The sequence below is a fragment of the Actinomadura alba genome, assembly GCF_014323705.1.
GTDB classification, from domain to species: Bacteria; Actinomycetota; Actinomycetes; order Streptosporangiales; family Streptosporangiaceae; genus Actinomadura_C; species Actinomadura_C alba.
This window is the reverse complement of sequence record NZ_JABVEC010000012.1, coordinates 56531-114201: the sequence shown is the minus strand read 5'-3', so window position 1 is coordinate 114201 and position 57671 is coordinate 56531. Positions and strand designations below refer to the sequence as shown.

General features: G+C 67.8%; 51 protein-coding genes and 2 pseudogenes (2 of these 53 running past the window's edge). 37 read left to right on the top strand and 16 right to left on the bottom strand.

The window, feature by feature from the left end:
- From HKK74_RS17680 to HKK74_RS17670, 3 genes are all read left to right on the top strand, one after another.
- On the top strand, window positions 1-449 hold the final stretch of the coding sequence (locus HKK74_RS17680) for an esterase/lipase family protein (RefSeq protein ID WP_222722395.1). The gene continues 1048 nt to the left of window position 1, outside the view; 449 of the gene's 1497 nt are visible here — the last part of the coding sequence; its start codon lies off the left edge, out of view; it ends in the stop codon at window positions 447-449.
- 370 nt (window positions 450-819) lie between these two features.
- A complete protein-coding gene (locus tag HKK74_RS17675; RefSeq protein ID WP_222722394.1) occupies window positions 820-2058 on the top strand; it encodes a YcaO-like family protein in 1239 nt (412 codons plus the stop codon).
- Between the two features lie 243 nt (window positions 2059-2301).
- On the top strand, window positions 2302-4281 hold the full coding sequence (locus tag HKK74_RS17670; RefSeq protein ID WP_187244325.1) for an NACHT domain-containing protein: 1980 nt from the start codon (window positions 2302-2304) through the stop codon (window positions 4279-4281).
- A gap of 82 nt (window positions 4282-4363) precedes the next feature.
- Here the strand turns inward: HKK74_RS17670 and HKK74_RS17665 are convergent, their stop codons facing one another.
- The 4 genes from HKK74_RS17665 to HKK74_RS17650 all read right to left on the bottom strand — a co-directional run bounded on the left by HKK74_RS17665 (window position 4364) and on the right by HKK74_RS17650 (window position 8678).
- Window positions 4364-5368 (bottom strand): HEAT repeat domain-containing protein, encoded by a 1005-nt coding sequence (locus tag HKK74_RS17665; RefSeq protein WP_187244324.1) that lies wholly within the window; start codon window positions 5366-5368, stop codon window positions 4364-4366.
- 6 nt (window positions 5369-5374) lie between these two features.
- Complete coding sequence (locus HKK74_RS17660) at window positions 5375-6037, bottom strand: HEAT repeat domain-containing protein (RefSeq protein WP_222722393.1); 663 nt, start codon at window positions 6035-6037, stop codon at window positions 5375-5377.
- A 245-nt stretch (window positions 6038-6282) separates the two neighbouring features.
- Entirely contained in the window at window positions 6283-8472 is a 2190-nt protein-coding gene (locus tag HKK74_RS17655) for a family 43 glycosylhydrolase (RefSeq protein WP_222722392.1), read from the bottom strand.
- Window positions 8469-8678, bottom strand: coding sequence for a glycoside hydrolase family 99-like domain-containing protein (locus HKK74_RS17650; protein WP_187244323.1), 210 nt, complete (start codon window positions 8676-8678; stop codon window positions 8469-8471). The genes HKK74_RS17655 and HKK74_RS17650 overlap by 4 nt, the downstream gene beginning before the upstream one ends.
- Before the next feature lie 808 nt (window positions 8679-9486).
- Here HKK74_RS17650 and HKK74_RS17645 point away from each other — a divergent pair.
- Window positions 9487-9804: pseudogene (locus HKK74_RS17645) on the top strand (IS5/IS1182 family transposase); the annotation flags it as partial.
- Window positions 9805-9810: 6 nt separating this feature from the next.
- Here the strand turns inward: HKK74_RS17645 and HKK74_RS17640 are convergent.
- Window positions 9811-10082: pseudogene (locus tag HKK74_RS17640) on the bottom strand (IS3-like element IS987 family transposase); the annotation flags it as partial.
- Between the two features lie 584 nt (window positions 10083-10666).
- On the opposite strand from HKK74_RS17640, the gene HKK74_RS17635 reads away from it, so the two are divergent.
- The 6 genes from HKK74_RS17635 (at window position 10667) to HKK74_RS17610 (ending at window position 16646) form a co-directional block, all read left to right on the top strand.
- Window positions 10667-13102: a M14 family zinc carboxypeptidase gene (locus HKK74_RS17635; protein ID WP_187244321.1), complete on the top strand. Its 2436-nt coding sequence runs from the start codon at window positions 10667-10669 to the stop codon at window positions 13100-13102.
- 48 nt (window positions 13103-13150) lie between these two features.
- Complete coding sequence (locus HKK74_RS17630) at window positions 13151-13576, top strand: hypothetical protein (RefSeq protein WP_187244320.1); 426 nt, start codon at window positions 13151-13153, stop codon at window positions 13574-13576.
- A gap of 155 nt (window positions 13577-13731) precedes the next feature.
- On the top strand, window positions 13732-13947 hold the full coding sequence (locus HKK74_RS17625; RefSeq protein ID WP_187244319.1) for a hypothetical protein: 216 nt from the start codon (window positions 13732-13734) through the stop codon (window positions 13945-13947).
- 234 nt (window positions 13948-14181) lie between these two features.
- Window positions 14182-14856: a DUF998 domain-containing protein gene (locus HKK74_RS17620; RefSeq protein ID WP_187244318.1), complete on the top strand. Its 675-nt coding sequence runs from the start codon at window positions 14182-14184 to the stop codon at window positions 14854-14856.
- Window positions 14857-14901: 45 nt separating this feature from the next.
- Window positions 14902-15309 (top strand): YciI family protein, encoded by a 408-nt coding sequence (locus HKK74_RS17615; RefSeq protein WP_246491672.1) that lies wholly within the window; start codon window positions 14902-14904, stop codon window positions 15307-15309.
- Window positions 15310-15377: 68 nt separating this feature from the next.
- Window positions 15378-16646 (top strand): RNA polymerase sigma factor, encoded by a 1269-nt coding sequence (locus HKK74_RS17610; protein WP_187244317.1) that lies wholly within the window; start codon window positions 15378-15380, stop codon window positions 16644-16646.
- A 258-nt stretch (window positions 16647-16904) separates the two neighbouring features.
- On the opposite strand, the gene HKK74_RS17605 is transcribed toward HKK74_RS17610, so the two are convergent.
- Both HKK74_RS17605 and HKK74_RS41470 read right to left on the bottom strand, forming a co-directional pair.
- Window positions 16905-17888 (bottom strand): GlxA family transcriptional regulator, encoded by a 984-nt coding sequence (locus tag HKK74_RS17605; protein WP_187244316.1) that lies wholly within the window; start codon window positions 17886-17888, stop codon window positions 16905-16907.
- A 183-nt stretch (window positions 17889-18071) separates the two neighbouring features.
- Window positions 18072-18320, bottom strand: a complete 249-nt coding sequence (locus HKK74_RS41470; protein ID WP_187244435.1) for a hypothetical protein — start codon at window positions 18318-18320, stop codon at window positions 18072-18074.
- Between HKK74_RS41470 and HKK74_RS41910 the strand changes: the two genes are divergently transcribed.
- The 13 genes from HKK74_RS41910 to HKK74_RS17535 all read left to right on the top strand — a co-directional run bounded on the left by HKK74_RS41910 (window position 18252) and on the right by HKK74_RS17535 (window position 33750).
- A complete protein-coding gene (locus HKK74_RS41910; RefSeq protein WP_187244315.1) occupies window positions 18252-18488 on the top strand; it encodes a nuclear transport factor 2 family protein in 237 nt (78 codons plus the stop codon). The genes HKK74_RS41470 and HKK74_RS41910 overlap by 69 nt on opposite strands.
- A 23-nt stretch (window positions 18489-18511) precedes the next feature.
- The gene (locus tag HKK74_RS17590) at window positions 18512-20659 is read left to right on the top strand and encodes an MMPL family transporter (protein WP_187244314.1); all 2148 of its coding nucleotides are present in this window, start codon (window positions 18512-18514) and stop codon (window positions 20657-20659) included.
- Window positions 20656-21093 carry a hypothetical protein gene (locus tag HKK74_RS17585; RefSeq protein WP_187244313.1) on the top strand — a complete coding sequence of 146 codons (438 nt, stop codon included), beginning with the start codon at window positions 20656-20658 and terminating at the stop codon, window positions 21091-21093. Before HKK74_RS17590 ends, HKK74_RS17585 begins: the two co-directional genes overlap by 4 nt.
- Window positions 21094-21155: 62 nt before the next feature.
- Window positions 21156-22328, top strand: coding sequence for a PepSY-associated TM helix domain-containing protein (locus tag HKK74_RS17580; RefSeq protein ID WP_187244312.1), 1173 nt, complete (start codon window positions 21156-21158; stop codon window positions 22326-22328).
- Between the two features lie 1140 nt (window positions 22329-23468).
- Window positions 23469-24167 (top strand): LuxR C-terminal-related transcriptional regulator, encoded by a 699-nt coding sequence (locus HKK74_RS41465; protein WP_187244311.1) that lies wholly within the window; start codon window positions 23469-23471, stop codon window positions 24165-24167.
- Between the two features lie 214 nt (window positions 24168-24381).
- Entirely contained in the window at window positions 24382-26409 is a 2028-nt protein-coding gene (locus HKK74_RS17570; RefSeq protein WP_222722391.1) for a hypothetical protein, read from the top strand.
- A 67-nt stretch (window positions 26410-26476) separates the two neighbouring features.
- A complete protein-coding gene (gene pelF / locus HKK74_RS17565; protein ID WP_187244310.1) occupies window positions 26477-28000 on the top strand; it encodes a GT4 family glycosyltransferase PelF in 1524 nt (507 codons plus the stop codon).
- Window positions 27997-29436 (top strand): hypothetical protein, encoded by a 1440-nt coding sequence (locus HKK74_RS17560; RefSeq protein WP_187244309.1) that lies wholly within the window; start codon window positions 27997-27999, stop codon window positions 29434-29436. The genes pelF and HKK74_RS17560 overlap by 4 nt, the downstream gene beginning before the upstream one ends.
- Window positions 29437-29494: 58 nt before the next feature.
- Complete coding sequence (locus tag HKK74_RS17555; protein WP_187244308.1) at window positions 29495-30490, top strand: GDP-mannose 4,6-dehydratase; 996 nt, start codon at window positions 29495-29497, stop codon at window positions 30488-30490.
- A 13-nt stretch (window positions 30491-30503) separates the two neighbouring features.
- Window positions 30504-31223, top strand: a complete 720-nt coding sequence (locus tag HKK74_RS17550) for a nucleotidyltransferase family protein (RefSeq protein WP_187244307.1) — start codon at window positions 30504-30506, stop codon at window positions 31221-31223.
- Window positions 31220-32095: an NAD-dependent epimerase/dehydratase family protein gene (locus HKK74_RS17545; RefSeq protein WP_187244306.1), complete on the top strand. Its 876-nt coding sequence runs from the start codon at window positions 31220-31222 to the stop codon at window positions 32093-32095. Before HKK74_RS17550 ends, HKK74_RS17545 begins: the two co-directional genes overlap by 4 nt.
- Window positions 32083-32892 (top strand): spherulation-specific family 4 protein, encoded by an 810-nt coding sequence (locus HKK74_RS17540; RefSeq protein WP_222722390.1) that lies wholly within the window; start codon window positions 32083-32085, stop codon window positions 32890-32892. Before HKK74_RS17545 ends, HKK74_RS17540 begins: the two co-directional genes overlap by 13 nt.
- Before the next feature lie 42 nt (window positions 32893-32934).
- Window positions 32935-33750 (top strand): endo alpha-1,4 polygalactosaminidase, encoded by an 816-nt coding sequence (locus tag HKK74_RS17535; protein WP_187244305.1) that lies wholly within the window; start codon window positions 32935-32937, stop codon window positions 33748-33750.
- Between the two features lie 526 nt (window positions 33751-34276).
- Here HKK74_RS17535 and HKK74_RS17530 read toward each other — a convergent pair.
- The 5 genes from HKK74_RS17530 to HKK74_RS17510 all read right to left on the bottom strand — a co-directional run bounded on the left by HKK74_RS17530 (window position 34277) and on the right by HKK74_RS17510 (window position 38029).
- Window positions 34277-35503 carry a cytochrome P450 gene (locus HKK74_RS17530; protein ID WP_187244304.1) on the bottom strand — a complete coding sequence of 409 codons (1227 nt, stop codon included), beginning with the start codon at window positions 35501-35503 and terminating at the stop codon, window positions 34277-34279.
- Between the two features lie 294 nt (window positions 35504-35797).
- On the bottom strand, window positions 35798-36649 hold the full coding sequence (locus HKK74_RS17525; RefSeq protein WP_187244303.1) for an EamA family transporter: 852 nt from the start codon (window positions 36647-36649) through the stop codon (window positions 35798-35800).
- Window positions 36650-36656: 7 nt separating this feature from the next.
- Entirely contained in the window at window positions 36657-36845 is a 189-nt protein-coding gene (locus HKK74_RS17520) for a hypothetical protein (protein WP_187244302.1), read from the bottom strand.
- A gap of 6 nt (window positions 36846-36851) precedes the next feature.
- Window positions 36852-37556 carry a DNA alkylation repair protein gene (locus HKK74_RS17515; RefSeq protein ID WP_187244301.1) on the bottom strand — a complete coding sequence of 235 codons (705 nt, stop codon included), beginning with the start codon at window positions 37554-37556 and terminating at the stop codon, window positions 36852-36854.
- On the bottom strand, window positions 37553-38029 hold the full coding sequence (locus tag HKK74_RS17510) for a GyrI-like domain-containing protein (RefSeq protein WP_187244300.1): 477 nt from the start codon (window positions 38027-38029) through the stop codon (window positions 37553-37555). The genes HKK74_RS17515 and HKK74_RS17510 overlap by 4 nt, the downstream gene beginning before the upstream one ends.
- 130 nt (window positions 38030-38159) lie before the next feature.
- Between HKK74_RS17510 and HKK74_RS17505 the strand changes: the two genes are divergently transcribed.
- Together HKK74_RS17505 and HKK74_RS17500 are read left to right on the top strand one after the other, a co-directional pair.
- A complete protein-coding gene (locus tag HKK74_RS17505; RefSeq protein ID WP_187244299.1) occupies window positions 38160-39143 on the top strand; it encodes a LysR family transcriptional regulator in 984 nt (327 codons plus the stop codon).
- A 347-nt stretch (window positions 39144-39490) separates the two neighbouring features.
- On the top strand, window positions 39491-39733 hold the full coding sequence (locus HKK74_RS17500; protein ID WP_187244298.1) for a DUF397 domain-containing protein: 243 nt from the start codon (window positions 39491-39493) through the stop codon (window positions 39731-39733).
- A gap of 53 nt (window positions 39734-39786) precedes the next feature.
- Here the strand turns inward: HKK74_RS17500 and HKK74_RS17495 are convergent, their stop codons facing one another.
- The gene (locus tag HKK74_RS17495) at window positions 39787-40464 is read right to left on the bottom strand and encodes a DUF5753 domain-containing protein (RefSeq protein WP_187244297.1); all 678 of its coding nucleotides are present in this window, start codon (window positions 40462-40464) and stop codon (window positions 39787-39789) included.
- Window positions 40465-40624: 160 nt separating this feature from the next.
- On the opposite strand from HKK74_RS17495, the gene HKK74_RS17490 reads away from it, so the two are divergent.
- Complete coding sequence (locus HKK74_RS17490) at window positions 40625-41920, top strand: tetratricopeptide repeat protein (RefSeq protein ID WP_187244296.1); 1296 nt, start codon at window positions 40625-40627, stop codon at window positions 41918-41920.
- A gap of 1164 nt (window positions 41921-43084) precedes the next feature.
- Entirely contained in the window at window positions 43085-44263 is a 1179-nt protein-coding gene (locus tag HKK74_RS17485; protein ID WP_187244295.1) for a D-alanyl-D-alanine carboxypeptidase family protein, read from the top strand.
- An 87-nt stretch (window positions 44264-44350) separates the two neighbouring features.
- Here HKK74_RS17485 and HKK74_RS17480 read toward each other — a convergent pair whose 3' ends face one another.
- Entirely contained in the window at window positions 44351-44632 is a 282-nt protein-coding gene (locus HKK74_RS17480; RefSeq protein ID WP_187244294.1) for a KUP/HAK/KT family potassium transporter, read from the bottom strand.
- 52 nt (window positions 44633-44684) lie between these two features.
- Here HKK74_RS17480 and HKK74_RS17475 point away from each other — a divergent pair, with 52 nt between their 5' ends.
- Complete coding sequence (locus HKK74_RS17475; RefSeq protein ID WP_312881574.1) at window positions 44685-45806, top strand: endonuclease/exonuclease/phosphatase family protein; 1122 nt, start codon at window positions 44685-44687, stop codon at window positions 45804-45806.
- 1009 nt (window positions 45807-46815) lie between these two features.
- Here the strand turns inward: HKK74_RS17475 and HKK74_RS17470 are convergent.
- Window positions 46816-48726 (bottom strand): CocE/NonD family hydrolase, encoded by a 1911-nt coding sequence (locus tag HKK74_RS17470; protein ID WP_187244293.1) that lies wholly within the window; start codon window positions 48724-48726, stop codon window positions 46816-46818.
- Between the two features lie 377 nt (window positions 48727-49103).
- Entirely contained in the window at window positions 49104-50543 is a 1440-nt protein-coding gene (locus tag HKK74_RS17465; RefSeq protein WP_187244292.1) for a hypothetical protein, read from the bottom strand.
- 645 nt (window positions 50544-51188) lie between these two features.
- On the opposite strand from HKK74_RS17465, the gene HKK74_RS39105 reads away from it, so the two are divergent.
- The 9 genes from HKK74_RS39105 to HKK74_RS17430 form a co-directional block, all read left to right on the top strand.
- Window positions 51189-51434 carry an FAD-binding protein gene (locus tag HKK74_RS39105; RefSeq protein ID WP_222722388.1) on the top strand — a complete coding sequence of 82 codons (246 nt, stop codon included), beginning with the start codon at window positions 51189-51191 and terminating at the stop codon, window positions 51432-51434.
- The gene (locus HKK74_RS39100) at window positions 51431-51715 is read left to right on the top strand and encodes a hypothetical protein (protein ID WP_222722387.1); all 285 of its coding nucleotides are present in this window, start codon (window positions 51431-51433) and stop codon (window positions 51713-51715) included. Before HKK74_RS39105 ends, HKK74_RS39100 begins: the two co-directional genes overlap by 4 nt.
- Before the next feature lie 84 nt (window positions 51716-51799).
- The gene (locus tag HKK74_RS17455; RefSeq protein ID WP_187244291.1) at window positions 51800-52516 is read left to right on the top strand and encodes an AraC family transcriptional regulator; all 717 of its coding nucleotides are present in this window, start codon (window positions 51800-51802) and stop codon (window positions 52514-52516) included.
- Window positions 52517-52552: 36 nt separating this feature from the next.
- Complete coding sequence (locus HKK74_RS17450) at window positions 52553-53104, top strand: dihydrofolate reductase family protein (protein ID WP_187244290.1); 552 nt, start codon at window positions 52553-52555, stop codon at window positions 53102-53104.
- Window positions 53105-53749: 645 nt separating this feature from the next.
- On the top strand, window positions 53750-54400 hold the full coding sequence (locus HKK74_RS39095; RefSeq protein ID WP_222722386.1) for a helix-turn-helix domain-containing protein: 651 nt from the start codon (window positions 53750-53752) through the stop codon (window positions 54398-54400).
- Complete coding sequence (locus HKK74_RS39090) at window positions 54351-54755, top strand: integrase core domain-containing protein (RefSeq protein WP_222722385.1); 405 nt, start codon at window positions 54351-54353, stop codon at window positions 54753-54755. Before HKK74_RS39095 ends, HKK74_RS39090 begins: the two co-directional genes overlap by 50 nt.
- Complete coding sequence (locus HKK74_RS17440; RefSeq protein ID WP_187244289.1) at window positions 54745-54909, top strand: hypothetical protein; 165 nt, start codon at window positions 54745-54747, stop codon at window positions 54907-54909. Before HKK74_RS39090 ends, HKK74_RS17440 begins: the two co-directional genes overlap by 11 nt.
- 701 nt (window positions 54910-55610) lie before the next feature.
- Complete coding sequence (locus HKK74_RS40010) at window positions 55611-56471, top strand: DUF2637 domain-containing protein (RefSeq protein ID WP_246491670.1); 861 nt, start codon at window positions 55611-55613, stop codon at window positions 56469-56471.
- A 796-nt stretch (window positions 56472-57267) separates the two neighbouring features.
- A protein-coding gene (locus tag HKK74_RS17430) for a DUF6423 family protein (RefSeq protein ID WP_222722384.1) crosses the window boundary here: on the top strand, window positions 57268-57671 show its 5' portion. It continues 148 nt past the right edge of the window; only the first 404 of its 552 coding nucleotides appear in the window; its start codon is at window positions 57268-57270; the stop codon falls past the right edge of the window.

Genomic DNA, 57671 nt, shown 5'->3' with positions numbered 1-57671 from the left:
AGCAGACGGCCGGCCACTGGTGCCCCATCCAACTGTTCGACGGGCCCGATGGGCAGCCGGAACCGCTCGCGGTGACGTTCCTGCGCAGCGACCGCACACCGGAGAAGGACCAGGCCGCGCGATTCAGCCTCCAACTGCGGCTCCTGTCGCTCCGGCAGCGGGACGGGCACTTAGTTTTCGATCACCACCTGGAGCATGCGGCGGACTTCGACGACACCCTGATCGTCGACGTACGACCATGCGACGGTCGGCTCCGCGTCTGGACCACATGGAACTCCGCCATCGGGCGGATCGCGACCTACCGACCACAAGACCTGGATGCTCCGACGCTGCCCATGGATAACCCCGTACGGGGAACATGGATCGTGCATCTGCCGCTGCCGCCGGCCGCAGAAAAGATCCTCGGAAATGATGCCCGGATCAAGCTCACCGCCATCCGGCGAACCTGACGGGCGGGCTGGGTTCGATCCACACCATCGTCAATGTTCGTCCGGCTTGTTCCGGGGAATGAATCTAAGTCTCGCACATGTGAGGAGCAATTCTCATGGGTAACCGTGTGGACTTCAAGAGGTGCGAGTCCCTGGACAGCCGTCGTCAGACGCTGACCGAAGCCGAACGTGAGCGGCTGGAAGAGCTGCTTGGCGCGAGGGCCGCCGTTCAGCGGGCAGGGAAGGGAGCACGCAGAAATCGTGCGGCGAGTAACACGCAGAAATCGTGCGGCGAGTAATACGACCGTCTCCGCGCCCTACCGTCTCAGCGGCGATAAAGAGGACGGCCCGGGTATGCGGGCTGGAGCGAAGGAGCGGTGACCGGCTCCCGGTGGAGCGCGTGGTCCCGCTGGCGGAGGCCGCGAAGCGGGTGATGGCGGCGCTGGCCGACTTCGGCATGCGACCTGAGCTGACCGATCTGGGTCGGGGTGGTGAGCCGACTGCCTGGTCGTGCCGGATGCGTACGGGCGACGGGGGCGCGCCGGCGACGGCCCAGGGGATGGGCAAGGGACGGCGTGACGAGGCCCGGATCGGTGCGGTGTTCGAGGCACTTGAGCACTACCTCACCGGTCCGGACCTGTTCGACCCGTCAGCCGTGGAACTGGTCGGCTCCGCTCGGCTCGCGGCCGGGCCGCTGAGACATGAGGCTTGCTCAGTACTGTTGGGCCGGACACCGGCCCGGCGGCTGGCCTGTCACCGCTACCGCCCGCTGGGAGGAGGCCCGGAGATCCTGGTGCCGCTGTTCCTGTCGGCTCCCTGGTATCTCGAGGCGGAGGGCGACCGGCTTCGCGAGCAGGCCGCGGACACCTGTGACTACGGCGACCTGATGCGGTACAGCTGCAACAGCGGCTCCGCCATCGGCGTCACCGCGGCCGAGGCGCTGTTGCACGCTGTCAACGAGGCCATCGAACGCGACGCCCTGTCGCTGTTCCTGGTGCGCGCCTTCCTCGGCGCGGACGGCTTCCGGCCCACCGTGATCGACCCGGCGTCCCTCCCTGGCGAGCTCGCGAGCGCCTATGCGGCGGCCGAGCGGTTCACCGGCTCTCCGGTGTTCCTGCTGGACATCACGAGCGACCTCGGGGTGCCGAGCATGCTCGCGTACACCGCTCCGGCCGGCGGACGCCCGCACCGGCGCGGTGCGGGCACCTCCCTCAGCTCGACCCATGCCGCCTGGCGAGCGCTCACCGAGCTCCTCCAGACCACCGTGGGCGAGGCCCTGAGGGAACCGGGCGACACGCCCCGTGGCGACCTGACGGGGCTCACCGGCCACCCCGCCTTGTACGCCTGCGGACGGTTCGACCTCACCGATCACCTGCGCGGTGCCCGCGCGGTGCCCTGCACCCCGGCCGGTCGCCTGCCCGATCCTGCCGCCCAGCTGCGCAGGCTGATCGCCATCCTGGCGGCGCACGGCCACCCACCGTACGCACGTACCGTGGCCACCCTCCGCGCAGAGATCACCGCCGTGCACGTGCTCGTGCCCGGCCTGGAGCGCTTCATGCTCATCACCGGCGGCAACCTCGTTGTGCCCGGGCCCCGAGGCCGAGCCGCCGTCCGGGACGAGCAGCCCTGATATACCTCAGTTTGACCTTTATATTGGACTGCGTGCGAGCCTTTGTGCTCAATCAACCTGCCGCTTGCGGACTGCTGGTTACGCGATAAAACCGCACGGTCAGACGATGGCTTTATGCAGAGACGACGCTCGCAGAAAAATTTTCAAGTCGTAGCCTTAATGGTGTTAGGGGTCTGTCTCCTGGTACTGGCACCCGTACTCTTCAAGTGGGCGCCGGACTTCGGGCATGGGTCTGGGAAGGGCATGGCCGTCGGGTTCGGGTCGATCGTGTCGACACTGGGTGGCCTCATCGCGCTCTTCAACGGGTCAATGCTGCTGCTGGGCTGGTGGCGGAAGGCCACCGGACCCCTGGGCGCCTCCACAACCACCGAAATCAGCACCGCCAAAGACATTCTTGCGGGCCTGGTGACCGAGCAGTGGAAGGAGGAGACGGTCCTCCGGTCGCTCGGGGACCCCGAGCCCATCCCGGTGCCCTGGCGATCGACCGAACACGAAGAACTGATGGACCACCCCCGTCTCATCGCCGAGGGAGCCGTGGCGTTTCCCAGCCTCAGCGGGCACATCACCGCCATGGTCAACGACTTCCGTACGCTCCGATGCCGGCGCCTGGTGATTCTCGGCGGGCCGGGCGTGGGAAAGACGACCCTGGCTGTACAACTGCTCATGGAGCTGCTGAGGACACGGCGTCCCGGTGAACCCGTTCCGGTCCTCCTGTCGGCGGCGCGATGGGACACCAAAGCCCGCCCTCAGCTACGGGACTGGTTGGCGGAATGCCTCAGGATGGATTATCCAGCGCTACGCGCGGAGGGAATGCCGCCGGACACCCCACGAACACTTGCGTACCGCGGTGAGGTGCTGCCCGTCCTTGACGGGCTCGACGAGCTGTCCGACGAGACCAGGGCTGACATCCTCGCCGCGCTGAACCGGTCGATGAGCGGGGACGATCAGCTGATCCTCACCTGCCGTACGGCCCAGTTCGCGGAATCGGTCAACGTGGTCGGTGACGTGCTCACCGCGGCGGCGGTCATCGAACCGCGGCCCCTTTCCCCCGGAGCGGCCGCCGATTATCTCCAGGCATGCCTTCCGCCCCGGCCTCCCGCCACCTGGTCACACGTTCTGGACGCGTTGCGGGACGGCTCCGCTCCCGCCCTGCTCGAGGTCACCTCGACAGCTCTGGGCTTGTGGCTCGTGCGCATCGCCTACGTCGCCTCCAGAGTGGACCCGAAACCGCTGCTGAATCTCGGGCACGGGGATCCGTCCGACCTGCGCGACCACCTGTGCGACCGGCTCATCCCCGAACTCGTCAAGTCACGCCCTCCTGCCGACGACCCGGTCCAGCCCTTCCGGCCGTACCACTCCTGGGAGCCTGACCAGGTGCACCGGTGGCTCACCTACCTCGCGCGCCAGCTCGCGGTCACCGGCGCGGACACCCACGGTATGGCCTGGTGGCATCTCGCGCGCTACACCCCAACTCGTTCGATCCGGTTGACGGTCAGCCTCGGGTACGGACTGCTGGCCGGGCTCACGTTCGGCGCCCTGACGGTGCCGGTGGTCGGAGCAGTGGTGGGCCTCCTTTCCGCGCTCGTGCTGATGCTCACGACCGGATCATGGTTCACGCAGACACCTGGATATGTCGATCTCCGGCTCCGTGGAAAGCGCCCCCTTGTCCTTCGTACGATCATTGAGACACTGATCATCGGGCTCCTGGGTGCTTTTGTGGGCTGGCGCATAGGTGAGTCAGGTCTGTACGCGATGCAGATCGGCCTCCTGACCGGGCTCGTCTTCGTGTTCATGCTCGGAGTGCCCCGGTTCGAGCACCCCACCACTGCCACCACGGCACGATCTCCGCGTGCTACGTGGCGGGCCGACAGAAACCTCACGCTCGTCCAGGTCGTCATCGGAATCGCGATCGGAATCATGGCCGTGATCCTTCTCTGGAACGTTGGGATCAGTCTCATCGGTGCGTTCGCGGGTGGGTTGCTCCTGGGGTTGCTGATCGAGCTCATCAAGGGGCGACACCATGCCTGGCTGGCCTATAGCCTCACCGTCCCCCGGCTCGCGTCCAAAGGGGTGCTGCCTCTGCGGGCCATGGGCTTCCTTGAGGACGCCCACCGGTTGGGCCTGCTGCGCACCGAAGGACCTTTCTACCAGTTCCGGAATATCGAACTTCAAAAGCACCTGTCGGATCAGAAGCACTTTTCGGGGAGCGTTTCAGGCCGGTGAACAGGCGTAGCGGCCGTCTGGACACGTCCAGGGCGGCAACTGCAACTGGGCCCCACGCACACAGCACCCCAGGAAAGATCCGTTATCGTGCGTTGCGTATCCCGAGAATGTATTTCGCAGTAAGCGCAACGGCACGGTCTTCGTCATGTGACAGATCTGCGAGGGCACGTGACGCTGTGATTCCCGGGATATCCGCGAGCGCCTGTGTCAGCCGTCGACGTGCAGACGATTCAACGGTGCTGTGGGCGAGGCAATCAACGAGCCTGGTGGCGATCTGATCCGCCAACGCGGGACGACTCGCCAGCGCGCTCAGTGCATCGGCTGCATCGACGTCATTCGTCTCCTCGACGATCATATCGATGAGCGTCGGGACCGCGTCGGCTACTCCACGTGCCCCGAGCGCCAGAGCTGCACACCTGCGGACCACGATGTCGGGGTTCGCGAGGGCGTCCTGCAGCAGTGCGGTCGCCTTACCGTTCGGAATCTCAGCGATGGACTGGACGGCACGTTTCCGCACCTCGGCTACTGGTGAGCCGAGGCCCTCCGCCAGCAGCGCCAATCCGCCATCGCCCGATTGCGCCAGAGCCCAACGAAGGGCTCCGGCGACGTTCGGGTCCGTCTCGCTCAGCGCTGCCTCGACCAGTGCTTCCACTGGCACCGGAACCTCTTCGACTGAGGCCAAGGCCGCGCGCTGGCGCTTCCCAGGGCTCTTTGACCCCAACGCCTGGAGGAGTGCAACGATCTGGAGGACGTCCTCCCAGCCGGCGGGTTCCGCGGCACCGATCCGACGGAGTCGCGTGAGCAGCTCGGTCTCACCCGCAATGCGTTCTCGCGTCTGGCGGATGAGGTCGTCGACGAGCTCTGAGGGCGTGAAGCCGGGATCATCGAGCGCGCGCCTGACTTCACGCAGCGACAGCCCCAATGACCGCAGGCTCTCGATATGGAAGATCCGCCGGATGTCCTCGCTGGAGTACTGGCGATAGCCAGCGTCGGTACGACCCGTTGGCCGCACCAGGCCGAGCGAGTCGTAATGCCTGAGCATGCGGGCGCTGACCCCGGACCGTCGTGCCACATCACCGATCAACACTGCCTATCACCCCTCCTGGCTGATCCTGCCGAGGGCTACGACGCGCTTCGCCTCCTCGATCGCGAACTCGAATCCGGCATCCGGGTCGCGCAACAGCCGTTCCGTGGCGATCGCGTGCTCGCGCACGCGAGGGTCGAGATCCGTCATCGCAGCGCGCAGAGTTGGCAAAATCACCTCACCGAGCGCGATCAGCGCCCGGCTGAGGCTCAGCTGCGTCTCACGTTCGCCGCGCCCGAGCTGTGTCGACAACACTGCGGCCAACTCGGGCTCTTCACCTTCGGGCACGAGCACGACCGCTGCCCGCCAAGCGCTCCGCGCCACCTCATCGTCAGCGTCGGACAGAAGCGCCCGTGTGATCGCTGGCCACGCTTGCCGATCCCCGATCTTGGACAGCGTGTGCAACGCCTGGCTTCGTGCCTGCGCACGCTCCGAGCGGACTTCATTGAGAAGCACTGGGACCGTCATTGATGCTGAGTGGCGGGTGAGTGCCCACGTAAGCATGTCGCGCACGTAGAATTCGGGTTCGATCGCGCATCGTTCGATGAGCTTGTCGATGAACCGCGGGTCAGGGGTCGTGCCGACCGCTAGCGCTGCCCGCAGCCGCACTGACGAGCGGCTGTCCTCCAGCCCCTGGAAAGCTCGAATTGTATCCGTGTCCTGTTTCGGCATGGTGATCGGGACCCCCTCCTCGACACAGTGAAGACCTTGTCACCGTGTCAAGGTCAAGCGGGGTCACGCCGCGAGATCACCAGGCACCCTCTGTCACCGAGTTCGGTGCTTGTCAAGTCAGATGAGACGTGCGTGACGTTACGAGGCACGTTCACGTGTACGCCGACATCACGCAACGTCACGAATCACGGTTGTGACACAGCGGCTCTCCAACATCACCGTCCGGCCTGTGGCCGACCGGCGAGTCACGGTCTGTCCGAGGTGCGGCCCGAGTCAATGTAGGTGGATACGCGCAGGTCCCGGCCCTGCTCTGAGCGCCAGGTTGTGCCGCCGTCGGCGCTGTACAGCGCGCCGCCGCCGTCGTAAGGGTCCCCGTCGCTGTAGGCGATACCGAAGCATCCGCCAGCGGCAGAAGATGATCTGGCCACGAGCGCGAACCGGTCGCCCGCGTTGACTTGGACGCCCGCGTGGACGCTGACCTCGGCCGGTGACCAGCTGACGTGATCGGTGTTCAGTGCCCGGGTCACGAGGGCGGGACCAAGGCGGCCGTCCGGCCCCAATCTCGTCAGCGTGAGGTCCAGCGGCCCGGGCGGCCGCCCGATACGGAACGCCGTGAATCGGACCTCGTCGAGGACCCCCGACCGCCCCGCGGTAAACGTCTGCGCTCGCTGGTAGGGCCCGCTCAGATCGCAGTGGGGGCGGAAGCCGAGGTCACCCGTTGTCGCATCCAGCTCAGGATCGGGCGCCGGGGTTCCGTCATGCACACCGGCCAGCGGAAGATCGTAACTCGTTCCGCACCGTAGCGGTTCTATGCTGCCGTCGGCACGGAACCGCAGCGGCTCCCAGTGGTGCAGGGCGAGGGCCTCGTTGCTGGCACCGTGGTTCCACACATCGCTTTGGTAGAGGTAGACCGGGCCGCCGCGGGCCGGCAGCTTAGCCACGTCCGCCGGCTGGCCCTGGCAGGAGTCGTTGCTGATCCGGATGCCTTTGCGCTCGGGTTGGCGGTCCCAGCGGGACAGGTCACCAGAGAAGTCATCGGCGAGCAGCACTGTGCCGTCGGGCGCGGTGACCCGTATGTCGTCGAACCTGGCGGTTTCCCCGTCTGCGCCGCCGCTCTCCCGAAATCCGATCCGGCCGGCGGTGTGCGACTGGTCGGTCGTCTCGTCGATAAGGACACCATCCACCCAGGTACGGATCCGGGTGCCCGATACCTCGGTTCGCACCGCATAGGTCCGGCCGCCGACGATCGGCATCGGCGTCTTCACCACCGTCGCGCTGGCCACACCACCACCGCGGAAGACGACCTTGGTCAGGTTGCCGCCCTCAGCTCCCTGATGCGGGTAGTTGCCGAGCAACCACGCATAGCCGTCACCCGGGCCCTTAGCACGGAACACCCATCCGGCCTGTGCATATGTTCCGCCGCCTCCGGTCTGCAGTGGGGTCACCTGCGCTTGCAACGTGTAGTCGGTCCAGCTCGCGCCGTCGCGGCTCAGCCCGACGCCGCCGCCCTTTACGAGCAGTTGCCCGTCCGCCACCGACCAGTAAGGATCCGTGGCCGGCGCGCCGGTCCACGGTCCGAGTGGCGAAGGTGCGGTCAGGTACGACGTACCTGTCGTGCAGTAGCCGCAGTTCGGGTCGGACACGGTGAGGTAGTAGATGCCATTCCGCTCGAACATCGACGGCGCCTCGACGGCGCGCAGCCCGAGTCTGACGTGGTCGCCGGTCCCGCTGAGGTAGTCATCGCGGAGCCGCTCCACTACGACATCACCGCCCTGTCGCCAGTCCGTGAACGCGATGTAGCCGGTCCCATCGTGGTCGCGGAAGAGGTCGACGTCGCCGTTGTTGACCCCTGGCGGGATGTCGGCGTTGACGGCGAGCCGGGGCGTGGGCTCCTCGACGAACGGCCCGCTCGGTGAGTCGCTCGTGAACACGTGGTAGCCGACGCCGACGTCGTACGTGTTGACCCACAGCACGTAACGACCGGTGGCGGAGTTGCGCAAAACGTGCGGCCGGAAGCACCCATAGGTAGCGCCGTCGCACCTGCGCTGCCAGTACGCGGTGTCGGCATCGAAGAGCGGTCCGTTGTCGCGCCAGTGGACGAGGTCGGTGGAGTCATAGGACCGGAAGCCGCAGAATGGCGCGTCTGGTGTCTGCCACGCGAAGCCACAGCCGTAGCTGGTGCCATAGAGGTAGTAGTGGTTACCGAACCGCTGGATCTCACCGTCGTGCGCATCGATGGCGTTACCGTCGACGTCGAAGCGGATCGTCGCGCCGTGGGAGTCGCCATTGACGACCGTCGCCTTCCTGCTGGTCGTCGCCTTGTCAGCGACCTCTGCGTGGGCCGCCAAGGGGATGGCGCACACGGAAAGGAGTAGCCCGAGTGCGACCGCCGCATTCCAGACCAGCGTGCGGATGGTGACCCTGTAGGCGCTCACCGCGGTGCCTTGCTGACCGCTCGCAGCGCGTCGAGGTAGGCCATGCCGTACTCGACATCGGGCTCGCGGTAGTTGCCCTCAGTCCATTCGTTCCAGGCATTGATCATGACGATCTCCAGCTCATGGCCGGGTCGCTCGACGAAGTCACGCGCGGTGCCGAGCGCCCGGCGAAACTCGACGGGTGTGTTGCCGGTGAAGGTCGGCATGTACGGGTCGCCGATGGGCTCGTAAATGTCGGACTGGGCGGTGCGCGGGCTGTTCCGGTTGGGGCAAGGTGCAACGGGCCAGCCGCAGAGGTGGGGGCAAATTGAATCGTTTTGATGATTGGGCCGACCGAGACGCTAGGCGCGGATCGCGCCAGATGTCAAGAGTCGCCAAGGGTTTCGAGTCGATCTCCGAATCATCACGTTCAACCGCCCGAACCGTTCCGACGTGCGCGAACTCATGGAGGGGTCGCTTTGCGAGGCAACGCGGACACCCGGTCGTCGCCGAGATATCCCATGTAGCCATGAACCAACGCGGCGGTGTTGGACTGATTCCGGCCGGGAACAAGCAAGGACGGTGTCGCGAGTCGGCAGCCACCGCGAGAGGCTCCCTCGGGAATCCAGGCGCAGCACTCTCCGGCAGGGAAGCTGCAGGTCAAAGCCCGGTCGAGTCTTTGAACGGCACCGGTGACCTCAATGGGTCAACCGTGGATGCCCTTCGACTGGCCATTGACAACCGCGCGGACGTCGTACAGGCTGAGACGTGGGGCTATTAAATCGTTTTAATAACTCGGGGCGGCGCGGAGCGGCACCAAACGTCACCCCTCGGTGCTGTGGGTGCCAAAAATTCATCCGCACCGTGTGGCCTGGGCATTCGCCCAAACCCTGGTCGGTTCTAAAGGTCAAACTGAACGCGTTCGAGCGTCGAGGCTACTTATTTGAACGTGCTCAGAACAGCCCCCTGTCTTCGGTGTCAGGGCAGAGAAGCGCAGGTCACGGTAGTGGACGGGGTTTTCGGCACCCGCAGGCGTTGGATGCGGTCCCGCCGGTGCGCGGACGGGTGGGGCGGCCCCGCCGGCGGCCCGACCGCCTGCTCGCCGACCGTGGCTACCACGACAAGTACCGGCGACTGGTCTGGGCCAAGGGCATCAAACCCCTGATCGGCCGCCGCGGCACACCACACGGCTCCGGCCTGGGAGTGCACCGCTACGTCGTCGAACGCACGATCGCGCTCCTGCACTCGTTCCGCCGCCAGCGCATCCGCTGGGAGATCCGCGACGACATCCACGAAGCCTTCCTCACCCTCGCCGCCGCCTCACCCGCTGACCTTTCTGTTAGGACCTCTTAGCCAGGCCAGCGCCTGGACGGCCGGTCGAGCTCGGCCCCGAAGAAAGCCGAAGCCGCCTTCAAGATCTCATTCGCCCGCCGCAGCTCCGCAACCTCGGCCCGCAGCCCTTTGATCTCCGCCGCGTCCTCGCTCGTCGTCCCTGGCCGCGCACCCGCATCGATCTCCGCTCGGCGGACCCACGACCGCACCGTCTCAGCCGCGCCAATACCCAGCTTCACAGCGACCGCCTTCATCGCAGCCCACTCGGTCGGATAGTTCACACGGACCTCCGCGACCATGCGAACCGCACGCTCACGAAGCTCAGGAGGGTAAGACGGACGTGCTACAACTCGATCCTCTCAGGGAATCGAGCCTCCATCAGACCCGGAGCTCTTCACACCGCACTACTCGCGAATCTGGGTCTGACCACCCAAACAATTGACGAGCGGGAACGGATGATTTCCAGCGACACAGTAATGATAAACGCTTCGCCATCGCACCAGGTAAACGCAACAAAGCCTTGACTGCGCCTTCATGATCGTTAATACTGACCCCACCTGATCACAATGAGCGACCAGGCGCTTTCGGGTGCTCAGCGGGGACCGCGCAGCCTGGTACAGCCCACCAGGCCCCGAGTCGAGGGGTTTCTTCCATGCCACGACGATTCCGAACCTTGGTGAACATGCGGACGTCGCTCGTTGTGATAGTCGCACTCATAATCTCAGTGATTGCGCTTCCAGCCAGCGTGAACGGCCAGGCCGCATCCCCGTGGGACGGTAACCCCATCTCGCCTGGTCTCGGCCCCACTTATGGCGAGGAGTGGTGTGAGCCACCTGCTCCAGGGTCCGGCATCGCGAACCAGCAGAGTCCTCCACTCGCGCTGATGCCGGGCGAGGCCGTCAAGTGCACCCTGGACGATTTCCAGCAGGAAGCAAGGGCCGCAGGAATCCCAAGCCGGATGTCGTACTCGGTCATCGGGCGGTCCGTCCGCGGCAGCGACCTGTACAGCGTCGTCATCAACGCGCGCGAGACGCCACAGCAACGGCGCGACTACCAACGCTGGGAGAAGCTGCATTCCCTAATGCGAAGCGACCCGGCGCGTGCCCAGGCACTGCTCGACGAATGGGGACCTGACGTCAAGCTCCCAATCTTCGTCGAGGCCAACATCCACGGGAACGAGGAGGAAGGTCTCGACGCGAGCATGCAGGTCATCCGCGACCTGGTGACCACACCGTATGGCAGCAACCACGAGGTGGACGAGATCCTCGACCACGCGTTCCTCGTCGTGCACCCCACCGTGAACCCGGACGGTCGCGCGGCGAACACGCGGGCCAACGCCAACGGCTTCGACATGAACAGGGACCTGCTGGTGCAGGGCCAGCCAGAGGTACGCGCGAGCATCACGGACATGCTGCGGTGGCTGCCTCCGGTCGGGCTCACCATGCACGGATACACCAACATGATCCAGTCGATGACCATGCCGCACAACCCCGGCTACGAGTACGACCTGCTCGTCGGCTGGAACCAGCGGCGCGTCGACGCCAACGAGACGGACCTCGGCGCAATCGGCATGGACTTCATCCGCCAGGTGAACGACTGGAACGCCAACGCCCAGCCGAACCCTCCGCCGACAGGCCCGGCGTACGCGGAGGGCTGGGACGACTGGGGACCGTTCTACACGGCGGGGCACGCCTCCACGTGGGCGGTCGACATCCAGACCGTCGAGATGTGCGACAGCGGACCCGGGTGCGACGGCCGGTTCGGCTCCAAGCGGATGCAGTACGTGGCGTTCTACTCCTCCGCCAGGTTCTGGCTCACGAACCGCAACGCCATCCTGCACGACCAGCTCGAGATATTCCGTCGCGGCGTCACCGGCGCGGAGCGCCTGAACTGCTGCGACGACCCGCTCGTCGCGGCGCGTGGCTTCACCGAGGCCCAGCACAACTGGATGGTCGAATACCCAGAGGCGTACGTGATCCCGTTCGGCAGCGGCCAACGCAGCGACGCCGAGGCCAGTCGGCTGGCCAAATGGCTCCTCGACAACGGCGTCGAGGTCCGGGCCGCCACGCGGGCGTTCAGCTGGGACGGCAAGAAATACGGCAAGGGCTCGTACGTCGTGTCCATGAAGCAAGCCTTCCGCGGTCTCGCATTCACCGTCCTCGACGCGGGCCAGGACATCTCCGACCGGATCACCAGGCTGTACGCGCCACCGGGCGCATGGAGCCCAGGACACATCTGGGGTGCGGACGTCGTGAAAGTCCCGCGTGGCGATGCGATGTTCCACCCCACCACCCGGCCGGTCACCTCGATGAACCAGCTGTCCGGTGGCGTGCGAAGCGGCCCTGCCGACTGGTACGCCGTGCTGCTGCGCGGTCCCAACGAGACCCGCGCGGTGCTCGACCTGCTGCGCGCCGGCGTGACGGGGACGCTGACCGAGGCGCCGTTCGACACCGCGAGCGCCGGACGGATGCCGGCCGGCTCGCTGGTCTTCCCCGACGACACGAAGACGGTCGCCGCGCTACGTGCTGCGAGCAAGAAGGCCGGCTTCTACGTCGAGCGCGGCCGAGGCACGCCGCCGGCCGGGACCAAGGTGACGCGTGCCCCACGGATCGGCGTGCTCGTCGACAGCGCACAGCCGGCCGTGAACGACACGCTCTGGGCGCTACAGCGGATCTTCGGCGAGGACGCGGCGTTCGTCTCAGCGGTCGCCGGCGCGAACTCGCTGCAGAACGCACCGACCGACCCACTCCGGGACGTGGACGTCGTCTACAACGCCGGGCAGAACTACCCGTCGGCGCAGAACGCCACCGCGCGGGCCCGGCTCCAAGCGTTCTTCGCACGGGGCGGCGGGTACATCGCCACCAGCCAGTCGGCGAACAACTTCGCGTTCCTCGGTGACGCGCAGCCGGCGCTGGTCGACGGACGCATCACGCAGGCCAGCCAGTCCGCCGGCGGCGGCATAGCGCGGTGGGCCAAGAGCGAAGCGGCCAGCCCGCTCACCGGCGGCTACCCGACGCAGGACTACCTCTACCTGCCGACGAACGTCACTTACTTCACCTCGCTGCCTAACGGCGCCACGATTGATGGCCGCTACCTGGGCAACACCACCGACATGTTCGTCGCCGGCCTGTGGCGGAACCGGCAGCAGGACGCGGCGGGTGCACCGGTGATCGCCCGCGGGGAGACGACCGTCGGGAGCCGCTACGTGGCGTTCGCGACGAACCCGTTCTCCCGCGGCGACGCCGAACGCGAGTGGACCTTGATGAGCCAGGCCGCCTTCTGGACGAACCTGACGGATGAGGACCATCACAATGACTAGTCGAATGGTCGCATACAGGCGCAGTGTGCGGCGGTACTCGTCCTGCCGGTGCTGGTCCTCACCACCGCATTGACCTCAGGAGGCCCGGCAGACGCCAGCGTCAAAGGCCACGTGGACGACCCCGGGCTCGACATCATTCTCCGGTCGGGTACGGTGATCGACGGCTCGGGCGCGCCTGGCTATGTCGCCGACGTCGGAATCGATGACGGCTACATCACCCGGGTCGGCGACCTCTCGCGTAGCAGCGCGGAAACCGTGATCGACGCCAACGGGCTCGTCGTGGCCCCCGGCTTCATTGATGTGCACAGCCACGGCTCGCCCTCGGCGCTTCGGCGAGCAGAGAGCTCGCTCACCCAGGGTGTCACGACGGAGACCTTGCAGCCGGACGGTGGCGGTTCGACCAACATTCCCGACGCGCTCTCGATCGGCTCCTCGGGCAGAGCGTCGAAGGCCGCAAGGATCCGCACCTTGTAGGCCTTGGTGAACGTCCGCCGCTTGGGCCGGCCCGGCTGCTCATCGGTCACCCGACCATCCTGCCCCGTCATGGCGGCCTGGTCGGCGAGGGTCATCGTCACTGTCGCAATCGTCCTGTCTCGCCCTGCTTCACATCAAAAGGACTCATACGTCCCATGCCTCACAGCAGTCTGACAGAGAGGGCCGAGCATCCGCGCACCCTGGAGGCACACCACCTCTTCGGCGCCGCCTTCTACTTCGCCGACGACTTCGAACGGGCCCGCCAACGCCTCTCCCAGACGGGCAAGACCCCCCACGAGTACCCCTGGGGAGCCTTCCCGAGCCCCGCCCGCGCCTTCAAAGCAGCTCGCAATGATGTGGGTCTGCGCTGATACGCCGATCGGGCCGCCACACGACCCAACCGGCACCGGTCACCATCCCCACACAGCCGAACACACACAGAACCACGCTGTGGTCGTGGATCTGGCCTGGTCACGGGGGCGTGGGTGTGGCTGGAAAAATCTTGAGAAAATCCGGGGGGGTTTGTCGAAACCGCGGGGGCTTGTTCGAGGTGTGGTCATGAGGCCGGGACGGGACCCGGCCCACGACCGCCGAGGAGCAAGGTCATGACCGCGACGACAGCATCTACCGCCACGACGGGCCGCGCCACCTGTGACCGGCCGGCCAGCGTGACCCGTTCCCTGCTGGGCTACGGTGTCCTGGCCGGGCCGATGTACGTGACCGTCTCGGTGGTGCAGGGGCTGACCCGCGAGGGGTTCGACTTCACCCGCCATTCGTGGAGCCTGCTGGCCAACGGGCACCTGGGCTGGATCCACATCGCCAACCTCGTCATCGCCGGGCTGGCCACGCTGGCGGCCGCGGTCGGGTTGCGGCGTGCCCTGGCCGGTGGGCCGGGCGCCACGTGGGCTCCCCGGCTGGTGGGCGTGTTCGGGGCGAGCCTGCTGGCCGCCGCGGCCTTCCGCGCCGATCCGACGATGGGGTTCCCAGCCGGTACCCCCGACGGGCTCGGTACGGTCAGTTGGCATGGGACGCTGCACCTGGTGGCCGGCGGGGTCGGCTTCGCCTGCCTGATCGCCGCCTGCTTCGTGGTCGCCCGCCGGTTCTCCGGCACCGGCTGGGCCGCCTACTCGCGGGCCAGCGGGGCGGTGTTCGCCGTCTCGTTCGCCGCCATGGTCGTGGGGGCCGGTGCCGTCTGGGCCAACCTGACCTTCACCGCCGGCGTCCTGGTCGCCTGGGCGTGGCTGACGGCCGTGTCCGCGCACCTGTACCGGCGCGCCTAAACTCACTCACCCTCGCGCGGGCCGCCTTCGGAGCCGGCGGTTCACATGAACGCGGTTCACATGAACAAGGAGAAGACGATGCGTTATCTGATCACTCTCAGGGTCACCAAGCAGCCTGACTCCCCGCCCTCGCCCGAACTGATGGAGGCCATCACCAAGCTGGGGGAGGAGGCCACCAGATCCGGCGTCCTGCTGGACACCGCCGGCCTGGCCCCCAGCGCCGAGGGGGTTCGCGTGTCGCTGGCCGGAGGGCGGGTCGGTGTCACCGACGGCCCGTTCACCGAGTCGAAGGAGCTCATCAGCTACGCCCTGTACCAGGTGCGCTCCAAGGAAGAAGCCGTCGAATGGTCTGCTCGCTTCCTGCGGCTGCACCAAGACCACTGGGCGGGTTGGGAGGGGGAGGCGGACGTTCTCCGCGTCTTCGGCCCTGAGGATTTCGCCGCTCCCGCCTGATCCGATCTCGTCCCGATCCCCGGCCGGCGGGTTCCGACCGGGGATTCGGCGTGGTTGGATCGGCGCCCATGAGTGATAGCGATCCTTCTCGGGTGGTCGAGGCGGTCTGGCGGATGGAATCCGCCCGGATCGTCGCCGCGCTGGCCCGGATGGTGAACGACGTCGGCCTGGCCGAGGAACTGGCCCAGGACGCCCTGCTGCTGGCCCTGGAGCAGTGGCCCCGGGACGGCGTGCCGAACAACCCGGGCGGCTGGCTGATGCTCACCGCGAAACACCGGGCCCTCGACCTGGTACGCCGCAACGCCCGGTACGTCCGCAAGCTGGAGGAGGTGGGACGGCACCAGGAACTGCGTCACCAGGAGGCCCAGGACGAGGTGGACCAGGACCTGGACGATCCCATCGGCGACGACGTGCTGCGGCTGCTGTTCGTGGCCTGCCATCCCGTGCTGCCCGTTGAGGGCCGTCTCGCCCTGACCCTGCGGCTGCTGGGTGGGCTGACCACTCAGGAGATCGCCCGGGCCTTCTTGGTGCCCGAGTCGACAGCGGGCCAGCGGATTTCCCGCGCCAAGCGCACCCTGGCCCAGAAGAAGGTGCCCATCGAACTGCCCCCGCCGGACGAACTGCCCGCCCGGCTGGCCTCCGTCTTGGAGGTCATCTACCTGATCTTCAACGAGGGGTATTCGGCCACGAGCGGGGGCGACTGGGTACGCCCGTCCCTGTGCGAGGAAGCGCTACGGCTCGGCCGCGTCCTGGCGGGGCTCATGCCCGACCAGGCGGAGGTCCACGGCCTGGCCGCGCTGATGGAGATCCAGGGGTCCCGGATACCCTCCCGGACCGGTCCGGGAGGGCAACCTGTGCTGCTGCTCGACCAGGACCGCTCCCTGTGGGACCGCCTGCTCATCCGGCGCGGCCTGCAGGCCCTGGAGCGCGCGGAAGCTCTGGGCACCCTCGGCCCCTATGGGCTGCAGGCCGCCATCGCCGCCTGCCATGCCCGCGCTGTGTCAGCCGACGACACCGACTGGGAACGCATCGCCGCCCTCTACCGCGTGCTGGCCCACGTCGTCCCGTCCCCGGTCGTGGAACTCAACCGCGCGGTCGCGGTGGCCATGGCTGAGGGCCCGGCACGAGGGCTGGAGATAGTGGACGCCCTGCGCGACGACCGCGCCCTGCGCGACTACCCGCAACTTCCCGTCGTCCGGGGCGATCTGCTGGCGAGGCTGGGGCGCCACGACGAGGCCGGCCGGGAGTTTCAACGCGCTGCCGCCCTGACCCGCAATGAACGCGAACAGACCCTGTTCCTGGCCCGAGCCGCTCAGCAGGCGACGGGCTCGGTGTAGCCGACACGGCTCACGCGGGCCGGCGATTCGCAGGCCGATACACCTTGACGTCTCGCCCGACCACGCCGACACCATCTCTCAGCCAGGCGGGATCTCTCTGTTGGAGAAATACGGCTGCTTGAACGGAAGGTTCTCGGCGAGCCACGTGCACGGCAGCGCGCAGCTCGCGCTCGTAGCGACCGGCCACCAACAGCAGGCAAGACGCAGCGGCGCCCGTGGCCGGAATTGTGGGAGACATGTCCGGACAGCCGACTCCGGTCAACGCTCCAGGAAGCGTCGAGCGTCATGGGTCCGTTGTCCGTCGCGGTAGGCATGAGGGCTGGCGCCGTACCGTGCCTGGAAGGCGCGTCGCAGCGACTCGGTGGTGCCGAACCCGCAGTGCCGCGCGATGTCGGCGACAGACCGATCTGTCGTCGTCAGGAGCCGGGCTGCCAGCTCGATGCGGATCCGGCGGACCGCTGCGGCCGGTGTCTCGCCCAGCTGCTCGTGGAAGATCCGGGACAGCTGCCGTGGACTGAGGTGAACCCGGTCGGCGAGGGCTGGGACCCGCAGGTCACCGTCCGGTTTGGATAGCACGTAGTCGATGACCTCCCTCAGTGCGGTGTCGTTCGGCCGGGTGGCGGTCGTGAACACGCTGAGCTGGTCCTGGCCTCCCGACCGCTGCAGGTAGGTGACCATCCCCATCGCGACCCAGCGGGCGACCTCGGCGCCGTGGTCTTCCTCGATGAACGCCAACGTGAGATCGAGAGAGGCGATGACGCCGCCGGAGGTAGAGATCCGGCCCTCGCGGATGTAGACCGGACCGGCGTCGACCCGGACCGTGGGATACCGCTGGGCGAGTTGGTCGGCGTAGAACCAGTGCGTCGTGGCCCGGTGACCGTCGAGCAGCCCCGCCGACGCCAGGACCGTCGCACCGGTGCACACCGACGCCACCCTGCGGGCTCCCCTCGCGAGCCGTTGCACGTGCCGGAGCAGCAACTGGTCCTCAGCCGCCTCGGTGTGTCCGTCACCGCCGGCGACGATGAGGGTGTCGCACTGCTCGACCTCCGAGATCGCGGCCTGCGCACGGAGGACCAACCCGGTGGAGCAGCAGAGGTCTGCGCCGGTCGGACTCGTCACCACGACGTCGTACGGCTCGGCCGCCCGGAATCGTCCGGCAAGCCCGAAGGCGCTCGTCACGCAGGCGATGTCGGCCAGCTCTGCCCTGTCGTAGGCCGCCACGACGACGGTTCGAGACCTCACGGGTGTCAGGTTACGCGCGCCCACCCGGCTCGGTCGCGGCTGATCCGGACAGGATTCGCAGCAAAGCGGACGTGTCACCCGACGGACGTGGCCCCTCCGGCCATGCGGGTGTCAGGGTCGGGAGGCCGCGCAACCTCATCAACCACAGGGAGGAGATGCCGTGACATCTCCTGACGACGTGCTTCAGCTGATCGATCGCTGGTCAGCGGCCGAGCCGGCCGGCGATGTCGACGCGTACCGAACGCTGCTGACCGAGGACTTCATGGGGTCGGGGCGGCCGGCTTCGTCCTCGACGCGACGCAATGGGCGGGATGACACCAGGGAGACCTTCGCAACCACGAGCTCGAGATCCTCGATCCGCGGGTGCGGTCCTACGGCGACACCGCGGTAGTGGACGCGGTCCAGCGGCAGGTGACGACTGCCCGCGGTCACGACGCCAGCGGATCGTTCCGGCTGGTCGCTGTCTGCCGGGTGACGTCCGACGGCTGGCGCATCGCTCACCTGCAGCTGAGTGGTCCGCTCATCGCTCCTACGGAGATGCCGTCCCTTCGCCCGTCCGATGTCGACGGAGCAGACCCAATGAACGAGGTCGTTCGCTGAGTACTGATGCCCGGGAGGTTGCCGTGTTCACTCGCCTCGCGAACCTGGTGATACGTCGTCCGCGCGCCATCCTCGTCCTCGCGCTGCTGTTCCTCGCCGCGACCGCCGGGCTGGGGGTGTCGGCCTTCGGAAAGCTCCAGACCGGGGGGTTCGCCGATCCCTCGGCCGACTCCACGCGTGTCGAGGAGATGCTCGACGACTGGCCGGGCGGCACGGCCGATCTGGTCTTCCTCATCGACGCCGGCCCGAACACGGTGTCGGACCCGGCCGTGTCAGCCAGCGGTCGAGAGCTGACGCGGGAGCTCACCCGCGACTCCGAGCTCGTCCGGGTGACCTCGTGGTTCGACACGAGCTCCCCGGCGCTGCGGTCGGCGGATGGCCGCTACGCCCTGGTGCTCGCCGACACGGTGGCAGGCGATGACGTGGTCCCCGAACTGCGGGACCACTACGCGGGCAGGCGTGGTCCGGTCACGGTGACCATCGGCGGCCCTGAGGCCGTGAGCCTCGACATCACCGACCAGGTGGGCAAGGACCTGGCCGTGGCCGAGTCGATCGCGGTACCGCTGATCCTCCTGTTGCTGCTGGTGGCGTTCCGCAGCCTGGTCGCGGCCCTGCTGCCGCTCATGATCGGTGTGCTCGCTGTCTTCGCGACGTTCGCCGAGCTCGCCGTGCTCGGATCGCTCACGCAGGTCTCGATCTTCGCCATCAACCTCACCACGGCGTTGGGACTCGGCCTCGCGGTCGACTACGCGATGCTGATCGTCAGCCGCTACCGAGAAGGGCTGGGCTCGGGCCTCGAGCCGGCGGACGCCGTACGCCGCTGCCTCGCCACCGCCGGCCGCACGGTCGCGTTCAGCGCTCTGACCGTCGCGACCGCGCTGACCGTGCTGTTGCTCTTCCCGCTCTACTTCCTGCGTTCCTTCGCGTACGCCGGCATCGGGGTCGTGCTCGCCGCCATGCTCGCGGCCGTCGTCGTGCTCCCCGCCGCACTGGTCGTGCTCGGACGACGGATCGAGCGCGGCCGCATCCCGTCGCTGCGGCCGACCTCCGCGGAGTCCACGTTCTGGGGCCGGGTCGCCGCGACCGTGTTGCGGCGTCCCGCGCTCACCGCCGCGCCGGTTCTCGCCGTGCTCGTCCTCGCGGCATCACCGCTGCTCGGCAGTCACTTCGCGACTCCCGACGACCGGGTGCTCCGTGTGTCCGCCGATGCCCGCGCGGTCGGTGACGTGCTGCGCGACGACTTCCCCGGCAACGACGCTGCGGCCATGCAGGTCGTGCTCATGGGCACACCGGACAAGTCCGCGGTCTCCGACTACGCCCGCAAGCTCTCCCGGCTCGACGGCGTGACCCAGGTCCGATCGACCGCGGGCTCCTACGCCGACGGGCGCGCCGCGACAGGCCCGGCGCCGACCGATCCCGAGCACGAGGGAGCCGAGCGACTCGTGGTCGGGACCTCGCTCGGTGCGGAGACGTCGGACGGTCAGGACCTCGTGCGTGAGGTGCGGGCCATCGCGCCACCGACCGGCACCACGTCGTACGTCGGAGGTCCGGCTGCCGAGTTGGCGGACAGCAAGGCAGCGGTCGGCAGCCGGCTGCCCGCCGCGCTCGGTCTGGTCGCCGTGCTGACCTTCGCCCTGCTGTTCTTGTTCACAGGCACCGTCGTCCAACCGCTGCGAGCGCTGCTGCTCAATGCGGTCAGCCTGTCGGCGACGCTCGGCCTGATGGTGCTCGTCTTCCAGCACGGCTGGTTCGACGACGTCCTCGGCCACACGGCGAGACCCCTCGACATCGCGATGCTGGTCCTGCTCGTGTGCATCACCTTCGGCCTCTCGATGGACTACGAGGTGTTCGTCGTCAGTCGGATCATCGAAGAGCACGAGGCAGGGGCAGACCTGGCGACGTCCGTCACCCGGGGTCTGTCCGGGACCGGCCGGATCGTGACCACCGCCGCGGCCCTGCTGGCCGTCAACTTCTTCGCGTTCACGACCAGTGGCGTGACGTTCATCCAGATGTTCGGACTCGGGAGCGGTCTCGCGATTCTCATCGACGCGACGCTGGTCCGGGCCGTGCTCGTGCCAGCCGCCATGCGGGTCACCGGCCAGTACAGCTGGTGGGCACCGCGCTTCCTCCAACGCGTACACCGTCGGATCGGACTACGGGAGGCCACATGACCACGTCGCACCACACCTCGGCCCGCAGCCGGCGGCGATTCGCACTGCACTACCTCGAGATGGTCGTCGTGATGTTCGCCGGGATGGGGGTGTTCAGCGGGCTGACCGCTCTGGTGTTCGCCGCCGTCGGCACCAGCTTCGGAGACCAGGCCGACTGGTTCCGCGTCGTGCTCATGGGCATCAACATGACGGTGCCGATGGTGCTCTGGATGACCTGGCGTGGACATCCGCCGGCAAGGAACCTCGAGATGGCGGCCTCGATGCTGTTTCCCACCCTGCTCGCCGCCGGGCTGGTTGCCGCGGGGCTGGTAGGCCGAGGGTCCGGCATGCTGATCCAACACCTGCTGATGCTGCCCGGGATGCTGATCGTGATGCTGTGGCGGTACGAGGAGTACGCCTCCGGCCATCACCACGGAGTCACGGCGGAACAGTGATGTCGCCGACGGATCAGTCACCGTGCTCGAGCACGACCGGGTGATCAGCGCATTGGAGTCCGGTGACGCCCACCGCCCACCCGGAAGGGACGCTGGCCTCGGTGATCCCGCCGGATAAGGCCGACGCCACCACCCGGGTGGTGCTGTCTGTGCCGGGGCTGGGCGAAAAGGAACGCACCGTGTTCGTCGACCCCTACACCGGACGGGTGAAGGGGGTGCTCACCACCTGGTTCGACGAGACACCGTTGATGACCTGGTTCGATGACCTGCATCGCAACCTGCACCTGGGCGAGGTGGGCCGGTTGTATTCGGAACTGGCCGCCAGCTGGCTGTGGGTGATCGTGACCGGTGGGCTGGTGTTGTGGTTGGGTCGCCGCCGCCACTACCGTGGCGACGCATCCGCGTGGCGGGCACTGCTCCCCATCCGTTCCGCCCGCGGGGTACGTCGTGTCCGGGGCCGGCATGCCGTCACCGGGCTTTGGCTCGCCACCGGGTTGTTGTTCCTCAGTGCGACCGGGCTGACCTGGTCCAACCACGCCGGAGGGAATTTCCAGGCGCTGCTGGACGCGGTTCGCGGGCAGGCGCCCGAGGTGAACACCGCGCTCGCGGCCGCCCCGGCCAGCGGCGGAAACGCCCACCACGGCGGCGGGAGCACTGCGACCCCGGCCACGGACCCGGCCCATACCGATCGAGTGCTGAACACAGCGCGCGTCGCCGGGCTGGCAGGACCCGTCAAGATCACCCCACCCGAGGAGGCCGGCCACGCGTGGAGCGTCGTCCAGGAAGACAACCTGTGGCCGGTACGGCGCGACCAGGTCGCGATCGACCCGGCCAGCGGACAGATCACCGACCGCGCCGACTGGGCCGAATACCCGGTGCTGGCCAAGCTCAGCGCACTGGGCATTCAGGCCCACATGGGCCTGCTGTTCGGCCTGGCCAACCAGCTTCTGCTCGCCGCCATCGCCATCGGCCTGCTCACGCTGATCTTCTTCGGCTACCGGATGTGGTGGCAGCGCCGCCCCACCCGCGATGACCGGCGAGGCCTGCTCGGCAAACCGCCGGCCCGCGGCACCTGGCGCACACTGCCGCGACCGTTCCTGTTCCTCGGCATCCCGCTTCTTGTGGCGCTCGGCTGGGCGCTGCCGGTCTTCGGCGTCACCCTGCTCGCCTTCCTGGCCATCGACCTCATCGTTGGTTTCGGCCAACGCCGCAGCGGCCGCACTCGTACGGAGTGACTGCGGCCCGTGGTTCTCCATGACCGCGGGCCGACCAAGGACAGGGGCCGGGGACGCTTGAGTAGGCCGTTTGTAGGCCGTCCCCGGCCCCGATCAACGCTTCCAGCATGTGCCCGTACCGAGAAGAGGCCAGGATGCCCTCGAGCAAGACGTGATCGCCGCGGTTCAGGCTCCAGCGGACGATGGTGTCCAACAGATCGATGTTCGCGTCGCCCGGTATGTCTCGTTCCCGGAGGATCTGCCGACGCACGACACGGCACCTGCGGTCGGTGCTCGGCGAGTACACCGACCATTACAACCGCCATAGGCCTAACCAGTCCCGCCGGCAGCGACCACCTGACTCCGACAAGTCGGTGGTCACGCCGTTGGACGCGCCGATCCATCGGCGGAAAGTGCTCGGCGGTGTGATCAACGAGTATCACCGAGCGGCATAGAACGTTTGCGAATCCCCAGCTCAGCCCATCGCGACGAGTTTTGGCGCAGTACAGGGGTAGGTCCTGGTCTCCAGCACGCGCCGGGGGACCGGCGCACAGATCCCGCCTTGATCGTCACGACACGTCAGCTCCGAGTCCTCGAGGCTCAGTTCGTATCCGTCTCCGGCCGGAACCCACACCCGCCGCTCTCCCGGTGTCGTCGGTGGCATGCGTGGCATCGTGGCAGAAACAACCGACAAGATCCGTTCTTTCAGTCGCCTTGTGCTTCGAGTTCCGCGAACGCGAGGCCGGGCTGACGAAAATGACCGCATGTGGCAAGCCACACCGGACTCTGTCCCTGTGTGACCGGAGGGATGCTCAGAGTGGGCATGAGCCATCGGATCGTCGATCGGGGCAGGGCTCGGCAAGCGGAACACCGTCAATGTGGCTCTCACACCGATGAATGAGAAGGTCACACCGTTTTTCGCGCTCCGGAGAATAGGGCATCGCAGCGGGGACGGAAGGGAGCAACTGACCGCCGTGACCCGGATCTGACAGGGGATTTATCAGGATTTAGGTGGTTAGGTGGGTGGGATTATAACGCCTTCCGGCCGGCCGCCCGACCGTCACGCCCGACGGGAAGTATTCACCGCCATCGCTGCCAACTCGAGGGCGCATAAACACGTCTCTTCATCCGGCGCACCGTGAGCATTCACGGACGTGCCGGGTGATCAAGGTCACCCGACCCGAGGTTCGTTGGCGGAGGAGTTGGCTGATCCGGATGGTCAGAGTGTTCATCGTCGATGAGAATCCGGTCATGGAACTCGGGCTCCGCTCACTGCTGGGCGATCACCCCGAGATCGAGGTGGTCGGCGACGCGTCGAACGGCGGCCCGGTGGCCGGCGCGCTTCTCACACACGGCGTGGACGTGATCCTGGTGAGCGCGTCTCCACCCAATCCCGGCAAGATTCGCGCACTCGCACGGCATGGCGGCGGGGCACGGATCGCCCTGCTGACATCCGCGGACGAGCAGTCTGTGCTATTACGCGCATTGGCCGCGGGGGCGCACAGCTGCATTCTGCACGGTCATTTCGAGCCGCAGGAGGTCGCCACAATGGTCCTGGCGACGGCATATGGCCAATCCTTCCTCTCCTCCACGGTGGCCACCTTCCTGGTCACGTGGCTGCACGGCAACGCCTCCATGGACCCGCGGCCACGCCTGGGGCTCACCCCGCGGGAGATCGAGATCATGGAGCTGATCAGCGGTGGACTGAGCAATCGCGCTATCGCCGATCGCCTGATCATTTCCGAGAAGACCGTGAAGAACCACGTGCACAGCATCTACAAGCGACTCGGTTCGGACAGTCGCGACAATGCCATTCAGCGATGGAATGATCTTCAATCCGCCGCTCGAACACATGAATGAATCATGGCATCGTCCGGCCAACATTGTTTTGTAACGGCGGTCCTAGGACCGGTCCTATTCAAAAAATGGGACCCAGATCAATTTGCTAAATACATAAGCCGTGTCGCATGCTCTCGTTGCACGTTCAACAAGCGATGAAGCGATAACGGCTGCGTCCGGTTCGATCGATATTTCGATCTTCGCCGTCCCGGCCTTCACCTACTGGGAGGCGTTGGTGAGACTCAAGAACCGCCTTGCGATCGGAGTCCTTTCCGTCGCGGCGATGACATCGTCGGTGCTTTTGTTCCCCGCGGGGGCCGCGCACGCCGCGGACCCGCGCATCGATCTCAAGGTGCTCGTCGTCAGCGACGGCGGCTCCTCGGTTTCCGCGATCGAGGAGCAACTCCAAGCCGAGGGCGTGCCGCATCGGACGGTCGACCTCAATGACGCGAACCGTCCCGTGATCAACAAAGCCTTCCTCGAGGACACGGTCAGCGGGGCGCCCCGGGCGAAGTACCAGGCGGTCGTGTTGCCGAACGCCGATCCGTTCACCGAGGCGGCGGAGATGACGGCACTCGCCGACTTCGAGAAGAGGTTCGGCATCCGGCAGGTCGACGCCTACGTCTACCCGAATGCGGCCGTGGGCATGAACGCGCCCGGGTTCGCCGGCGCCCTCGACGGCACCACGGCCGCCCTCTCGGCCACCGGGATCTCCGGCCCGTTCCGCTACCTCAAGGGTCCCGTCCGCTTCGACGACAACTCCCCGACCGTCCCGGAGAGCTATGCCTACCTGGCGAGCCCCCTGCCGGACAACGCCGCCCAGGGCACCAGGTTCGAGCCGTACCTCACGGCGACGGCCCAGGGACAGACCGGCACCCTCGCCGGTGTCTACACCCACGACGGCCGCAGCGAGATGGTGCTGACCTTCGCCTACAACTTCAACCAGTGGCAGTTCCGCACCATCGCGCATGGGATCGTCTCGTGGCTGACCAAGGGCGTCCACCTCGGCCACAACCGCAACTACTTCGCGGTGCACGTCGACGACATCTTCCTGCCCGACTCCAGGTGGAGCACCCAGCACAACTGCACCCCGGGCGAGGACTGCCCCGCCGGCGTGACGACGCCGGACATCCGCATGACCTCGGCCGATGTCACCCAGGCGGTGAACTGGCAGAACCAGAACGGCTTCACCCTCGACATGGTCTACAACGGAGCGGGCAGCGACGAGGCCGTCGCGCAGAACGGCTCGGACCCGCTGACCACCTCGATGGTCTCGAACAGGGCCAGGTTCCGCTGGGTCAACCACACCTACGAGCACCCCTACCTCGGGTGCAAGCAGGACACCTCGGTCGTGCCGTGGCGCTGCGAGACCGACGCGGCCGGCAACGTGCAGTACGTCAGCAAGACCGAGATCAAGGACCAGATCACCAAGAACCTCAGCTGGGGCCGCGGCAAGGGGCTCAGCCTCGGGGCCGACGAACTGGTGACGGGTGAGCACTCCGGTCTGAAGATCCTTCCGCAGCAGCCGGACGACAACCCGGGCCTCGGGCCCGCGCTGAACGAGACCGGGGTGAAGTGGACCGCCAGCGACGCCTCGCGGGGCAAGGCGCAGCGCCCGGTGGGCAACGCGCTGACCGTGCCGCGCCACCCGATGAGCGTCTACTTCAACACCGCCACCAAGCAGGAAATGGCCGACGAGTACAACTGGATCTACACCAGCCGGGCCGACGGGGGCAGCGGCATCTGCGAGGACAACCCCGCAACGGTGACCTGCATCCAGCCACTCGACCAGACCACCGGCTATGACAGCCACATCGTGCCGGTCGACGCCCGGATCACCCTGTCGCACATCGTCACCAACGACCCTCGGCCGCACTATGTGCACCAGTCCAACCTGACCGAGGACCGCATCCTCTACCCGATGCTGGACCGGATCCTGGCCGACTACCGGGCCGCCTTCGCCGGCAACGCGACACTCGTGAACCCACGGATGTCCGCCCTCGGCGCGGAGCTCGAGCGGCAGGTCACCTGGCGCAACGCGATGAACAACGTCACGGCCTACGTGAAGAGCGGGGAGGTCACCGTCCAGCGGCCGAGCGGTGTGGCGGTTCCGATCACCGTGCCCGAGGGGACCCGCGACTGCAGCGGGCTGCTCGGCTGCCTGCTCGGCGGCCCGGCGTACGGAGTCCAGTACGCGGGTGAGCGGTCCGCCTACACCGGCACGAGCGTCCTGCTCGATCTTCCGGCCGGGGCCATGGGCTGACCGGGCCGTTCGGACATCGGCGGTTTCGACAGCGGCGGCACGGTCACGGGGATCGGAAGGATCGGGGATGAACATCACGCTGGTCACGGAGGGTACCTATCCGCACGCCTACGGCGGCGTGAGCGTCTGGTGCGATCAGCTCGTACGCGGCATGCCGGAGCACTCCTTCAACGTCGTGGCCATCACCGGCACCGGCGCGGAGCCCCTGGCCTGGGAGCTGCCCGGGCACGTGACCGCGGAGTCCGTGCCGCTCTGGGGCCCGCGGGCGGGCGGCCGTCCCCCGCGGGCCGGTGCCGCCCGGCGGTTCGAGCTGCTCTACCGCACGATGCTGGACCTGATCCTCGACCCGTCCGACGCGGCGGCCGAGGCCTTCCCAAGCGTGCTGCACTCGCTGCTCGAGTTCGCCCGGACGAACGACCTGCGGGCGGCGCTCGGCGGGGAGGGACCGGTGCGATGGCTGGTCGAGGCGTGGTCCGCCCGCCGTGCGGACTTCGCCCGGATGGGCGTCCGGCCCACCGTGCACGACGCGCTGACCGCGGTGGACCTGCTGGAGCACTCCTTGCGCCCGCTGTCGGCTCCGGTCCCACGTGCGGACGTCACCCACGCGGTCTCCAACGGGGTGGCCGTGCTGCCCGGGCTGGCCGCCAAGTGGACGTACGGAACGCCGCTGTGCCTGACCGAGCACGGCATCTACCTGCGGGAGCGCTATCTGGGGTACGGAAAGTCGCCCTATCCCTGGCCGGTCAAGGCTCTGGTCCTCGGCTTCCTGCGGCTGCTGAGCGGGGCCGGCTACCGGGCCGCCGACCTGGTGACCCCCGGGAACCGTTACAACCAGCGGTGGGAGGTGCGCTGCGGGGCGCGCCCCGACCGCATCCAGACCGTCTACAACGGCGTCGATCCGGGCGACTTCCCGGCGGCCGGCGCCGAACCCGCCGTTCCCACGATCAGCTGGGCGGGACGAGTCGACCCCATCAAGGACCTCGAGACGCTGATCCGGGCCTTCGCGCGGGTCCATACGGAGCTCCCCGGCGTACGGCTGCGCCTGTTCGGCGGCACGCCGAAGGGCGGGGAGCGCTATCGCGAGCGGTGCGAGGCCCTCGCCGCCGAGCTCGGGGTCGCCGAGCACGTGGCGTTCGAGGGCAGGGTCGACGACATCCGGGACGCCTACGTGGCCGGCACGGTCGTGGTGCTGTCCAGCATCTCGGAAGGCTTCCCGTACACGCTGATCGAGGCGATGACCTGCGGCCGCGCGACGGTGGCCACCGACGTGGGAGGCGTACGGGAGGCGGTCGGCGACACCGGTGCCGTCGTCCCGCCCCGGGATCCCGAGGCGATGGCGCGGGCCTGTGTGCGGCTGCTGCGCGACGAGGTCACGCGGCACCGGCTCGGTGCCGCCGCCCGCGAACGGGCGCTGGAGTACTTCACCGTCGACCAGGCCGTGGGCTCGTTCCGGTCGATCTACGCCGACCTGGCGCGGGGCGAGCCGCCGGTCACCGCGACCGAGCCGGTCACCGCCACCACGCCCGTCATCGGCACCCCGACGCTGACCATCGGCCCGGGGGTCGCGGCCACCACGGCGAGGTCGGCGTGACGGCCGCGATGCCGCCGGGTGCCCTGCGCGGGCTGCCGGCGCCCGGAGACCCTGACGCCGGCGACTCGCTGGAAGCGCTGACGCGGCGCATGGAGGAACTGTGCGCGGGAGCGGTCGACCCCTTCGAGGTGGCCGCCGGGCTGGAGGCGGACGGGCTCAACGACGAGGGAGCCGGGCAGTACGGCTACCCGCACGTCTTCGCGCTCGCCGAGGACCTCTACGAACGAACCGAGCGCCGGCCGGCGACGCCGGAGGCGCTGCCGAACCCGTGGAGCGGCGAGGTCTGGCGGCAGCTGCTCCGGGGCATGCTCTTCGGCCTGCCCGGTCTCTGCTACGCCACGGCCACTCCGGCGCTGACCAGACCCGGCGGCAGCGTCGTGCTCATGCTGTCGCTCCTGCTGTCGTGGTCGGCGAGCCAGGGGGTGGCCTACCTCGCCTACGTCCGGATGGGCCGGGGCGACCGGCCGGCCGCAGCGCGCGTGATGAGACACGGCCTGACGGCGACCGGAGTCGTCGCGGTGCCGGTCATCGTGGCGACGGCAGTCCTTCTCGACGCGGGCGGAGCCGCGACGGCGCTCGCCGTCGGGCAGTGCGTCTACCTACTGGCGGCCACGGTGGCGCTGGTCATCGGGGCCGAACCGTGGCTGCTCCTGGCGCTGCTGCCCGGTGCCGTCGCGAGTACGGTGCAGCTGGCCGCCGGCGGGCCGGTCCGGCCGGTCCTCTGGATCGCCTGGGCCGTCACCATCACGGCGACCGTTTGCCTCGCGGTCGCCCGCACCGCCGGCCCCGGCTCGGCCGGCGGCGACACCGCCGGTGGCCGCGTGGACCGGAGCGACGCCGCGATGGCGCTGCCGTACGCGCTGTTCGGGCTCCTCTCCGGCGGCATGCTCACCTTCCCGACGGTGTCGACCCTGCTGGGCCGGTCGGAGCCGACTGCCGCGACCAGCGTGGCCGTGCTCGCGCTGTCGCTGTCCATGGGCTTCGCCGAGTGGATCCTCGTCTCCTACCGCCGGCGCATGCACCGGACCCTGCTCGGCCACAGCAGTGTGCGGGGTTTCGCGCTGGCCGCACGCGCCACGCTGGCGGCCGCGGTCGCCGCCTACCTGGTCGTGCTGACGGCTCTCGCGGTCGCCATCGCGGGACTGGCCGGACTGAACGGAGACCTCCTCCGGGATTCGGCCGGCCCGGCCACGACGACCTGGACGGCCGGTGGCTACCTCGGGTTGGGCGGCGCCTTCTTCGTGGCGCTGCTCCTGCAGTCCTGCGGCCGGATCCGGGCCGTGCTGGCCGGCTGCGCGAGCGCCCTGGCCGCCGAGACCGTGGCCTCTCACGCCGCGAACCCATGGGTCGTCCAGTTCGTGGTGGCCTGCGGGCTGCTCGTCGCTCTTCTGACGTACGCGTTCGTCGTCCTCGGCAGGGCGACGTCCCATCGATAGGTCCGTAAGCGACGGATCCCTAATTCAGTGGATCCCTCACCCGAACGAAAGGTGTCACATGGAAAGCCTGGTCGCGGTCACGGGGGCCGAGGGCTTCATCGGCTCTCACCTCGTCGAACTGCTCGTGGAGCGAGGTCATCGCGTGCGCGCGATGGCGCAGTACAACTCGTTCGGCACCTGGGGCTGGCTCGACACGCTCCCGCCCGACGTCCTGGACCACGTGGAGGTCGTCCTCGGCGACGTTCGCGACCCGGCATCGACCCATGACCTGATCGGTCAGGCCGAGGTGGTCTATCACCTGGCCGCCCTGATCGCGATCCCGTACTCCTATCAGGCGCCGCACTCCTACGTCGAGACGAACGCCCTCGGCACCCTCAACGTGCTCGAGGCCGTGCGCAGGCTGGGCACCTCGCGGCTCGTGCACACGTCCACCAGCGAGACCTACGGGACGGCCCGGACGGTCCCGATCAGCGAGGACCACCCGCTGCAGGCACAGTCCCCGTACGCGGCCTCGAAGGTCGCCGCCGACAAGCTGGTGGAGAGCTATCACCTCAGCTTCGAGCTGCCGGTGGTGACGCTGCGACCCTTCAACACGTTCGGGCCGCGGCAGTCCGCGCGGGCCTTCATCCCGACCGTGACCAGCCAGATCGCGGCGGGCGCCAAGGTCGTCTCCGTGGGGGCGCTGGACCCGACCCGGGACTTCACCTTCGTGAAGGACACCGCCGCCGCGTTCGTCGCGGTGGGCACGGCGCCCGCGCAGGAGGTCGTGGGCGAGCTGTTCAACGCGGGCACCGGTCAGGAGATCTCGATGGGCAGGCTGGCCGACGAGATCGCCGGGCTGATGGGCCGCGAGGTCACGTTCCGCTCCGAGTCGGCCCGGCACCGGCCGGTCAACTCGGAGGTGATGCGCCTCATCTGTGACGCCGCGAAGCTCCGGCGGCGCACCGGCTGGCAGCCCCGGCACACGCTGCAGAGCGGGCTCAAGCACACCATCGAGTGGTTCCTGGATCCGGCCAACCTGGACCGCTACCGACCCGGCACCTACACCGTCTGAACAGGGAGTCGACATGCACGCGGTGATCCTCGCAGGCGGCAAGGGCGTACGGCTCCTCCCGTACACCACGACACTGCCGAAGCCTCTCGTCCCCATCGGGGACCGGTATTCGATCCTGGAGATCGTCCTTCACCAGCTCGCCAGACACGGGTTCCGTACGGCGACCCTCGCCATCGGCCACCTCGGCCACCTGATCCGGGCGTACGTCGGCGACGGCGACCGGTGGGGGATGCGCATCGACTACGCGGTCGAGGAATCACCGCTCGGCACCATCGGCCCGCTCCTGACGATGCGCGACCGACTCCCTGACGACTTCCTCGTCATGAACGGCGACGTCCTCACCGACCTCGACTTCGCGGGCCTGCTGGCAGAGCACAACGCCGCGCGCGCCGCGCTCACCATCGCCACCTACCCCCGCCAGGTGAACATCGACTTCGGCGTGCTCAAGACCGAGGACGGGCATGTCATAGAGTTCGCGGAGAAGCCCATGCTCGACTACCGGGTGAGCATGGGGGTCTATGCCGTCTCCAGAGACGTCCTCGCGCGTTACGAGCCGGGACTGCCGCTCGGATTCGACGAGCTGATCATCGACCAGTTGGCCGACGGTCGGCCTCCGCGCGAGTACCGCTTCGACGGTTACTGGCTCGACATCGGCCGGCCGGACGACTACGACCGGGCCAACGCCGAGTTCGCCGGGCTGCGGCCCGCGCTACTGGAGGGTGTGGACACATGAGGCTTCTCCTGATTGGGGCGAGCGGCTTCATCGGCCGCCACATCCGGGCCCGCGCCACCGGTTTCCAGGTGGTCACCATCTCCAGGTCGCAGGGCGCGGGCGACGTGTGCCTGGACCTTGCCGCGGCCGGTCCGGCGGAGGTGGCCAAGCTGATCGATGAGGAAGCACCGGACGCGGTGGTCAACTGCAGCGGCGTCACCGGGGGCGATCCGGCGGAGATGGTGTCCGGCAACGTCGTCGCCGTCGCGAACCTCGTCGCGGCGCTGGCCGCGGTGCCGGTCCGGCTCGTCCACGTGGGGTCGGCGGCCGAGTACGGTCAGGTGGCGCCCGGGAATCCGATCACCGAGTCCACCGAGCCCCGCCCTGTCGGTCCGTACGGCGTCACCAAGCTGGCGGGGACCGAGATCGTACGGGCGGCGGTGTCGGATGCGGTGGTCCTGCGGGTGTTCAACCCGATCGGACCGGGCATGCCCGGCTCCACCCTGCCCGGCCGCGTCGCGGCGAGGCTCCGTGGACGTGACGCGGAGGTACGGGTCGGCTCGCTCGCCGCCCATCGGGACTTCGTCGACGTGCGAGACGTGGCCGACGCGGTTCTCGCCGCCGCCGGCTGCGCCGGGCCGTTGCCGCCCGTACTGAACGTCGGCAGCGGCCGGGCCACCCCGCTGCGGGAGGTGGTGACCGCCCTCTCGGAGATCGCGGGACCCGGCTCGCGGATCGTGGAGGACACCGCGGGCGGCTCCGCCCGGTCGGCCGGGGTGCCCTGGCAGCAGGCCGACATCAGTGCCATCGGCCGCGCCCTCGGGTGGGCGCCCACCACCGACCTGACCGCGTCGCTGCGGGATCTGTGGAAGGACACCGCATGCCTGGCCTGATCGGGGGTGAGGGGTTCTCGGTCTCGCGCCGCAAGGTTCTGCGTGATGTCGGGAAGGTGACGTCTGCCGCCGTGATCATGCCGACCTCGTTCGCCGGTGACGCCGGTGCCGGCGGCTCTGCCGCCGAAGCCCCGGACGCGCTGCTGGTGCCGGCGTACTTTCATCCCGCGCATTTTCCAGCCGAGTGGGCCCGGCTGACCGATCCCCGCCTGCTGGCGGTGGTGCTCAACGTGCACAACGGCCCGGGCAGCACACGAGACCCCGAGTTCGCCGCCGCCGTGGCCCGGATCGAGAGGTCGGGAGGAACGGTCGTCGGCTACATCGACACCGCCTACGGCGCCCGACCGGCCGCGGACATCCAGGCGGAGGCACGGCGATACCGGAATTGGTACGGCGTCGCGGACGTCTTCCTAGACCAGGTCTCGGCCGGGCCGGAGGCGCTGCCGGCCTACCGGAGCATCTGCGCGGCCCTTCGGGACCGGCACGCCGAGTTCGTCGTGTTCAACCACGGCACCCATCCCGACCCGGGATACGCGGCGGTCGCCGACCTGCTCGTCACCTTCGAGGGGCCGTGGTCTGCGTACGAGCAAATGCGGCCGCCCGCGTGGGCGATGGAACTGCCCACCGAGCGACTCTGCCACCTGGTCTACGCCGTACCGCCCGAGGCGTGCGACCCGGCGATGCGGCTGGCCCGATGCAACAACGCCGGCATCGCGTACGTGACCGACGGGGACGGCGCGAACCCGTGGGGCGGACTGCCCGGCTACTTCGAGCATGAGCTCACCCTCATCTCGTGAACCGGGCACTGACCTCGTGAACCGGGCCCTAATCTGTGGCCGATGAGAAGCCCACTCGGTATCGTGCTCGCGGTCGCGTGCCTGACCGGTTGCTCAGCATCCCCGCCATCGGCCCAACCGATGCCATCCGCGGGGTCGTCGTCCGGTCACAGGTCAGGCCGGCCTTGGGTTCCGGCTCCGGCGGTGCCCTGGCAGTGGCAGCTCACCACCCCGGTCGATCTGAGCGTGAACGTTCCCGTCTACGACATCGACGGGTTCGACAACAGCGCCGCCGTGGTCCGCGAACTGCATGAGCGCAATCGCCGGGTCATCTGTTACGTCAATGTGGGAGCGGCGGAGAACTTCCGGCCGGACTACACGGTGTTCCCACCGGGTGTGCTCGGCAGGCGCAACGGCTGGCCCGGGGAGCGGTGGCTCGACATCCGGCGCGTCGACGTGCTCGGCCCGATCATGGCCAAGCGGTTCGACATGTGCCGGGCCAAGGGCTTCGACGCGGTGGAGCCCGACCTGGTGGAGGGCTACACCGAATCCACCGGATTCCCGCTCACGGCCGCCGATCAGCTCAGATACAACCGGTTCATCGCAGGGCTGGCCCATGATCGCGGGATGTCGGTGGGCCTGAAGAACGACCTCGCACAGATTCCCGCGCTGCTGGCGTACTTCGATTTCGCCGTCAACGAGCAGTGCGCGGAGTTCGGCGAATGCCACCTGCTCACCCCGTTCGTCAACGCCGGCAAGGCCGTGCTGCACGTGGAGTACAAGTTGCCCACGTCGAGGTTCTGCGCTGAGACGAAGGCGCTCGGCTTCAGCTCCATGCGCAAGCGCCTCCCTCTCGGACCTTGGCGGCAACCGTGCTAGACGCCTCTGCTTCAGAGGGCCGCCTGGACCCGGTAAGAGCGGAGTAACCCGTCACGCGCGCTCGAACATGACCCGTACCTCTGCCACCTGCGGCTTTGTAAGACGATGCCTTACGTGCCCGTTCTCACCTGCAACCCCGCAGCAGCGGATCAGAAGTCCCATGCTCCCGTATCGGATCGGTACTCCCACTGTCGGTCTATGCCGTTTCGTACGCGACTCCACCGTTTCCGATGCTGGGTTGTGTCGCGTCGTGCCGTTGTGTTCCATGACATACGAGCAACCATCGAGCAACCATGGGCGTCAGTCGGCCGGACTTGCCCTGGCACGGATCATCTTTGTGCCCAGAACGTGGTCCGGATTGGGGTGAGCGTTCCAAACGCTGCGCCTGCCGAGATTTCATCCATGCAGGTCAAGGACGGGCGGCGTCGCAATCGCCGCACATGGGTTTCTCCGAGGTTGTCATAGGACGCCGCACGGCAGTGCCGAATCTGCCACGGTATTTGTTCTCATTTATGGACGGCGGGCATCAGGACCAGACCACGTGGAGGGCCTGTGGACCGCGGTGCATCAGGCTGGGGACATACGTCGGCGGCCGACTGGCGTCCAGCTTCAGGTTAGGGAGCCGCTCGGCCACGGTGTCGAGAACGATCCGGGCCTCCAGGCGGGCGAGCGACGCGCCGAGACACGCGTGAATGCCGCGGCCGAAGCTGAGGTGCCGGTGGTTGTTGCTGCGGGCTGGGTCGAATTGGTCGGGGTCGGAAAAGACGGCCTCGTCGCGGTTGGCCGAACCGAACAGCACCATCACCTGCGCCCCCGCTGGTATGCGTGCCCCGCCGAGCGCAACCTCCTCGGTCGTCGTGCGGAACATGCCTTGCACTGGCGCGTCCATCCGCAGACCTTCGGTGATCACATCGTCGGTCAGGGTCGGGTCGTCCCGGAAGGCCCGCAGTATCTCCGGGCGCGCGAGCAGCAGCACCAGGAGGTTCCCGATCAGATTGGTCGTGGTCTCATGGCCCGCGAAGATCAGGACGATCAGCAGGTTGACGAGCTCGGCGACGTCCAGCGGCTGCTCGCCGTCGGCGTGCGCCTTGATCAGCGCGGACAGCAGATCGTCACGCGGCGCGCTGCGGCGCGCCTCGATCTGCGCTTCTAGGTAGCGCTGAAACGCGACCGAGCTGCGCGCACACGCGAGCTGTCGGTCGCCGTCGGTGCCGGGCGCCCCGAGCGTCACCAAGTCATCGGTCCAGATTTTGAGCTTGTCGCGCGCTTCGACGGGTAGGCCGATCAGCGTACAGATGATCTCGATCGGCACCGGGTAGGCCAGCTCGGCGATCAGGTCGACGCCGCCGTCGGGAGCGAAGCCGTCCATAAGCCGCGTGACGATCGCTCGAACGCTCGGCTCGAGCGCGGCCACCAGCCGCGGCGCGAACGCACGGCTCACCAGACTGCGCGTCCGCGTATGGCTCGGCGGGTCGTCGTTGACCAGCATCGGCAGCTCGGGGTACGCCTCCTGCAACACCTCGCGGACCGCCGGCGGCGCATCGGCGGGCGTACGCATCAGGAAGCGCGAGGAGAAACGCGCCGTATCCTTCAGCACGGCCCATACGTCGTCGTAGCGGGTGACGAACCAGAGCCCGAACTCCGGGCTGTAGAGCACCGGCGCCTCGCGGCGGGCGCGCGCGTACAACGGGTACGGGTCCTCCAGGTAGGGCGGCTCAAGCCGGTTGAACACCCACGGCAGCGCCGATTCCACCCCATCCTCCTCGCGGTGCGGTCCTCAATGATACGGCCGAGCGGTGCGGCCCTCCGTACCCCGCTCAGACGCTTGCCATGCGAACTCCGTGAGGGACGATGCTGACCCACTCTGTCGGCCCGCTGCAGGGCGGCGCGCGGTCAGGTGTGCTCTGGATGAGGTCGCGCCCTCAACCTGTCTGGACGCGTCAGAGCGCTCACGCGACGCGTGCCGGCACCTGGGAGACTGTCACGTCCGGAACTGTGCGCGCCGGGGGCGAGACGCCTTCGGCTACTCGGTCAGGTGCAGGGGCGGTCAGGTCGCCGCAAGAGCGAGGACGCCGCACAACGATGTCGCGATGCCGACTTGTTGGATCCGGGCCAGCCGCTCGTCCAGCCAGATCCTCGCGAGGGCCATTGTGACGACGGTGTGCAGGGAGCCTACAACGGCGACGATGCCGACCAGACCGCGCGTGGTCGCCAGGGCGTACAGCGAGTCGGCGGTGACGATGAGCACGCCGACCAGTGCGATCGTCGGTAGGTCGGCGCGGCGGACCGCGAGTCGGTTACCTCGCGCGGTCCTGATGACCATGATGGTCGTGATTGCCGCCACCGAGGTGAGCCGGGCGGTGAGCAACGCCCAGCGGATGTCGTCCTCGCTGGCCCGGTCCAGGGCGATGAAGAACGCACCGAACCCGAGCGCGGCCAGCAGTCCGTAGCAGATACTCGGGCCGAGGCGGGCGGTGTCCGCGCCACCTGACCGGGGCTGGCACGAGGTGATCACCAGCCCGACGAGCGCGAGACCGAGGCCGATGCTCTGCGAGAGGCCCGGCACCTGCCCGAGCACCAGTCCGGCCGCCACCGGCACCACGGGCGCGGTCGCGGCGACCGGTGCGACGACGCTCATGGTTCCCACCGACAGTCCCCGGTACAGGGCGGCGATCGCCACCGCCTCCCCGGCTCCGGCGGCGGCGGCCCAGAGCAGGTAGGTGCCGTTCGGCGGGCCAACGCCACGCGCCGCGACGAGCACGGCCACCACGACCAGCGCTGTGGCTTGCGAGACCAACAGAACCGACAGCAGCGGTGCCGAGCGTGCCTTCAGCCCGCCGAGGAAGTCGGAGACTCCCCAGCCGAGGCTGGCACCCAGGGCCAGCAGGACGGCCAGCATTTCGGGGTCACCCGGCCAGTCGGAGGGGCCGGCGGTTCACATCGTCCGGTAGGCCGACGTTTTTCAGATACACCACCGCGGGACCGGCCAGGTCGGCGGGCGCACACAGGGTGGTTGCGGTGGTGTTGTCGACTGCCGTGTCGTCCTCCGCGAGGGGCCGGCGGCTGACAATTCCGTACCACTGGGTCGCGTCCACTGGTGATCACCTTCCGATCCGGCCGGAGCCCGCTGTGTAGGGCTCGTAGTGATGACGGTCGAGGTAGTGTGCTCGCTGCTCCGGGTCGAGGTGCTCGATCGCGTACCGCAGCAGCACGCGCGGCGCGGTGGCGGCGTGCCGGTCGAGGAAGGCCAGCAGCCGGTCGCGGTCGTGCTTGCCCGCCTCGCGCAACATCCCGCCGACCACCGTCTGCACCCGTTCGTGGGTATCGGCGACCAGGAGCCCGGCGAGGGCGAACGTGTCATCGAGGTCACCGCCACGCACGAACGCCAACGTGGCCAACATCGCGATGCGGCGTTCCCACCAGTGCGCGGAACGCGCCAGCCGGTAGAGGACGTCACGGGGCTTGTCCCGTAGGTAACCGCCGACCACGTGGTGCGCGCTGACGTCGACCAGGTCCCAGGTGTTGATGCGGTCGGTGCGGCGCAGGTACAACGCGAACAGTTCCGCGCGGATATCCTCCGGGGTGTTCTTGCGGACGGCCTGTTTGCCCATGACGCTGAGCGCACCGATGCGTACCTCATGGACGTCGCTGTCCAGCAGCTTGTCGATTTCCGTGCCGGGCAGGTCGATGAACTCCCTGGCGAGGGCGAACACCTCCCTCATCCGTACCCGGTCCCTACCGGTCGGCACGCGGAGCGCTTCGATCCGCTCTGCGAACCGGGCGGCGGTGAGCTGCGACCCGGTCATGCGACCGGTTGGAGGAGTTGGGTCCGCCAATCGGCCGGTGCCGGCCAGCTCGACAGGTCCGGCTCGCGGGTCAGGTCGATCCATTCGTAGACCTCCCAGGCGGGACCGGCTGGCCGCCCGTGCGTCGCCAGCCATTCCTGGATCCGGTCGTAGGCGTCGCCCAAGCGGTCGTGCGCGCCGAGGTGCACGGTCGTGACGGCCCGACCACCAGGCAGCTCGCCCTGGGAGATCCGGCCCGCGCCGGCGACAGCGTCCCCGACAGGTACGCCTGTCTCGACGTCGGTCTCGACGTCACCGAACGCGTGGTATCGGACGAAGGGTGGGCCGGTGGGCGCGACCCCGCGATCGTGCAGGAGCCGCCACAGCTCGTACAGGCTCGCTCCCTGCGCCTGGGTCAGCTCCACGATCGGTACCGTCTGCCGGATGCTCAGCACCGGCTGCGGCTCGCGCTGCTCGACTTCGATGGTGGTCATGGCGGTCACCCTCCTCGTGACGTGGCGTCGTCGTACATGAATCGATCGTGGCGGCCAGGGCCGGTCGAGGTCCAACACCCATCTCCATGTGATCTACACAGCAGGTGTGTAGATCCGGTAGACAGGAGGGGTGACCGGAGATCTGGATCTGCGCCTGCTGCGGCACTTCGTCGCCGTCGCCGAAGAGCTGCACTTCAGCCGGGCCGCCGAACGGCTGTTCGTAGCCCAGCAGGCGGTCAGCCGCGACGTGCGCAAGCTGGAGGACCGCGCCGGCACGCGGCTGTTCGACCGCACCAGCCGCCGGGTGGTGCTCACGTCGGCCGGCCGGCGCCTGCTGGTCCGCGCCCGGCAGATCCTCGCCCTGCACGACGAAACGCTGCGCGAACTGCGCGGCGAGGGGCGGTCACTGCTGGTCGACGTGGTCGGCCAGCGGCTCACCCCCGCGCTGGTACTCGCCGCGGCCCGGGCCCGCGCCGACGGGTACGAGTTCTTCGCCAGGTTCCACGGTGGGTTGGACGCCTCCCTGCCGCTGTTGACCGGCCATCGGCTCGACGTCACGTTCGGCCGCTGGCACGGCATTACCGGCGAGCCGCCACAAGGCCTGGAGCGCCAACTGATCCGGTACGAACGGATCTCTGTTCTGCTGCCCGAAAGCCACCCACTGGCCGCGCACACCGAGGTACCGCTGGCCGCACTGCGCGAGACCGACGCCTGCTGGCAATGCGGTGACCACGCCTCCGCTCAGTGGGAGCAGGCCATGTTGCAGCTTTTCGCCGACACCGACACGACACCGGCCCCGCCCCGGCCCAACGTGCGGGGCATCGACGAACTCGCTTACCACATTCAGCAGTGGGATCTGCCGATCCTGACCATCAGCAGCCAACCGGACGTACCAGGCGCGGTCGTCCGGCCACTCGTGCAACCGGTCGCGATGTACCCGTGGAGCATGATCTGGCGCAAGGACCTGCACCATCCCGGCCTGGCGGCACTGCGGGAAGCGGTCGGCGACCTCAGCGCCGCCGGGAACTGGCTCGACCTGCCCGAGGACGCCTGGCTACCCAGCCCCGAGGTGGGCCTGCTGCTCGACCGCAGCGGGCACCGCGGAGACCGGTAGGCCGTGTTGGCATCGTGCAGGTGCCGGGAACTCGGCCACCGGTCGTGACCTGGGGCTTTCAGCTCTTCAAAGCCTTCCGGCTCCAGATCAGATATGAACGCTCGACTCGTCCAGCAGGGCTGCGACAGGGCCGAGAACTTGGTACTTCATCACTGCCTCCTCACGCTTCGAGTGCGTACGCGCAATGGATCGATGGCGGATCTGATGGCGGAGGGAGAACGGACCGAAAGCGGACCAGGGGCGGATCGGCGGCGGATTCACAGCGGAGGCAGGCGTCCGAATCTGGTGGCAGCGCAAAAGGCGCGAAACCTCAGAGAAGGGAAGAGTGCAGTGCGAGGAACAGCGAGATGCCGGAGTTCGATTTCCGGTGCGACGGCGGCGGCTGCGTCATCGTCGAGCGGGTCGCAGGGGCCGTCGTCATCAGGGATTCCAAGAACCCGTACCAGCCCGGGCTCGTCTTCAGCCGGAAGGAGTACGCAGACTTCCGCCGGCGGGTGCGGAACGGGCGGGGTGCGTGGCTGCGCGGTCTCATCGGCCAGTACGCCCAGCTCGCCGCGCGGTTCGCGCTGGCGCGGACCGGCTCGGCCTAATGGCGTGGGCGCGCGGGAGCCGGCCGGCCCCCGCGCGCCCATGGCGGTCGCCGTCATCGTCCCCCCGCTCTCAGCTCGGCGGTGAGCGCGGCGAGCAAAAGGCGGGCACCGTCGTCGTACCGGGCTGCCTCTCTCAGCAGGCACCATTTGCGGCGGTACCGCGCGACGCTCTCGGGATCGTTGACGGTGAGATTGGCGTGCACAGTCTCGACCATCGCGATGGTCTCGCCGCGGCGTGCCCGCGAGTCGTCGCGGAGGTCGAACAAGACGAAACCATGCGGTACATAGGTGACGGCCTCAGTGGCGTGGGGGAGCAGCCCGATCGTCACGTTGTCGAGCGTCGCCATTGAAGCGATCCGGTCGAGCTGCGCCAGCAGGAGCTGTGCCGGCCCAGGCCGCCAGCGCAGCGCAGCCTCGGTGATCAGGAACTCGAAGCGGCGGGCCTGGTCGAAGAGCGCGAGCTGTCGGTCCAGCCGCCCAGCCACGGCGGCCGACAGGTCGGTGTCGGTGCCGCCTGGGGCGAAGAAGGCGAAGACACGGCGGGCGTATTCGGCGGTCTGGAGCAGTCCCGGCACGATCGCGCTCGCGTAGACCATGACACTGTGCGACTTGCTCTCCACCTCATGGATGTCGCCCTGCATGTGCGGGCGATCCCGCATGGCCCGCGACCAGCGGTGCACCTCGGTGGCCTGATTGGGTATCCCGGTCGCGCTGGCCTGCCGAGTACTCAAGGTGTCAACTCCCCCGGCTTCGGAGGTCATCGCGGAGTCCGCACCACCCGACTCTGGCTGCAGACCCGGGTCACAGCCGGGTCACAGCTTTGGGCACCGTGCTGTGACCGTCCGCTGGATAGAAAGTTGCGGCGGAAGGTGATCACGAAAGGAGAAGGCCGTGGCTGATGACGGAGAATGGGACCGGCGTTCGCTGCTCCGGGGCGCCGCCGTGGTGGCCGGTGCCGCCGCGACCGCGCCGCTGCTGGGCGGGGCGGCCACGGCGCAAGCCGGCAGCGGTGACGCGGACGCGTTGTTCAAGGCCGGGAAGTTCGAGCAGGCCGGCCGCGCCTACGAGGAGATACTGAAAAAAGACCCCAAGAACGTGCACGCAGCCCGCCAGCGCGGCTATGTCGGGCTACTGGGCAACAAGTTCGCCGAGGCTGAGAAGTATCTCAAGATGGCCCTCGAACTGGCGCCCGACGACAAGGACGCCAACCGGTTCCTGGCCGACTGCTACATCCGGCAGGACAAATTCTCCCTCTCCGTACCATGCTGGCTAGCGGCCGGCAGGGAGGTCTTCGCCAAATGGTTCGGGGCAGTCCGCGGCGAGCCGTATCAGATTCACGGCGACATCGGGCGGGTGCCATGGCAGCAGATGGACCCGTCACCGCTGGTAGAGGCCTCGGTCAACGGCGGACCGCCGAAGCGCTTCATGCCCTACACCGGCGCCCCGTGGCTGGGCATGTCCGCAGAAGTAGCCAAGGAAGCCGGGCTGAGCCCCGTGGCCAAGCAACAGATCGAGTACCTAGACGGCACCGCATGGCAGTACTTCGGGGTGCTGGAGTCCTTCAAGCTGGGCGGCATCGAACTGCGCAACATCCCCGTGGAGTGGTCGGAGTCGGACCAAGTTTCGCCCGGGGGGCCGAACGACGGCATCATCGGCACGTGGGTCTTCTACCACTTGCTGACCACCTTTGACTACGCGGCCCGGTCGCTGATCCTGCGCCGCCGCACCCCTGAAACGGCCAGCAAGGCACGCGCCGACGCCGAACGGGCGGGCGCAAAGCCCCTGCCGCTGTGGCTGGCCCGTGAGCACATGCTTCACAGCAGGGGCAGCGTCGCCGGCTCCGGCACACGGGTGGTGGGCTTGTCCATCGGCGGAACCACCGAGAGCGCCGCGGTCATGTCCGAGGAAACGTCCAAGCAGTTGCGGATCCGCACCGACTACGACCGCCCATTGGAGACTTTTGCCCACAGCCACCCAACCGTCGCCTACCCCTGCTACCCGAAGGAGATCCGCCTCGGCGACGCCGCCGCCAAGGAGGTCTACTGCATGGCGAACCCAAGCCGGTCGCCTGCCCCCAACGGGTTCGACGTGCTGGCCGCCTTCTTCCACCCCTTCTACAAGCCCTACAACGTCACCCTCGACTTCACCGACATGAACGTCTACATCGCCCGCGGCAAAGCCGGCTAATCGTCCGCGCCATCGCGACGTGCCAGCGGCTGTTCAGGCCGGGATTCTGCCGGACGGGCCGGCCTCCCAAAGAGTCATTAGGGGCCGCGGGTTGATGTAGCCCCAGGAGATCTTCTCGTGGAGATCCGGGTCACCCAGCGCGGGCGTTGCTCACCCCGCAGTGGTGAAGGAGGCAGCATCGTGCATCGGCGTGCCCGCCGGGAAGGGTAGAGAGGGTCGCAAGGTCCCGTCCCACACCGCCGCGAGGGCTTGGTCCAGGCCGCTGCGGTTGCGGCGGGTGGTGCCGGAGAAGCCGCGGTCGATGTAGATCCGGTCTTCGGGACGCCGAGCGCGAAGAGTTGCTCGGTCTGGATGATCATTTCACGGACGAGTCGTCCAGCACCTGCAATAGCCGGGCTGTCGCGATCACCAGCGGCGGGACCATCGCACTGCCCGCTTGCGCCAGTTCCTTGGTGCCTGGGGATTCGGTGTATCGCGGGCGTATCGAAAAACGCATACGCCACCGCAACAGTCTCCCGTCTTCAGTGGAGGCATGGACCACAAAGCATCACTGTCAGCGCCAGCCCGTCAGGGCGGCCCGGCGGCACCGGCGTCGGGTCCTGCAACGGTCGGTTTGTCGATCAGGAAAGGACCGTGATCATGGACTCGAATTCGGTACGTGGTATCCACCGGCGGCGGCTGGTCGGGTGGGCGGGTTGGCGGCCGCCGGCGTGGTGGCGGCCGGCGCGCCGCTGGTGGGCGCCCAGCTCGGCCATGCCGGCACCGCCCCCGCGGCGCCCGAGCCGTCCGGGCTCGACCGGATCCCGCCGGACACCCGGCCCGGCGGAGCCTACGACCGGTACGTGGCGAAGCTGGCCGCGCAGGACAAATTCTCCGGCGTGGTGCTGCTGTCGCACCGGGGCCGGACCGTGCTGTCCCGCAGCTACGGCATGGCCGACAAGGAGAAGGGGATCCGCAACCACGAGGGCGTCGCCCGGCTCCGCCTCCTCCGGCGCGTTTTCCCTCCAGGCGCCGCCGACCGCACCGACGGCGGTCGCTTCTGGCGCACCGGCATCCGAGGGGAATCGGCCGGTCCCCTACTCCAGGCGGCCGGAGAGGGTCCCGCCTCCGGCGGACGGGGATACGGCACAGGCGGGTCCACCGCCTCGCCGCGCCTGGTGGCGGATGCTCGTCGTCACGGCGCTGGTGCTCGCCCTGCCGGCCGCGCTCGCCACGGTGCAGCTCGTCCGCCCGGTACCCGATCCCGTTGTACGGCTGACGGCCTCCGCCGCGCACACCTTCGGGGGCGCCGCCCCGGTGCTGCCGTGGCCGGTCGGCGGGCAGGCGGCGGTCGACGTTGAAGGGCTCGGCGCCATGGGCTCCTCGGGCGGCTCCGTTTCGACGCCGATCGCCAGCGTGGCCAAGGTGATGACCGCGTACGTCTTTCTGCGCGGCCACCCGCTCGCCGCCGGGGCAGACGGTCCGACCTACACCATCTCGCCCGCCGAGGCGGCTCGGCTCCCGGCGCGCAAGGCCCGCGGGGAGAGCCTCGTCGACGTGGTGGCGAACCAGTCCTTCACCGAGCGCGAGGCGCTCGAGGCGCTGTTGATCGTTTCGGCGAACAACATCGCTCATGAGATGGCGCGCTGGGACACCGGCGGCCTGGCCCCCTTCGTAGGCAAGATGAACGCCGCGGCCCGCAGCCTGGGGATGACCGCCACGACCTATACCGACCCCAGTGGCTTCGACCCTGGCACGGTGAGCACCGCGGCCGACCAGGTGAAGCTGCTCCGCGCGGCGATGCGGATCCCCGCGTTCGCCGAGGTGGTGGGCGAGCGCGTCTACATGCCCTCCGACGGCGGCCTGGCGCGGACGGGCGGCAACACCCTGCTCGGGCAGGGGGGCGTCATCGGCGGCAAGACCGGCTTCACGAGCGCGGCGGGCGGGAACTACGTCTTCGCCGCCCGCAGGCGCGTGGGCGGCGTCCACACGCTCATCGTCGGCGCCGTGATGGCACAGCCCGGCACCATCAGTGCCGTGGGGGCGGTCGAGGCAGGCCGCCGGCTGATCACCGCGGCCGGCGACGCGCTCACCGCGGCGACCCTGGCCCGACCGGGTGAACGGGTGGCGGTGGTCGACGACGGGCTGGGCGGCCGTACCCCGCTGGTCACCTCCGCACCGGTCACCGTGATCGGCTGGCCCGGTCTGACCGTACGGCTGCGCCTGGACGGCGTGGTCCCCCGGCCCGCCGCCGAGGGCGACCGGCTCGGTTCACTGGCCGTGGGCACCAGGCGGTTCCCGCTCGTCCTCGGCGGACCGCTGGACGGGCCGTCCATCGAGCATCTGCTGCTGCGCCTCGGCTGAAGCATGGCCCAGGCCATCAGCCCATGGCGCCAGAGGGCGACGCTCGTGCCCGGCGCGATCAGGACGGTGCCTCGACCGGACGGCGGTTCAGATCTCGACCTGCGATCCCATGACGACCGTGCGCGTCTCGGGCAGCCGGAAGTACTCGGCGGGGCTGGCCGCGTTGTTCGCCAGCGTAAGGAACAGCCTCTTACACCAGTGCGGCATGTCCGGCTCCTGGGTCAGCCGCAACGTGACCCGCGACAGGAAGTACGAGGGCGCTCCAATGCGACGGCGTGGCTGTCCCAGCACGGTGCCGAGTACGGGCTGTGCCAGATCTACAAGAACGAACCCCGGCACTACGAGCTGCGCACCGAAGCGATCGATCACGGCTGCCCACGCGGATGTATGCCGACCCCACCAAGGACCCGAGGATGCAGCAGTGACCGTTAGTGAGCGAGGACAGACGATGGTGCAGGCCGACACGGCGGAGCAGACCGGACAGCAGGGCGCCGGACAGGGTGGCGCCGGCCGCCGGGACACCGGCTCCGGTGCCTGGCGCGCGGGCATCCGCCGGGCGATCCGTAGCGTCTCCCGGCCGGGGCCCTGGAAGCGCGGCCTGGTCCTCGCGGCGCTGGCGCTGCTGCTCGGCCTGCTCATGCTGCTGCACGCGCAGATCACGGACCGCGGGAACCTCGGCAGCCTGGTGGAGACCTTCCTGCCGTGGTTCGGCGTGTTCATCCCGGTGCTGCTGGCCGGGGCGCGGCGGCGCCGCTCCGCCTCCGCGGTGGTCGCGCTGCTGCTGCCGGTCGTGGTGTGGCTGAGCCTCTTCGGAGGGCTGCTCAGCGACAAGTCCCACCCGGGCAGCGACCTCACTGTGGCCAGCCATAACGTCGGCGCCGACAACCCCGACCCGGCCGGCACCGCCCGCGACCTGGCCGCCTCCGGCGCGGACGTGCTGGCACTGGAGGAACTGACCCAGCAGGCCAGGAGCACGTACGAGAAGGAGCTGGCGAAGGCGTACCCGTACCACACGGTGCAGGGCACGGTCGGGCTGTGGAGCAAGCTGCCGCTGTCGGACACCCAGCCGGTCGACATCAAGATGGACTACGGGCCGCTGGCGGACACCAAGCCGGTCGACATCAAGATGGGCTACAACCGGGCGCTGCGCACCACGGTGGCCACGGACCACGGGCCGCTGGCGGTGTATGTGGCCCACCTGGGGTCCGTACGGGTGAATCCCAGGGCGGGTTTTTGGACGGCCCACCGGGACAGAGGCGTGCAGGCGCTCGGCAGGGCCATCGCCACCGAGCAGAACAAGCGGGTGGTGCTGCTCGGCGACCTGAACGGCACCATGGACGACCGCGCGTTCGCCGACATCACCTCGCAGCTGCACTCGGCCCAGGACGCGGCCGGGGACGGCTTCGGCTTCACCTGGCCGGCGAAGTTCCCGGTGGCGCGGATCGACCAGATCCTGGTCCGCGGGGTGGAGCCGGAGAGCTCGTGGGTGCTGCCGGCCACCGACAGCGACCACCTGCCGGTGGCCGCCGGAATCAGCTGGTGAATACCGCCTACAGGCCCCGATTCTGTGCCCGGATCCGGGAGTACGCACCTCAGGCATGATTATTCCGCGTAGGAACTAACGTCGGAGCAGCGGGAGCACGAACCGTGGGAGCAGGGTTGTTATCTGGGCTTCTTCTCGGTGTGAGCCGACGTTCGGTCGCGATGCGCGATCAGCGTCGTCCGTCATGCAGGGGATGGCTCTGGTGAACCCCTGCTGAACTCGTTCGGTTCGGCGGTAGATGTCGCCTGGCGCAGGGCGGCGGTGATCTTCAGCTGGCTCAAGGACCGTGTGGACAGAACTTGGGCACGCGGTCGGCAGGGGTGTGCCGATCGAGTGCCTATGAAGTGTTTAGGTCCACTGCTGACCCTGCAGGTCAGGTTGAGAACCCACAGGTCACAGGACCTGGACGAGGTTTTCGGCACCCGCAACCCCGCGAGGCGCAGACCGCCCAGGTGGCCAACCTTTGGGTATGGCTCTATCGCGAGCCTACATACCCCAGAGTCTCAGCAGACCATCGGATCGACGATCAGCCGTTTGCCTGTTGCTGAAGATCGCCGCAGAAGTCGCAGCCAGGGCAGCAGGCTCGCCGGACGATCAGCTGTCTCGCGGACAGGTCCAGGTCGGCAGTGAGAGGCGTACGGATCTCGTGGCCGTGTAGGGCGTGAACCGCAGCCAGGGCGATCACCAACCTGTCGAAGGTGGTGCAGGGCTGATTGGGCAGCCGACCAGTACATCGGAGGAGATCGACCTCGTTGACCGCTGCCCGTCTTCGACCGCGGGCACCGTCACCCACTCCCTCACCGCGTCGTCACCAAGCTGGTCGACCGGGCGGGCCAGCGGTAGGTCCCGCGCCGGAGACCGGGAGCTTGCGAGGAGTTTGGGCATCGAATGAGTGTTCGACACGCTGTATTCGTGTGTGGTGTTCGGCTCCAGTGCCTACTCGTGCGACAACCGAAAGGCTGCCCGGATAAGCGATCCGGGCAGCCTCTCGATCTGATGCTGGGCGAGGTCAGCTCTCCGGTACGACCTCCTTGTTCATGTCGGGGAGGGTGCCCGGACGCAGGTTGCTGGTGTCCTTCGCGGTCACGTGACCCGGATCGAACCCTGCCATCGGGCCCGCCACCGGCAGGTTGAGGTGACTGCCCCTCAGGTCGACCGTGTACGTCGTGGGTGCGGTGTCGACCGCGATGACCCCGTTGCGGCTGCCGCTGATCACCAGGCCGAGCTGGTGGCCGGCCGGCACGTCGACGTCGTTGGCCGCGAGCTCGACCGTCACCCGGTGGTCGCCGGGATCGTCGAGGCGAGCCCAGCCGCGAGCGAGCACCTGCAACTCGGAGCTGTCGATCACCCGCTCCATGTCGAAGTAGCAGGCGTCGTCGTTGGCGCTGGCCGGTCCCCAGCAGGACTCGGTCGACAGCGTCCTGGCGCCGTCACCACTGGCGAGGACCCGGTCCATCTTGCCGTAGTCGACCAGCATCACGGAGATCTGACCGACGGGTGCGGTGTGGTTCACGTTCAGGTCGACCGTCGGTGTCCCCGAGATGCGGACGTCGTGCTTGGTCGACCCGGTGAGGAAGAGCAGCCGGTTGGGGTTGTCGCCGACCTTCACCGCGTTGGCCTCGCTGAGCGAGGACGAGTTGGTGTAGCTCACCGAGGCACGACCGGGTTGTCCGAGCGTCATCGTTCCGTCGGCCTGCAGGTTCAGGGTCGTGTCGCGTGCTGCCGAGATCGGCCAGCGGGCGGAGTCGGACCACCGGTTGGGTGCGCTCTCCACCGAGACGGCCGGCTCATTGAGGATGCCGTTGTCGATGCCCATGAGCTGGCTGTCGAACCACTTGTGCAGTGTGTCCACCCACCGAGCGCGGGCGAAGTCGAACGGATCGACATGCCCGAGCCGGGCCAGCCACATCTTGCGGGCCACGCCCTGCTTGCCGAGGTCGGCCCACCACTTGGAGGCGTTCATGGTCTTGACGTTGTTGTCCTGGAGTCCATGGACGATGAACACGCTCGCCTTGACCTTGGAGGCGTCGTAGTAGGTGCCGTGCCGGTAGTCACGCTCGGCCCAGAAGTCCGTGTGGGCACCGTTCTCGTCACCGTCGTTGGCGTCCATCCAGTTCAGCCGCGCGCTGCAGTCGGTCGCGATGGTCCGGCCCTGCGCGATCGTGCGCGACAGACTGCTCGGGTAGTTGAGCGACTTCACCGCGCCCTGCCAGCGGTTGTAGTCGTACCAGGAGCTGATCGCGCTGATCGGCACGATCGTCTTCAGTCCGTCGACGCCGGTGGCTGCCACGCCGTTGGCCAGCGTGCCGTCGTACGACTTGCCGATCATGCCCGTGGCGCCGTTGCTCCAGTCGGCTGTGACCTTCTTGCCGTCGGCGTCGTACGCGCTGCCCTTGCCGTTGAGCCATTCGACGACCGCCTTTACCGACTCGATGTCGGAACGGCCGCCCTCGTCGGAACACCCGGTCGAGCGGGCGGTGCCGGCCATGTCCACGGCGACGTAGGCGTACCCGCGCGGCACGAAATAGTTGTCGTAGTAGAGCGGGAACTTCGTGGGGACCCCGTTCGCGTCGTACTTCTTGCGCTCCGACTCGTTGCCACGACCGAGGCTCAGGTAGTAGGGGCTCGCGTCCATGACGATGGGGATTCTCGCGTTGCCGTCGAGCTCGTGTGGCCGGATGATGTCGGCCGCGATGCGCTCGTCCTTGCCGTCGCCGTCGAGGTCGGGTGTGCTCACCCAGACCGTCTCGCGGATGGCATCGGCGTAGTCGTAGACGGGAGCCGTGACTCCGTCGACGAGGGTTGCGTACGGTGGCGCTGAGGGTGTGTAAGGCGCGGCCGTGGCGCTGGTGATCGGTCCTGCGACCATGGTGGCGGCGAGTGCGCCGGATCCGAGGATCGCGATGATTCTGGCTTTCACTACGGTCCTTCTTGGCGCGGGACCTTGTCGTCCGACGCCGGGAATAGGGGTGTATGTCAGGCTTTCGGAGGCTATTACAGATTCAGATAGCGTCGTTAGTGCCTACGCATCAGTAGTTCTCGAGTTGGGCGATCGCTCAAGTGGTGGTCGGGTGAGTCGGCCGGAGGTGACCGACCCCGTACTCTCCCCTCAGCTGTTGACGGATTCCAGCCCGACGTCATCGTGGTCGGCGCGGGGCTGGTCGGCCTGGTCGCGACGTACGAGCTCTCCAAGGCGGGTCCCGACCTCGGCAAGACGCACACCACCGAGTTCACCAAGGCCGCCCAGTAACGGCAGACGGCCCCGGACCGTCGGGTCCGGGGCCGTCGTCGGCTCTGCTAGACGGTGTGCCGCAGGACGATCGTCAGGTTCTTGGTGCCGGCCGGAACCCGGACCGTACCGGCCTTCTGGTCGACGACCGCACCGTTGACCGACACGTTCACGATGTTGTCCCGCAACGCCGGCAGCTCGACGCTGTACGCCGCGACGTCCGACACGTCACCGCTGAACTGGATCAGCACCGCCTTGCCGGCCGTCTTCAGCTGGTAGCCGACCCGGCCGCCGTTCTGCACCGGGTACCGGTCGAGCCCGATCTTCTGGCCGGTCCGGAGCCACTCGTTCGGTACGCCGCGGCCGATGATCAGCGCCCCGTCCGACTTCTCGGCGATCAGCGAGTCGAACAGCACCTTGGTGGCGGTCGACTGACCCCACATGTGCTGGTTCGAACCGCCGCCGCCCCGGGCGTGGTCGATGTCCCACGGCGAGCTCGTGCTCGGGTAGTCGACGCCCTCCCACCAGCCGAACGGATCGCTCATCGCCTTGTCGATCATGTACTGGTAGGCCTTGATCCCCAGGTCCCGGTACTGCTCACCCCGCAGCGCGGAACTGCCGTACCCGGCGTTGTACGCGCTGGAGAAGTACCCGTGCGGGTAGCCGCCGAAGTTGTAGATCGAGTCCGAGATGTCCTTACGCCGGTCGAAACCGTGCGTGTAGGTGGCGTCGATCTTGTCGATCATCGTGCCGGTCTGCTCGGCGCCGAACAGGTAGCTGTCCCAGGCCCACCGGCCGAACAGGAACATCGAGGCCCAGTTCGCGTCCCGCGGGTCCTTGCGCGGACCGGTCTCGTTCGGCTCGACCATCGAGATCGGGATGTAATCCAGCCCGTAATGCTGCATGGTCTGGTCGATCCGGTCGGTCGCGACCTTCAGCAGGTCGTCGTATTCCGCCTTCGCCCACGCCGCCTCGTCGGTCTCGCCGAGCGCGGTGGCGAGGTACCGGTAGGTGGTCAGACCAGTGAGCGCCGACCAGTTGTCGATCGTCCAGTACCCGCGCGAGTCGATCGCGTCGGTCTGCTTGATGATCCCCTTGCCGCCGTCGATCCGGTCGGTCTCGATCGTGTGCGTGTTCTTCTTGATCGTCTCGAACCGGCTGCGGACGAAGTCCTTGTCACCGGTGCGCTGCATGTACAGGGCGTACGGCCAGCTGTACTTCCACTTCGCGTCGTCGTACTGCAGCTGTGCCGGCAGCGTGGACAGGTAGTCCTTCGCGTACGTGAAGTCGCCGATCGTCAGCAGCGTCGACACGATGCCGATCGTGTCGTGGTCGAACATCGTGTCGTACCCGTTCTCGCCGACGTGCAACTGCTTCTCACCGTTGACGTCGTCGCGGATGATCAGCGTGTAGATGTAGCCGGCCTTGTACGCGTTGATCAGCCGCTTGTCGGGCAGGTCGGTGATGTCCGCGATCGCCGACAGCCGGGTGTTCCAGTACTGGCGCATGTGGGCGTAGTGCTGGTCGAAGCCACCGAGCTGCTGCAGCTGTGTCGCGGTCGGCCAGTCGTACGTGCCGGCGAACCGGTTGGCGGCGACCGCGTAGTCGCCAGCTGCACAACCATCGGTTGCTGCGACCGCTCCACCGCGTGACTAACACCGTGGCGGAGGGACGGCGTATCGACGTTGGTCCCGTAGGCGGGATGAACGTTCGTGGGTGGACCATCGATGCCGCCGTCGAGGGACGGTTGCGGGACCCCGCAGAGGAAGGGTTCTCAGCGGCGTGGTCATACGCCCGGCCGCCTGACGAAGCAGACGATCACTGGTGGAACGGCTTCGCCTACCCATCGTGGTAGTTGCTCGACTTGAAGAACGTCCTCAGCGCCTACAGGTCGGTTCAGCGGGGATATCGTCACGGGTACTCTCTGCGGGGCCGCCACCAACTGGTTCTTGCGCTCGTCGCCCTTTCGCCGCTTTACCTGCCTGGCATCCTCGGCCAGCTCACGACCTGCCGCTGGCCGTGCAGTCCACCGGTCACGGCACTTACGTTCCCTGCGACGGCGGCCTCCTGCTGAAGACGTCGGCGATGGCGACGGTCGACGTGGACACCCGGCGGCGAGTGGCCCGGGTGGGGCCGGGCGCCCGCGGGCCGACGTGCTGGCCGCTGCGGAGCCGTTCGGCTTGGCGCCGCTGTCCGGCTCGCACTCCTCGGTCGGGGTGACCGGCTACACGCTCGGGGGCGGGATCGGCTGGCTGGCCCGCGCGTACGGCTTCGCGGCCGACAGCGTGCTACAGGCCGAGGTGGTCACCGCCGACGGCAGGATCCCACGGCCTCCCCGGACTCGCACCCCGACCTGTTCTGGGCGCTGCGCGGTGGCGGAGGCAACTTCGGCGTGGTGACGTCGCTCGAGTTCAGGCTCCATCCCGTCCACGAGGTGTATGCGGGAACGGCCTGCTTCGCCATTGAGCGGGCCGCGGAGACGATGGCGTTCTACCGGGACTGGTGCACCCGCATTCCCGACGAACTGAGCACCGCGCTCACGCTGACCACCATGCCCGACGCCCCGCACGTCGCCGAGGCCGTACGCGAGCGCGATGGCCGCGTCCAAGTCATCGACGACGATGGCGACGTTGTCCATCCGTTGAATGGTCATGTCACCGAGCATAGGAAGCAGCGGTAGCCACTGCGGGGATTCGGGTATCGCCGACCCTGTGACCTGGTCCTTTCCGGTTATTCGTGCGTCGGATTCCGGTAGGATCGACGCATGGGGTTGGAATTCGAGGACCGGTCGTCGGAGTCGCCGTACGTCGAGCGGGTCTGGCGCAGCCGGAGCGCGGGCCTCGACCGGATGACCTCGGTCGCCACCGCGCACTGGAATCTGGTCGTCTGGGAGGAAGCGGGCCAGGCCAGAGCCGCCGTGCAGGGGCCGGAGACGCGGGCGAGCATGGCGCCGGTCCCGCCGGACACGACCTTTTTCGGGATCAGGTTCGCGCTCGGGACGACGCTGCCCTGGCTGCCGATCCAGCAGGTCGTCGACGGTGACCTCGAGCTGCCCGATGTGACCCGGCGCCGGTTGTGGCTGGACGGCGCGCATTGGCCGCTGCCGGACTACGACAACGCCGAGCACTTCGTACGACGGCTCGTGCGCGCCGGCGTACTGGTCCGGGACCTGGTGGTGGCCCTGGTGCTGGACGGCGGCACGGTCGAGCTCTCGATCCGGTCGGTGCGGCGGCATTTCGTGCGCGCGACCGGGCTCACCAGCGAGACAATCCGGCAGATTGAGCGGGCCCGGCAGGCGGCGTCCTTGCTCAGAGACGGCTCGTCTATCGGCGACCTGACCCATGACCTGGGCTATTTCGATCACCCGCATCTGGCGCGGTCGCTGAGCCGGTTCATCGGCCGGACGGCCACCCAGCTGCGGCGGCAGCCGCAAGATCAGGTGTCCCTTCTGTACAAGCCCTGGCCGGCCGCACTGCCATAGGCTCCCACGCACATCAGCGATATTCGGGAGGACCTTGTGCGCAAAGTCGTGTTTTACCACATCGTTTCGCTGGACGGATTCGCCTTCGAGGAGGACGACTGGTTCGATGACGGCGGCCCGGAGCTGTTCGCCAACATCGGCCGCGTCATCGAAACCCAGGACGACATCGTGATGGGACGCGGCACCTACGACTACTGGGTCGGATACTGGCCCACCTCGGACGTGCAGCCGTTCGCCGATTTCATCAACTCGACCCTCAAGCACGTGATCACCTCCAGCAAGCCCGACCAGGAATGGGCGAATACCACTCTGGTCAGCACTCCGGTCACTGACTACCTGACCGATCTGAAGCAACGGCCGGGCGGTGACATCGGCCTTCACGGAAGCATCGACCTGGCCCGCTCACTGTTGGGCGCCCGAATGATCGACGAGTTGCGACTCATCGTGGCGCCGGCCGTGGTCGGGAAGGGGCGGCGCGTCTTCGAGGGTGACGTCCTGCAGAAGCTCGAGCTGCTCGATGTCACGCACAGCCCGAAGGGCACCCTGTTCCTCCGCTATCGATGCCCCTCAGCGACCACGACTGAGTAGCGCATCACGCGGGCACCTCGTGGCCTGGGCCGAGTTTGAGTCTCGGAACTGTGCTGCTGACACCGCTGAGGCCGATGACTAGGCCTTCGGCGCCCATCATCCGGAGCAGCCCGCCGCGGTCGGCGCCGATGAGCCGGTTGCGCGACCTCGAGCCGTCGCTCGGCGGCTGCGATGATCAGCGTGTTGACCAGCGAGATCACGGTGTAGCCGGCGATCATCGCGACGAACGGGTAGTTCACCCAGGCCCCGGTCGGCCTGCGCGGCGATCGCCTCGTCCCGGTCGGCGACCAGGACGCCGGGACGTCCGGACACGCGATCGGTGAGCGCGGCGGTCAGCCGGTCGTGGCTGACCGCCGCGCGCGGCCCGGACGATGATCTGCGAAGGCGCGGTGGCCGTGGTGTGCGCGGCCAGCAGGGGAGCGGGCAGCAGGACGGACTCGGGGCCCTGCGCTTGCCGAAAATGTCATCCGGCCAGGTCAACGCCCTGGGAGCGGTTTGACCGGGTCTCCGGGCGTCGTGGCTCTGGCTGATCGTGTCGGAGTGGTCGCGCAGGAAGCGGGCGCGGCGGGATGATGACCGGCTGTGCTGTTGCGACTTGCGTACTTGACCGTGACGAACACGTTTGCGGTGCTGCGTCTTCTACCGATGAGTGACCGGGACAAGGACACCGAGATCTTGGCCCTGCGCCATCAGATCGCGGTGCTGGAGCGCCAGCTGGGCAAACAGAAGGCCCGGTTCACCCCAGTCGACCGTGCGTTCCTCGCGGCGTTGCTGCACCGGCTGCCGCCGCAGATGGTGCGTCGGCTGCGGTTGCTGGTACGCCCGGACACGATCCTGCGTTGGCACCGCGACCTGATCACCCGACGGCACGCCGCCAGGTCCAAGCCGAAGCGAGCGGGTCGGCCACCGACGGTGCATTCAATTCGCGCCCTGGTCTTGCGTCTGGTCCGCGAGAACCCCCATTGGGGATACCGGCGCGTCCACGGTGAGCTGCTGGTCCTCGGGGTGAAGGTGGCCGCCTCGACCGTGTGGGAGATCCTCAAGGACGCCGGTATCGACCCGGCGCCCGAGCGCGCCTCCAGCACCTGGGCTGATTTCCTGCGTTCCCAGGCCGATTCCCTGCTGGCCTGTGACTTCTTCGAGACGGTCACCCTGTCCGGAGCACGGATGTATGTGCTCGCGGTGATCGAGCACGCCGACCGCCGGATCCGGATCCTGGGTGGTGCAGGCGGCGAAGAACCTCGTTATGGACCTCGAAGACGCAGGCTTCCGGGCGCGGTTGCTGATCCGGGATAGGGACGGCAAGTACCCCCAGCTGTTCGACACCGTGTTGCGGGATGCGGGGATCGAGGTGGTGCTCAGCGGCGTCCGGATGCCCCGGATGAATTCGATCATGGAGCGGTGGGTGCAGACCTGCCGCCGCGAGCTGCTGGACCGAACGTTGGTCTGGAACCAGCGCCACCTGCTCCACGCCCTGCGCGAGTTCGAACGCTTCTACAACGAGCACCGTCCCCACCAGGGCATCGCAGGCGCCCGGCCACTCCATCCACTGCCCCTGCCGATCACCGACCCGGACCAGATCGCCCACCTGAACATACGAAGACACCAACGCCTCGGCGGAATCCTCCACGAGTACGAACATGCTGCCTGACGTGCATGGATGGAGTTTTCGGCAAGCGCAGGGCCCTCCCCTGCCCGGGATCCAGGGCATCTACAGCCACGTCACCGCCACCATGCGCGAACGCCTGACCGCCAAGCTCCAGCGTCAATGGGCCGCCCTCAACCGGCAGCGCCCACGCCCGTGACCACAACCCGCCATATAACCGGTGGTGCTCCCGATCCGGGAGCAGCTGCTCCCGGTGACCACAACCCACAGACCACAACCCACAGCTGGGTTGTGTCAGGGGCCCCGTGGAGCAGCGTGCTCCCGACATGCTCCCGATACACCCGGAAAACAAAGATCCCCAGATCGGGATCATGATCCTGACCTGGGGATGATGTGGTGGGCGATACTGGGATTGAACCAGTGACCTCTACCGTGTCAAGGTAATCCGCGTGCTGGTCCGACCGGTGTCTTCACAAGAATGTGCAGGTCAGAGGCTTCCGTTCGAGTCCGTTGAGGGACGTTCGGAGACGTTGAGAGAAGCGGGCGTCTCCAGTTCCTCTCCAGATCTTGTGGGGGAGCCACCGGCATGTCTCTTCGACTTTCACTACTCTCCGTGAGTTTTCGCGGCATCCATAGCCGCCTGTTTCCTGCCGGTTATCCGGGTCGTCTGCTTCGTGCTGGCTGTGCCCTGGTCTGTCGTGGTGCGGCGGCGGGTTGGTGCTGCGCCGCGGGTGTCCGCGCGGTGGGAGATATCGACTGCACTGCCGGCACTCCGCCAGCGGATGGTCAAGCAGGCTGTCCAGGTGGTGCGATCGGCCAGGGGAGTCATGCGATCTGGGCGGCAGAACTGCACGCGGCTGGAGTGGAGGGCGTTCACGGGCACGAGGTTGGTGAGCGGTGATGCGGCCGGGTGATCGGGCGATTCGGTGGACGACGACGGTTAGCGTGGTCGTGCTGGCCGTGATCGCGGCGGTGTTGTCGTACAAGCACATGTACACCTTGGTCCTGCAGTACGGGGAGACCTCGTGGACGGCGGCTCTGCTGCCTGTCTCGGTGGACGGGATGATTGCGGCGTCGTCGATGACGTTGCTGGCGGACTCACGCAGTGGTCGGCGTAGTGGTTTTCTGCCGTGGGCCCTGCTGGTTGTAGGGAGCATGGCGAGTCTGGCGGCGAATGTGGCGGTGGCGGAGCCGTCTGCGGTCGGCCGGGTGATCGCGGCGTGGCCGAGTTGCGCTCTGATCGGGTCGTATGAGCTGTTGATGCGCCAGGTCAGGCACGCCGCCAGCCCGAAGACGCCGGTCGCCTCAGCGGTAGCTCATACGAGCCCGGTGGCCGACAACGCCGCCTCATACGAGCCCTCATATGAGGCAGGAGCGGAGAAGACCGTTCCCTCATATGTGCCTCATACGGCCTTGGCCAAGGACGACGCTGCTACAGACGACGCCCATACGACTCCGCCCGGCCTGCCGACGCCTTCATATGAAGTTCAGACCGACAGCCCTGAGCACCTCATACGAAGCACGGAGACGGTTCACGCGGGCGGCGTCGAAGGCGAGCATCGGGATCATTCACCGCGCAGCCGTCCACCGTCCGGGCTGCAACGGCAGGCCTGGCAATGGGCCGTCGCCAACCGCACACCCACCGGGGATCTGCCTTCCGGTAAGGCGATCGCAGAACGGTTCGGGCGACGAGAGCGTTGGGGGCGCCTGGTCAAACAGGCCGGAGCAACCGGCCGCTTGGACCAGGTGGCCACGCAGTAACGTGGGTAGGCACACTGGAAGCGGCATCCGGATCATCAAAACCTCTGTGGGTGCCGAAAATTCATCCGCGCCTTGTGACCTGGGCAGTCGCCCCAAACCTTGGCCGGTTATAAAGGTCAAACTGAACGCGTTCGAGCGTCGAGGCTACTTTTGAACGTGCTCAGAACTGGCCCCAAATCTTCGGCTTCAAGGGCAGAGAAGCGCAGGTCACGGTAGTGGACGGGGTTTTCGGCACCCGCACCGTCTGCCCTGTTCTGGAGCCACCTGAATCTCTACGGCCGGTTCGAACTCGACATGAGCCACCACCTGAAACTCGACAACGAGCTGCCTACCGCGCCCGGAACCTGACCAAGACCCGCCACCGCCAACGACTGTGGCGCCCCAGTGCATTTGGGCGCTCAGCGCTCGCCCTTGCCGCGCGGCCGTGGCGTCGTCGATTTTCCTCGATCGGCAGGTCATGCTTGCGCGCCCACTTGCTGGCCGCCTGCCCGCTCATGCCCAGAGCCTGACCGATCAGCCGCCACGGACGGGGCCGGTCATCACCTGTGGGAGCCGGGAGGTGAGACTCCTCCCGGCCACCCGACCACTCACTAGGATTATGGTCGCTTCAAAACACCAGTTAGTAGACCATTGTTGCGCACCTTATCAAACGAGAATGATCTGCCCAATACTTGACTTACGCGTAAGATATTGTCATGGCCTCTGTGGAGTGGTTGGCGCACCAGGACGTCTGGACGAAAATCCCACCGATAGACGTGAACTGTGCGTCACGGAATCGAACAGGAGGCTGCTCGCCATGGAAACGATGCAGGTCACTACCGGACTGGATGTGGCGAACCGTGTGCGGGCTCGTGACATCCAGATGGCGGCTGGCGCGGATCTTAGCCGCCGCGTGCTCATGATCTCCGGCGCCATCGACGTCAACAGCCACGACATCTCGGTTACCTTCGAGCTTCCCGCACCGGGGCGCTGGGAGATAGTCAAGTCCGAGTCGAACCTGACCGACGAGCCGTGGCTAGCCTGGCAGATGGTGGCCGGTGACGATACCTCCTTCATCGACGACAGCGACGCCATGGTGGTGTCCCGCCAGTACGCCAACACGTTCATGACGCCGGATCGCAAACGCCTCACCTTCTACGACGGCGAGGTCCGTCCGGGCGAGGCCGTCCTGAAGTGGTTCACCATCGAGTGCCGCCGTCG

Bases quoted from the DNA above. Each gene is read 5' to 3' on its own strand.
- HKK74_RS17670 (WP_187244325.1), top strand. From the start codon at position 2,302: ATGGCCGTCGGGTTCGGGTCGATCGTGTCGACACTGGGTGGCCTCATC.
- HKK74_RS17660 (WP_222722393.1), bottom strand. From the start codon at position 6,037: ATGCCGAAACAGGACACGGATACAATTCGAGCTTTCCAGGGGCTGGAG.
- HKK74_RS17650 (WP_187244323.1), bottom strand. From the start codon at position 8,678: ATGCCGACCTTCACCGGCAACACACCCGTCGAGTTTCGCCGGGCGCTC.
- HKK74_RS17635 (WP_187244321.1), top strand. From the start codon at position 10,667: ATGCCGGGCGAGGCCGTCAAGTGCACCCTGGACGATTTCCAGCAGGAA.
- HKK74_RS17625 (WP_187244319.1), top strand. From the start codon at position 13,732: ATGCCTCACAGCAGTCTGACAGAGAGGGCCGAGCATCCGCGCACCCTG.
- HKK74_RS17620 (WP_187244318.1), top strand. From the start codon at position 14,182: ATGACCGCGACGACAGCATCTACCGCCACGACGGGCCGCGCCACCTGT.
- HKK74_RS17615 (WP_246491672.1), top strand. From the start codon at position 14,902: ATGAACGCGGTTCACATGAACAAGGAGAAGACGATGCGTTATCTGATC.
- HKK74_RS17610 (WP_187244317.1), top strand. From the start codon at position 15,378: ATGAGTGATAGCGATCCTTCTCGGGTGGTCGAGGCGGTCTGGCGGATG.
- HKK74_RS17585 (WP_187244313.1), top strand. From the start codon at position 20,656: ATGACCACGTCGCACCACACCTCGGCCCGCAGCCGGCGGCGATTCGCA.
- pelF (WP_187244310.1), top strand. From the start codon at position 26,477: ATGAACATCACGCTGGTCACGGAGGGTACCTATCCGCACGCCTACGGC.
- HKK74_RS17555 (WP_187244308.1), top strand. From the start codon at position 29,495: ATGGAAAGCCTGGTCGCGGTCACGGGGGCCGAGGGCTTCATCGGCTCT.
- HKK74_RS17550 (WP_187244307.1), top strand. From the start codon at position 30,504: ATGCACGCGGTGATCCTCGCAGGCGGCAAGGGCGTACGGCTCCTCCCG.
- HKK74_RS17545 (WP_187244306.1), top strand. From the start codon at position 31,220: ATGAGGCTTCTCCTGATTGGGGCGAGCGGCTTCATCGGCCGCCACATC.
- HKK74_RS17540 (WP_222722390.1), top strand. From the start codon at position 32,083: ATGCCTGGCCTGATCGGGGGTGAGGGGTTCTCGGTCTCGCGCCGCAAG.
- HKK74_RS17535 (WP_187244305.1), top strand. From the start codon at position 32,935: ATGAGAAGCCCACTCGGTATCGTGCTCGCGGTCGCGTGCCTGACCGGT.
- HKK74_RS17525 (WP_187244303.1), bottom strand. From the start codon at position 36,649: ATGCTGGCCGTCCTGCTGGCCCTGGGTGCCAGCCTCGGCTGGGGAGTC.
- HKK74_RS17515 (WP_187244301.1), bottom strand. From the start codon at position 37,556: ATGACCGGGTCGCAGCTCACCGCCGCCCGGTTCGCAGAGCGGATCGAA.
- HKK74_RS17510 (WP_187244300.1), bottom strand. From the start codon at position 38,029: ATGACCACCATCGAAGTCGAGCAGCGCGAGCCGCAGCCGGTGCTGAGC.
- HKK74_RS17500 (WP_187244298.1), top strand. From the start codon at position 39,491: ATGCCGGAGTTCGATTTCCGGTGCGACGGCGGCGGCTGCGTCATCGTC.
- HKK74_RS17485 (WP_187244295.1), top strand. From the start codon at position 43,085: ATGCTCGTCGTCACGGCGCTGGTGCTCGCCCTGCCGGCCGCGCTCGCC.
- HKK74_RS17465 (WP_187244292.1), bottom strand. From the start codon at position 50,543: ATGCGCCAGTACTGGAACACCCGGCTGTCGGCGATCGCGGACATCACC.
- HKK74_RS17455 (WP_187244291.1), top strand. From the start codon at position 51,800: ATGGGGTTGGAATTCGAGGACCGGTCGTCGGAGTCGCCGTACGTCGAG.
- HKK74_RS39095 (WP_222722386.1), top strand. From the start codon at position 53,750: ATGAGTGACCGGGACAAGGACACCGAGATCTTGGCCCTGCGCCATCAG.
- HKK74_RS39090 (WP_222722385.1), top strand. From the start codon at position 54,351: ATGGACCTCGAAGACGCAGGCTTCCGGGCGCGGTTGCTGATCCGGGAT.
- HKK74_RS17440 (WP_187244289.1), top strand. From the start codon at position 54,745: ATGCTGCCTGACGTGCATGGATGGAGTTTTCGGCAAGCGCAGGGCCCT.
- HKK74_RS40010 (WP_246491670.1), top strand. From the start codon at position 55,611: ATGCGGCCGGGTGATCGGGCGATTCGGTGGACGACGACGGTTAGCGTG.